We start from the raw sequence: 48,469 nt of genomic DNA, 5'->3' as shown, positions 1-48,469 counted from the left end.
TGGATGGCGTAACGCGGTCCGAACGCGGGCGTCTACTGGTCGCGGCTGATGGCATCCATTCGGCGATCCGGGCGCAGATGTATCCCGACCAGCCGCCGATCCATTGGGGCGGCGCTGTCATGTGGCGCGGCACCGTGCGGGCCAAGCCGTTGCGGACCGTGTCGTCCTTTGTCGGGCTGGGCACGCATCGGCATCGCATGGTGATCTATCCGATTTCGCAACCGGATGAGACCGGGACCGCGCTCATCAACTGGATCGCAGAAGTGACGATGGACGACGCGGGCGCATGGCAGCAGGACGGCTGGTTCAAACCGGTCGAGATTGACGAGTTCGTTCATCATTTCGAGGAGTTCCGCTACGATTGGCTGGATGTTCCGGCAATGCTGCGGGCCGCCGATTGCGCCTATGTGAACCCGATGATCGACCGTGATCCGGTGCCAAGCTGGGTTGACGGGCCTGTGGCGCTGATGGGGGACGCGGCGCATGCGATGTATCCAACCGGGTCGAACGGCGCCAGCCAGGCGATTGTCGATGCGCGGGTGATCGGGGCCAGGATACTAGAGCACGGCGTGACCGAGGCGGCGCTTTCCGCCTATGACGCGCAGCTGTGCGGCCCGGTGTCCGAACTGGTGCTGCGCAATCGCGGGGCGGGGCCGTTTGGATTGCTCAACCTGCTCGATGACCGCTGCGGCGGCGTGTTCGACGTTATCGACGACGTGATCCCGGCCGAGGAACGCAGGGATTTCATGGCGAATTACAAGGCGGCCGCCGGGTTTGCCATCGACACGCTGAACGCGGCGCCTCCGACGATCGGCACCGGCGCCCGGGTGGACGGTTAACGCAAGGCGGCTGGCGGAACGCCACTCCAGAGGCCTAAGCCGGCGACCCTTTGCACCTGCAACGATGACGGCTATCATCAGGGTCACCCCGCAGGAGCCGTGCCCGCATGTCACAGTCTTTCCGTCTGTCCTCGTTTCTGCCCTACAGGCTGTCGGTTCTGTCGGATCGCGTCAGCCGTCGGTTGTCTGTCGCATACGGACGGTCGCACGGCCTGTCGGTCGCGGAGTGGCGCGTGCTGGTGCATCTGCGCGCGGCGGGCCAGGTGTCGGTCCGGGACATCGAGACCTGCGTGAACCTCGAGAAATCGCGGGTCAGTCGCGCCGTTGCGCGGCTTCAATCCGCCGGGCTGGTCAAAAAGGCCGTGGGACAGGGAGATGGCCGGTTGGTGGCGATCTCGCTGACCCAAGAGGGCGGGACCGCGCTGGACGACATTCTTCCGGTGGTCCTGGGCATCGAGGCGGAGTTGCTGTCCGATCTGACCGCGCAGGAACGGGAGGTGTTTTCGCGGGTTATCGAAAAGCTTCATGTCGCGCTGGACCAAGAGGGCGATGTCAAACCCGTGCCGACCCCGGCGCAGGACACCACGGATGCTTGATCGAGGGGTCTGCTGCGCTAGGCCTCAAGGCTATGGACAGACCAAAGAACACTGATGCGGCCGCGTTTTCCTGTGTGACCTGGAATATTCACCGGGGCCAGGGTGAAGACGGTCGGGTGGATGCAGGGCGTACGCTGGAGGTCCTGTGCTCGGACGTCTGTGCCCACGGCCCGGACGCGGTATTCCTGCAAGAGGCGGACGAGGAAACGCCGCCGCATCACGGGATCCTCGATATCGACCGCGTCGAGCGTCAAACCGGATTGCGCAGCGTGCATCTGGACGCATCGCTGCGCTGGGGCGCGGGCAGTCACGGGTTTCTGGGTGTGATCGTCTTTCTGCATCCGGCGTTCGAGGTGCAGGACGTCACGCTTCTGGACCTGCCGGGCCATTGCCACCGTGGTGCGGTGATCGTGGATGCGGAACGTGGCGGCGTGCCGATGCGCCTGATCGCAACGCATCTGTCACTTAGCCAGATCCTGCGGATTGCCCAGATGCGCACGCTGGGGCAGCATCTTTTTCGGCGTGACGCCCGTCCGACCCTTCTGTGCGGAGATTTGAACGAATGGCGGCCCTGGAGCGGGCTGGCCCTCTCACGGTCGGTGCTTGGTGCGCGGTTCGCGGGGCCGACCCTGGCCACGTTTCCGAACAAGCGGCCATTGCTGCCCCTGGATCGCGTGCTTGCCAGCGGGGGTGCGCGGGTCGAGACCGCGCGGGTGCTGGACGGGCCGGGCATTCGCATGGCTTCGGACCACCGGCCGCTGGCTGCGGATGTCGTGATCGCGCCCTAGACGCCGCCGTCGCGCGCAGGGGTCCAGCGATGAAGCCAGACCGGGCTTTGGGCCTGTCCGGCGGCATCCCGCAGCACAAGGCGCAGATCAACAGGCGATGCGTCCCGAGGCGAGAGCAGAAAGGTCACGCGCGTGCCGCTTTGGTCGGGCAGGGGAAACAGGCTGACGCCCGCAATCCGCGCGTCCTGCAGGGCGGATATGTCAGGTTGCAGTCCGTTTGAAGGCCCTTCGAAGTCAATGACATAGCGCCGCGCGCCGGGGGTGTCGTGCTCTCTGCCGCTGCGGCTTTGCCGGATCGCGTGGCCGGTGCCGGAGGGCAGATCGCGCGTCCAGGTCAGCCGGTAATCGAAGCGATGCTCGCTGCCTGCGGCAAGCGGGGTCTCGGGGCGCCAGAAGGCCACGATATTGTCCATGAACTCGTCGCCGGTGGGGATCTCGACCAGCATCACCGCGCCGCGTCCCCAATCGGTCGCCGGGGTCACGAAGGCGCTGGGGCGGTCGTGATAGCGGGCCTCGGTATCCTCGAAATCGGCAAAGTCGCGCGGGCCCTGGTAGAGGCCGAACCGGGCGGGGCTGTCATCGACAAAGGCCGAGGTCTGAAGCGTGGCCGGGTTGGTGATCGGTCGCCAAAGCTGTTCTCCGGCCCCGTTCTCGATCACCAGCAGATCGCTGTCATGTACGCGGGGCCGGAAATCATCCGACACGGCCGAACGGATCGGCCCCTTGAGATACATCGAGGTCAGCGGTGCGACCCCGATATCCGCGATCTCGCGGCGCGGCAGGACCGTGACCGAGAGGTCGATCCGCGTGTCTGCACCGGGGTGCAGAACCATGTCGACATGACCGGCCAGCGACGGGCTGTCGATCACGCCTTCGATGCGGACCGATCCCTCGTGGGCGGGGTGCAGGCGCAGCTGCGTGAAGCGGGGGAATTCCTCGGGGTCCGGCCCCCCGGTGCCCAGCGCCACCGCCCGCGCCGAAAGGCCGTAGACCATTGCCTGACCGATGGCGCGGAAATAGCTGGCCCCCTGGATGACCAGCACCTCGTCCATCCGGTCGGCGGCGTTCAGCGGATAGCGCAGGCGCAGGCCGGAAAACCCGGCGCCGGGCGTGTCGTCGGGGATGTCGTCGAAATAGCGCGGGGCGAAATCGAACAGGTCGGTCGAGAACGCGATCCGTTCCGGGCCCGCGCCGGTATCGCGTTCAACGACGACAGGCGTCGGGAAATACAGCCCCGGCGGCAACAGGTCGATGGCAAAGCGCGGGCCATGCGGGATCAGCGCGGCCTTGCCCACCTTTGGGCGAATGGCGCGAAAGGCGTCATAGGTCAGGTCTGCAAAAGGCGGTGGCAGGCGGTCGGCTGGCGCGACATGGGGGCGGGCGGCCAATGCGCGGGCGACCTCCAGAAGCGGCGTGTCGGGTGCTGCCCGCACAGGCAGGGCCGCGAGCAAGGCCAGGGCGGACGTGGCCTGCAAAAACGCGCGCCGGTGCATCAGGCCCGCGCGTCCAGAGTGCGGTAGAGGATCGGCGCAGCCAGCAGGGGCGCGACCACGGGGGTCAGCCAGATCAGCGTCGCACCGCTGCTGGAAAGCGCCAGGGCGGCCAAGGCAAGGCCGAGCGTCATTTCCGCAACCCCGGCGGGCAGGACGGTGGCGTGGCGGCGTCCCGATTTCCAGCCGCAGTCGTTGCCCGCCAGCACCGACATCACGGCCCCGGTCTGCCGGGCCATGACGATGGGCGCGATCAGGCTCGAGACCACCAGTTCGCCAAGGGTGGCGCGGGCCACGACCGTCCGGCGCATCGGCGTCGCGGCGGGCCACGCGATCAGCGCGCAGAGCTTCGGCAGCAGCAGGACCAGCAGCACGAGCGCCAGCGGCAGGGCACTGTCCAGACGGATGGCACCCCCGGCCGTCAGCGCGATCAGCCCGAGCCAGATCGGCGCGACGAGGTAGCTCAGAAGGCCGGACACAAGGTGCAGCCGGCTCAGCGGGGCGAGGCCCGGTTCGAAAAGCAGGCGCATATGTTGCAGATTGCCCTGGCACCAGCGCCTGTCGCGCCGGTGGAACTCGGCCAGCGTCTGCGGGGCGTCCTCGGCGCTTCCCGTCGAGTCCGGGTCCAGCATCACTGACCACCCGGCGCGGCGAATCCACGCCGCCTCGATGAAATCATGGCTGAGGATGTCACCACCGAACGGCGCGGGCCCGGCGAGTTTCGGCAAGGACGCTGCGGCGCGGAAGGCCGCCACGCGCATGATCGCGTTATGGCCCCAGTAATTGCCGCAAGACCCGGTCCAGGCGGCGAAGCCGCGCCCGAAATTGCGCGACAAGAGCCGCGAGGACACCCGCTGAAACCGTCCGAAACGGCTGCGCCCCGGCACCAGTCCGATGCCGGCTTGCAGCAGGCCCAGTCCCGGTCTCTGCTCGATCTTCCAGACCATGTCCCGGATCCGGTCGGCGCTCATGCGGCTGTCGGCATCGAGCACAATCATGTAGGCAATCGCCTCTCCGTGGTCGTGCAGCCAGTCGGCGATGTTTCCGGGCTTGCGGCCGATATTGGCGTTCCGTCTTCGGTAGCTCAGGGTGCCCGCCGCCTGAAGCGGTGCGAAGATCGCCGCTTCCCGGTCGGCGGCAGAGCGGTCTGACGTGTCCGACAGAACGTGAATCTCGGTCACCGCATCAAGGCCGATTTCTGTCAGGTGACGGTGCAGCTTTGTCAGGGAGCGGGCCAGGGGGTCGGGTGTTTCACCGCAGAGCGTGACAAGGATCGCGGTGCGGTTGGCCGGCACCCATGTGTCCGGTGGGGACGGATCGGCGCGGTCCTCGACCAACGTGCCAAGAATGGCCGTTGCCGCCCCGCCCGAGATCCAGAGCGCGGTCAGCCCGACCATCCCGAGAGCGAGGTACGTGACCGGCGTCCACTCTGCCAGCGATCCGGCGAAGCTCAGGACAATGGCGCCGCTCATGCCGAGGGTCAGAAGCGCAAACGTCAGCAAGGGCGCAGGACCGGCAAGCCTTGTGCTTTGTCCCGGAGCGCGCGCAAGCGTTTCTGCTAAAGACATGAAGAGGCGTGTCCTTTCAATGGTTCAGGTCAGGCGATTCACGCGTGACGCGTCCTGCGAGAGGTATCGCCGGAACCGGGTTCGGCAAGCTGCACTATCTGGCAGAGGCCCCGAATGGCGGCCACATGCGCGAAAACACGCCGTCCTTCCGAACGATGCCGTGAAAAGCCGCGGCGCCGATATGCATGGCGATCAGCGCGCTGATCGCAAGCGCGCCCAGGTAATGCACGGTCTTTGCCGTTTCGGCGAGCGCATCCGAGCGCGGCACCAGCGACGGCGCACCCAGCGCGTCGAGGGTCTCGATCGGGAACCCGCCGGCCTTGACGCGGATATACCCGGCAATCGGCATCAGCAGCAAAAGCGCATAGAGCCCCAAATGCGTCAGCCATGCGATCTTTTCCTGCCAAGCCGGCACGTGTTCAGGCAAAGGTGGCGGTGGCGTGCGCAGGCGGATCGCGATGCGCAGGAGAATCAACGCGAACAGCAGGACACCGACATTCTTGTGGAAGATGAACAGGCTGTTCTGCAATCCCCGGTCAAGGCCCTCCTGCACCATCAGCAGTCCGGCCGGAATCGTCATCAACACGATGACGGCCATGGTCCAGTGGATCAGACGCGGGGCAAGGCGATAGCGGCGTTCGGGCATGTAATGTCTTCCTTCAATGCATATCATCTAGATGGAGGTGCCGTCACATCAAGTCGGACATGCCTGCTTGACTGGGCTGATGTGACGCTACCTTCTTCGGCATGGCCATGACACACAACGAAAATCCACGCGTGATCGCCCGCACCGTCCGGACCAGCCCGGTTTTCCAGCCACGCACCGAACTTGCAGGTGCCGCCGGTCTTGGCCTGTGTGCCATCGTGCTCACCGGTCTGGTCTGGCCGTCTGTCGGCTGGGAGGCCGTTGTCGCATCGCTGGCGATGTTCGGCTTGGCCTCGGCGATCGCCGCGCAACGGGTGCATCGGAGCTATCCGCATGACCGGCTTGGATTCGGCAACCTGACCACGATGATCCGGCTGGTCCTGACTTCGGTTCTCGTGCTGCCGCTCCTGGCGGGGCAGGATCTGTCCTGGGCGGCCTTTTCGATTGCAGTTCTGGCTTTGTGCCTTGACGGCGTGGACGGGCGGCTCGCGCGGCGGCAGAACCTGGTCTCGCAGTTCGGCGCGCGGTTCGACATGGAGGTCGACTCGCTTTTCGGGCTGGTTCTGGCGGTGAATGCAGGGCTGGCCGGCGGCTTCGGGCCGTTTGCCATTCTGCTGGGTCTGCCGCGCTATGCCTTTGGCGCCGCGGCGCTGATGTATCCGTGGTTGCGGCATGACCTGCCCGAGAGGCGGGGGCGCAAGGCGGTCTGCGTGCTGCAACTGGGAACGCTGATCGCCTTGCAGGCGCCGGTTCTGCCGACATGGCTGGCAAGCATTCTGATCGTGTCGACCATTGCCGGGCTCGCCTGGTCCTTCGGGCGGGACATCCTGTGGCTGCGGGCAGCCCGCCGGTGAGCGGGCCTGTCATGCGACTGGTCGCCGCCGCGTTGGTCCTGCACCTGGTCCTGATCCAGCCCAACCATCCGGCCGCGATGACCTGGGGCGCCCTTCTGCTGTTCCCGCTCGAGCTTCCGGTTCTTCTGCTGGCGCTGATCGCGGTTCCACCGGGCCGCACGGCGACCGTGTTTCGCGCCGTGTTGACCGGCGCGATGACGGTGCTCGTGCTGTTGAAAGCCGCAGACTACGGCATGTTCACCGCGTTGGGGCGCGGGTTCAATCCGGTTGCCGATCTTCCGCTGATCGAAGCGGGGGTGCGATTGCTGGTCGGGTCGGTCGGTCCGGTCCTGGCCATCGCGGCCTGTGTCGCGGCGGTCCTGGTCGCGGCTGTCGTCGCCTGGGCGATCTGGTGGGCGACTGGCGTGTGGAACAGGATCGCGCCGGGACGCCGGGTCATCGCGGGAACGGCATTGGCCGCGGGAACTTTCGCAGGAATTGCCATCGCCGATGTCGGGTCGGCGATGGGACGCTGGGCGCTTCCCGTCGATTTCCCCGGAGCGGCCTTTACCGCGCGGGTCGCGGTCGAGCGCATCGCCACGGCGCGAGAAACGATCAGTAACCTGCGCGCCTTCGAGGCAGCGGCGCGGAACGATCCCTACGCAGACCGCGACGGACTCTTGACCGTGGTGGACCGGGACGTGCTGATCGTGTTCGTCGAAAGCTATGGACGGGCCAGTTTCGACACGCCGCTTTATGCCGGGACACATGGCGCGACGCTTGATGCCGCCCAGACCCGACTTGCGGCTGCGGGGCTGTCCATGCGTTCAGGCTGGCTGCACGCGCCGACGCGGGGCGGGCAAAGCTGGCTGTCGCATGCGAGTTTTGCAAACGGCCTATGGATCGCCGATCAGTCCAGCTATGGCGCGGCCCTGGTCAGCGGTCGGCAGACGCTCTTTCACATGGCGCAGCGCTCGGGGTTCCGGACCGCCGCCGTGATGCCCCAGATCACGCTGGACTGGCCGGAAGCCGACTTCATGGGCTTCGATACCGTGCTTGCGGCGCAGGATCTGGGCTATCGGGGCGCGCCCTTCAACTGGGTGACGATGCCCGACCAGTTCACCTTTGCCGCGCTTGACCGGAAGTTGCGCAGCGGAGCGTCGGCAGAGCCGCTATTCGTCCAGATCGCGCTGGGCTCGTCGCATGCGCCCTGGACGCCGGTGCCTGACCTGGTGGCCTGGGAGGCGATCGGAGACGGTGCGGTCTTTTCGGAAATGGCGCAGGCGGGTGATCCGCCCGATGTCGTCTGGCGCGACCGTGACCGGGTGCGCGACCAGTATCGACAAGCCGTCGATTATGCCCTGCGGGTCGTGTTCGACTACGCCGCGCGCCATGCGTCAAAGCCACCTCTGATGATCGTTGTCGGCGATCACCAGGCGGCAGGCTTCGTGGCGCTGGATGACCGCGCCGATGTCCCGATCCACGTGCTGGGTCCGGCGGCCCTGGTAGAGCGTTTCGACCTCCCGGGCTGGTCGGCCGGTCTTGTGCCGGACCCCGCGTCGGAGGTGCGCCCGATGAGCGACATGCGCGACCTGATCCTCGAGACCTTGTCGGGGGCGGACCTGAAAAGGTCGGGCAGTTGATCCTGTCTCGCGCAACGATCCCCGGCTGGAGCATACGCGCCGCGCAAGTCGCGGTCGCGCTTGGGCTGATGGCACTGCTCTGGCGCGCGGCGGATGGACCGGACGCAGCGCAAAGCCTGGCTGCGGCCGATCCGTCATGGCTGGCGCTCGCGTTCCTTGCGCTGACGGCTCAGACGGTGCTGTCGGCGCTGCGCTGGCAACTTGCGGCAGGTCAGCTTGGCATCCGTTTCGGCCCGTGGCACGCGATCCGGGAATATTACCTTGCGCAGATCGTGAACCAGTCGCTGCCCGGCGGCATGGTCGGAGATGCCGGTCGGGCGGTGCGGGCGCGCGAACAGGCGGGGCTGTTGGTCTCGAGCCAGGCCGTGGTCTTCGAGCGTCTGGCCGGACAGGTCGCGATGTTTCTCACCCTTGCCGTCGCCTTCCTTGGCACATGGCTGGTGCCCGGCGGTCTTGTCTGGCCAAGGTGGCTGGCGCTCCCGGTGCTTGGCGCCTTGCTGCTGGGAGGCGCGCTGCCTCTTGTCCTGCTGGCCCTGACGCGGGTTCCGGGGGGCATCGGCACGCGCAGCGCGGGGCTTTGTCGGGCCATCGACCGGGCCCTGATGGCACCGTCCGTCCTGCCGTGGCACATCCTGCTCAGCATCGGCACCACGTTGTGCAACCTTGCCGCGTTTTCCTTCTGCCTTCAGGCGGTTGGCGTCTGGCTGAGCCTTCCGGCGATCGCCGCGCTGGTGCCGCTGATCCTGTTCACCATGCTGATCCCGGTATCGATCAGCGGCTGGGGGCTGCGCGAAGGTGCCGCCGCCGCCCTGCTGCCCATCGCCGGTGTGCCAGCCAGTTCCGGTCTTGCGGCAAGTGTCGCCTTCGGCCTTGTCTTCATCGCCGCGGTTCTACCGGGCCTTGTCGTCTGGCTTTGGCCCGCGCGGGGAACGACACGGCGATGAAAACGTTGGCATCGGCGGGTGATCGGACAGAGCTTTGCACCGCAGCACTTGCCACGTCACGGTTGAGGCTTACCCTTTCCAAGCGAAACCAACAGGATGTACGAGAGGATGCCATGACCCCAGATCGATTGACCCGCCGCCGTCTATTGGGAACCGGAGCCGCCGCCCTGGGGGCTGGCGTTCTCGGGCTGGGCCCCAGGAGGCTTCATGCCCAGTCCAACGTCGCCTTGCAGTTGTCCTGGCTGCATTCGTCGCAATTCGCCGGCAGCTATATCGCGATGGATCGCGGCTGGTGGTCCGAGGCCGGGCTTGACGTGTCGCTGCTGCCCGGTGGCCCCAACGCGCCGGTCGAGCCGCCGGTGGTGTCCGGCACAGCGCTGGTCGGCATCTCGGCCGCAGATTACACCGCTGCCGCGGTCGAAGAGGGCGCGCCGTTCAAGATCCTCGGGGTCGCGATGCAGAAAAACCCCTTCGTGGTGGCGTCCCTGCCGGACAACCCGGTGAACGAACCCGCTGATCTTGTGGGCAAGCGGATCGGCATGGCGCTGGCCAACACGCCGGTGCTTCAGGCGCTCTGCACCCTGAACGATGTCGACATGAATGAAATCGACATCATCCCGACGCAATATTCCGCGCAGCCGCTGCTGGCCGGCGAGGTGGATTGCCTGCTGTGCTGGGAGACCGACCTGCCGGTCGCGATGGCGATCCAGGGCATCGACAGCGTCACGATGCTGATGGCGGATCACGGATACGCGGTGCATTCGCAGACCTATATCGCCACCAATGACAGCATCGCCAACCGTCGCGCCGATCTCGTGGCGCTCATGTCGGGCGAGGTCCGGGGCTGGGAGGCCTACAGGCAGGACACCGATGCGGCGGCCGAACTTACCATCGAAATGTATCCCGATGCCGGTCTCGATCTGGAAACGCAAAAGCTCCAGGCCGCGCGGCAGGTGCCGCTGATGTTCTCGGACCTGACCGAGTCCAACGGGTTCGGCTGGTGGACCGATGACACCGTCGCCGCCAATATCGAAACACTGGCGCTTCTGGGCAGGACGGTGACGCCCGACCTGTGGGACCGCTCAATTCTTGAAGAGGTTCATGGCGCCTGACGTGACACCCCCGCCCGAGATCATCTGCTCGGGCCTGGCGAAGACCTTTGACGGGCGGACCGAAGCGGTGCGCCCGACAGACGTGACGTTCCATGCCGGCCAGACAACCGCCCTTGTCGGCCCGTCCGGCTGTGGCAAGTCCACGCTCCTGCGGATGGTCGCGGGACTGGAGGCGCCATCCGCCGGGCAGCTCCTGATCGGCGGAATGCCGCCGGCCGAAACCTTGCAGAACGCGGCATTGTCCATCGCGTTCCAGGACCCGTCGCTGCTGCCCTGGCGCACGGTGCGGGGCAATATCGCGCTGGCGCTCAGCCTTGCCCGCAGGCCGGTCGATGACGCCGAGATCGACCAGCTGATCTCTCTTGTCGGCCTCGACGGGTTCGCCGAGGCGCGGCCTGCGGAACTGTCGGGCGGGATGCGCCAGCGCGCCGCGATGGCGCGCGCTCTGGTGACGCGTCCGGGGCTTTTGCTGCTCGATGAACCGTTTGGCGCGGTGGACGAGCTGACCCGGCACCAGCTGGCGCAGGATCTGCCCCGGATCTGGGAGGCGCGCGGCACCACCACGCTGCTTGTCACCCATTCCGTGACCGAGGCGGTGCTGTTGTCGGACCGGGTGATCGTGCTGTCTCCGAGGCCCGCCGAAATCATCGCGGATATCGCCATACCGCTTGACCGCCCGCGCGAGTCCGGGATCGAACGGTCGCCTGATTTCGGTGACCTGACCGATGCGGTCTATGCCGCGCTGTCCCGTGGCATGACCCTGGATCGCCCCCCGCTGGCGGCACAATGACCGGCCTGTCCTTGGTGCACGCCGGCCGCCCCGCGCGGGGCATGACGGCACGGGGATATGGCGCGTGGCTTGGCGTCTTGGGGCTTCTGCTGGTCTGGGAAGCCTTGGCGCACGTGGTGTCTGGCGCCTTCGTTCTGGCCGCCCCAACCGAAATCCTGGCCTACCTGGTGGAAGATCGCGGGCTGGTCACGCGTGCCTTGGGCGTCACGCTTGGCAACGCGGCGCTGGGCTATGTGTTCGGCAACCTTGCGGCGATCGCCCTGGCGGCTCTGGCGCTTCTCTGGCCCCGCAGCGAACGGATCGTCACCGGGCTGGCGCTGCTGGTCTATTGCCTGCCGCTCGTGGCGACGGGGCCGATCCTGCGCGTGCTCTTCGGACCGGGCGCGGGGCCGCAGATCACGCTGGCGGCGCTGGCGGTCTATTACACCACGCTGATCCCCCTGCTGGTGGGGTTGCGCGCCGCGCCTGCGGGATGGTTCGACCTGGTGCGCAGCTATGGCCGCGGTCGCTGGTCCGAACTGGTGCATGTGCGCCTGATGGCGTCGCTGCCATACCTCTTCGCCGGTCTCCAGATCGCCGCCCCGGCGGCCTTTCTCGGCGCGATGGTCGGAGAATTCACCGGGGCGGAGCGGGGCTTGGGCGTGTTGACCGTCCGGGCGATCCGCGCGCTCGACGTGGACATGACATGGGGGGTCGCCACTGTCGCCACGGCGGTGGCCATCCTGGCCTATGTCGGGCTGGGCATGATCGCCCGCCGGTTTCTCAGGGACGCGCCTCCGGTCATCCTGGCGGCACCCGCCAGTGACACGGTGCGCGACTCCGGGTCAGGCTGGAAAGCAGCGATTGGCGTGACGGTGATCGCGCTTGCCGGGTGGGCGCTGGCCTTCTGGGTGTTCGACCTGAACCCGTTCTTCGCCAAGGGACCAATGGACGTGCTCGACGCCCTGCTGCTGGCCGAGGATGCGGGGGCGACGCGGGGAACCCTGGCAGTCGCCCTGTCGGAAACCGCGGTCTACCTGCTGCCCGGATATTTTGCCGGGCTCGCCGCGGGGGCAGGGCTGGCGATGCTGCTGGTGCTGGTTCCGGTGATCGCCGGCACCGCCATGCCGCTTGCCATCGCGCTGCGGTCGGTGCCCATTGTCACGACCGCCCCGCTGGTGGTGCTGCTGCTTGGGCGCGGGGCGACGGGCACGATCGTGCTGGTTGCGGTGATGGTGTTCTTTCCGACCTTCGTGGCCTGCCTGCACGGCTTGCGGCAAGCGCCGGGCCAGGTGCTGGATGTCTTCGACAGTTTCGCCGCCGGGCCGGTGTCGCGCCTCGTGCGGGTGCGCATTCCGGCGATGCTGCCCGCGTTCTTCGCCGCCGCGCGGATGGCGGTTCCGGCTTCTGTGCTTGCGGTAACGGTGGTCGAATGGCTGGCCACCGGGGCCGGGATCGGAAGCCTGATGGCGATGTCCGCGTCGCTTTCGGATTTCGACATGTTGTGGAGTTCGGTGGTGCTGGTCGCCGCCATATCGGCCCTGGGATATGCGCTTGTCGGGTCGGTGGAGCGGCGCATCCTTCGGGTCTACGCACCCGAGCAGTTGACATGAACCGGCGCGCTGCCGCCTTCGCCATTCCGGGCGATATCGAGACGCTGACCGGCGGCTACATCTACGAGCGTCGCCTGCTGGAAGGCCTGAGAGAGCAGGGCCGGGATGTGACCCATATTCAGCTTGGCGACAGTTTTCCCGACCCGACACCCGCCGACATGGCCGACGCGGTTGTGCAGGTCGCTTCGGTCGATCCGTCGCGGCCGCTGATCCTCGACGGGCTGGTCTTCGGGTCGATTGCCACCGAAGGGCTGGCGACCGTGACCGCGCCGATCGTCGCGATGATCCATCATCCGCTGGCGCTTGAAAGCGGACTCGACCCGGTGCTTGCAGACCATCTTTACCGGACCGAGCGCGCCAATCTTGGCCTGGCTGCGCATGTGCTGGTGCCCAGCCCGCACACCGCGCGCATCCTGGCCGACCGCTACGATGTGGCCCCGGATCGCATCACCATCGCGCGGCCCGGCACCGAACAGCCGCCACGCCCCCGCAACCCGGCGGCACCGCCCTTGATCCTGTCGGTCGGTATCCAGCATCCGCGCAAGGGGCATGACATTCTGCTGAAGGCGCTGGCCCGGTTGACGCATGACGCATGGCAGGCGGTGGTCGTCGGATCGCGATACAGCCCTGCGCATGCCGATCATCTGGAGCGTTTACATGCCGAGCTAGGCCTCGGGCCGCAGGTGCGCATGGCGGGGCGGGTCTCGAAGGCCGCCTTGGCGGAACTCTATGCGCAGGCATCGCTTTTTGTGCTTGCCACGCGGTACGAGGGTTATGGCATCGTCTTTGACGAGGCGCTGGCGCATGGCCTTCCCATTGTGGCCTGCGATACCGGGGCCGTTCCGGATACGGTGCCGCAAACGGCCGGGTTGCTTGTTCCGGTCGAGGACGAAAATGCCCTCGCGCTGGCCATCGACCGACTGCTCGGGGATCGCGCCTTGCGGGACCGCATGTCCGAAGCTGCGGCGCAGTATGGCCGCCGCCTGCCATCCTGGTCGGACACCTGTCGCATCGCCGGGGACATTCTGGACCACGTGTCGCGCTAGGGCATCCTGCTGCACCCGCGCCCTCGGCGATTTCAGCCTTTCAGAGCCCGCCGCGCGCGTCCGGCGTAAAGGGTGAACTGCCCGTCCAGATCCTCCAGCTGCTGCCGGGCATCGCCGGGAAGGCGCGGACCAAGCCATTCGGCGACTGCCAGCCATCCCGCGCGCAGGACGGCGTCGGCAGCGGCCAGGCGTCGGGGCGCCGGGGCCGCGCGAAGATCCGCGACCAGAGAACCGAAGGCGGCGGCAATCGGGCCGGTGGCCTCTTTGCGGAACACGTCGTATCCGCTGGGGTCGCGGATCAGGCGGCGCTCGGCAAAGTCGATGCCCTGCATGCCGGTCGTGCCCTCGTAGATCGCGGCCACGCGAATGTCGCGCAGGGTCTGCTCGAGCGGCCAGTCCCTGGTGTAGCCCGCACCGCCCAGCACCTGGATGGCCGCATTGGTCACGTCAAAGCCCGTTTCCGCCCCGTGCGCCTTGGCCAGCGGCAGCAGGAATTGTGCCAGCGCCGCCGCGTCGGGATCGTCTGGCGACCGGTCCATGCAGGCGGCAAGCTGAAGCACCACGGCGCGCAGGATCTCGGTGCGGCTGCGCATCTCGGCAAGCTGGCGCCGGATATCGGGATGCAGGGCGATGGGCACCGGCGGCTGTGTCGGGTCGCCGCCCTGACGCCGCTCGGCGGCGTATGTTTCCGCGATCTCGGTGGCGCGCGCGGCGGCAGACAGGCCCTGGCAGGCGACTTGCAGGCGCATCATCGAAATCATCGTGAAAAGCTGCGGCAAGCCGCGCTCGGGCGTGCCCAGCAGCACGGCTTGCGATCCGTCGAAAGACAGCGCGCAGGTGGGCGAGCCGTGCAGCCCGAGCTTGTCCTCGATCCGGATCACCGACACCCCGTTGGGGCTGCCATCGTCCAGGGTGCTGGGCACCAGGAACAGGCTCAGCCCGCGTCCGCCGGGCGCATCCCCGGTGCGGGCCAGCAGGCAATGACCGATGCGCGGCGCAAGGTCGTGATCGCCGAAGCTGATCCATTGCTTGGTGCCGTGGATGCGCCAGTGATCGCCGTCGGGTTCCGCCCGGGTGCGCATCCGGCCGACATCCGACCCGGCATCGGATTCCGAGATGCAGATCGTCGCGGCGCGCCGGCCCGCGATCAGGGCGGGTATCCAGTCCGCCGCCACGTGTTCGGGCGCATGTTCCGCCAACAGCACCGAGGCCGAGGCGGTGGCCCCGCAGGCCATGTTGAAGGCAAGACCCGCCCGGTCGAACAGTGCCATGGTCATCGCCTTGAGCGGGAGCGGCAGGTCGGACCCGCCGTATTCTTCCCCCAGGTCGAGGCCAAGCCAGCCTCCGTCCGCCACGGCCTGCCAGGCGGATGGATAGCCGTCCGGCGTCAGGACGCGGCCCCGTTCGACGCGGCAACCCTGGCGGTCGGCAAGGCCATCGAGCGGGGCCAGCACATCATCGGCCAAGCGGCCGGCGGCGTCGAGGATGCTGTCCAGAAGCCCGGGATCGATCTCGGGGCGCGTCGCGTCCGGCATCGCGTCATGCGCGGCGCGGAAGCGGGCGATTTCGGCGGCGGAGGTCGGGATCATTTCGGTGCCAGCCGGGTCGCCCCGTCCAGACGGATGACCTCGCCATTGAGGTAGTCCATTTCGACGCAGAACTGCACGGTCCGCGCGAATTCGTCGGGCTCTCCAAGGCGGCTGGGGTAGGGGATGCCCGCCGCCAGCGCGGTCTGCGCCTCTTGCGGCAGGGTTCCCAGCAGGGGGGTGACGAAGATGCCCGGCGCGATGGTGTTCACGCGAATGCCGAAGCGGGCGAATTCGCGCGCCATCGGCAGGCCCAGCGACACGATCCCGCCTTTCGAGGCCGCATAGGCCGCCTGGCCGATCTGACCTTCGAAGGCGGCGACAGAGGCGGTGTTGACGATCGTGCCGGCAAGCCCGGCCTCGGCCATGCGGGCGGCGGCAAGGCGACAGACGTTGAACGTGCCCACGAGGTTGACGTTGATCACGGTCCGGAACGCATCAAGCGACATCGGCCCCTCGCGTCCGACGACGCGGGCGGCGGTGCCGATCCCGGCGCAATTCACGATGATCTGCGGTGTTGCGGAGGCAGTATTAAGGGCGTTTGCAATCGCCGTTTCGTCCGTCACGTCAGCGGTCGCCGCGATGCCCCCGACCTCCTGCGCCACCGCAGTTGCCGCATCGGCGTCGCGGTCGACGACGATGACCAAAGCGCCTTCCGCAGCTAGACGTCGTGCCGTGGCGGCCCCAAGCCCTGATCCGCCCCCGGTGACCAGCGCCGTTTTGCCGGAAATCTGCATGATGCGCCTTCTTGTCTGCCCTCAATCTTTCCGACGAAATACTTTACGCGGAAACAATTTGCAAATATAGATTGGCGGAGTGAACGCAGGAGGCTGGCTTGGCAGAGGCGGATGACGACCGGCTGGTGACGTACCGGACACAGGACAATGTCGCGCTTATCGGGCTGAACCGTCCGGCCAAGCGCAACGCGATCAGCGACCGTTTCGTCGAGGCGATCAACGATGCCGTGCAGCGCGCGCAGGCCGAGTGCAGGGCCGCGGTGATCCACGGTCACGGGCCGCATTTCTGTGCCGGTCTCGACCTGTCGGAACATTCGGAAAAGCCGCTTTTCGAGGCGGTCAAGGGCTCGCGCCGCTGGCATGCCGTCTTCGATCATATCGAGCGGGGCACGATCCCCTTTGTCAGCGCGCTGAGCGGCGCCACCGTGGGTGGCGGGTTCGAACTGGCCGCCGCGACCCACATCCGGGTGGCGGACATGACTGCCTTCTTCGCTTTGCCCGAAGGCCAGCGGGGGATCTTCGTCGGTGGCGGCGGCTCTGTCCGGATCTCGCGGCTGATCGGCCCGGCGCGGATGGGAGACATGATGCTCACCGGCCGCGTCCTGAGCGCCGCGCAGATGGAGCAATGGGGCGGTGTGAGTTACGTGGTCGAGGAGGGTCAGGTGCTCGAGCGGGCGACCGCGGTCGCCGCGCGGATGGCCGAAAATGCCGAGTTCACCAACTACGCCATCATCAACGCGCTGCCCCGGATCGCGGACATGTCGTCCGAAGACGGGCTTTTCGCCGAAAGCATGGTGGCGACACTGGCGACGATGACCGATGACGCCAAGGACCGGCTGCGGGCCTTCCTGGAGAAACGCGCGGCCAAGGTCACGCCGCCGGGGCAGGAGGGGTGATGTCGGATCTGGCCGAGACCATCACCGAGGATATCTCGCTTGGCGAGCTGGACAGCTCGCTCGGGTTCCTGTTGCGCATGGCCCAGCTGCGCGCGTTCGAACGGTTCTACGCGGCCTTTGGCGAGCTTGACCTGCGGCCGGGCGAATTTTCCGTGATGTGGGTGATCCGCCGCAATCCCGGCGTGCGGCAGGGTTTGCTCGCCGAAACCCTCGGCATCAAGCCCGCGCAGATGACCAAGATGATCCGCAGGCTGGAGCTTCAGGGGCGGGTCAGCCGAATCATTCCCGATGACGACCGCCGGTCGGTGCGGCTTTACCTGACGGCCGCCGGAGACGGCTTCATCGACGCGCACAAAGAGGCGTTCTTCGGCCATGACGACTACCACAATCACGGTCTGAGCGAGGCGGATTGCCGCCAGCTGGCGCAGCTCTTGCGCCGCTACGCCGGACTGGAGACCGAGGCAGACACATGAATATCGACGACCTGATCGCCATCGACTTCCACACCCATGCCGAAGAGCCGTGCTGCGGACCGCGGGACGACGGGTATGATGATTTCCAGGCCGGGATGGCAGCCTATTTCAACAACCCGGCCGGGGCGGATGGCATGCTGCCCAGCGTACAGCAGACCGCGCAGTATTTCCGCGAACGCAAGATCGGCGCGGTGATCTTTCCGGTGGATTCCGAACGCGAAACCGGCTTTCGGCGCTATTCCAACGAAGAGGTCGCGCAGATCGCTGCCGAGAATGACGACATCCTGATCCCGTTCGCCAGCATCGACCCATCCAAGGGCAAGGCCGGGGCTCGCGAGGCGCGGCGGCTGGTCCGCGAGTTCGGCATCAGGGGCTTCAAGTTCCATCCCACGATGCAGGGGTTCTTTCCCAATGAACGCTGGGCCTATCCGCTTTACGAGGCGATTGCCGAAGAGGGCGCGATCATGCTGTTCCATACCGGCCAGACCGGCGTGGGAAGCGGCATGCGGGGTGGCATGGGGATGCGGCTCAAGTATTCCAACCCGGTGCATGTCGATGACGTGGCGGTCGATTTTCCGGACACGCCCATCGTGCTGGCGCACCCGTCCTTTCCGTGGACGGAAGAGGGCCTGATGGTCGCCCAGCACAAGCCGAACGTCTATATCGACATGTCCGGCTGGTCGCCGAAATATTTCCCGCCCATCTTCGTGCATTACGCGAATTCGATCCTGAAAAAGAAGATGCTTTTCGGGTCGGACTGGCCGGCGATCACGCCGGACCGCTGGCTCAGGGATTTCGAGGCGCTGGACATCAAGGAGGAGGTCAAGCCGCTGATCCTGAAGGAGAACGCGCGGCGCATTCTGAACATCTGAACAAGCTTCATCGAGGGAGGACAACAAAGATGAAACTGAATTTCTCACTGACGGCACTCGCGGCGGTCGGTGTCATGGCGGCAGGAACGGCTTCGGCCCAGGACCTGCGCCTGGCACCGGCGGCCCCCCCGGCGCATCCCGCGCATTACATGTACACCAATTTCGCCGAATATCTCGACAAGGAATCCGGCGGCACCATCGGCACCACCCTGCTTGGGCCGGAAGTCGTCGCGCTGCCGCAGATGGCGGATGCGCTGAAATCCGGGCTGGCCGATATCGGCAACTCGCTGCCGCTTTACTTCGCGGCCGATTTCCCGCTCACCGGCGTGGCCGGGGATCTTGCGTTGCAGGGGCGCAACCCGCACGCGATGGCGCTCGCCATGACCGAATGGGTGGTGAACTGCGCCCCGTGCCAGCAGGAATACAAGGAATTCGGCGGCGTGTTCCTGGGGGCCGGATCGTCCGACGTCTACGGCCTGATCACCACCACCCCCGTCAACTCGGTCGAGGACCTGCGCGGTCTGCGCCTGAGGTCGGGCGGCGCGCCCTATTCGCGCTGGGCCGAACATTTCGGCGCCACCGGCGTTCCGATGGGGGTCGGTGACACGTTCGAGGCGATGAGCCAGGGCACCATCGACGGCACGATGGCGTCGATCGTCGACATGCTGTCCTTCCGCCTGGTGGATGTGGCCACGCATTTCAACACCGTGCCGATCGGCACCTACCATGCCACGTCCAACTTCACCGTGGCCCTGCCGACATGGGAATCGATGACCGTCGAGCAGCGCCTGATGGTGACCAAGGCAGCGAACCGGGGCAATTTCGACCTGACCGACCGGTGGGGTTTCCAGCTTCCCGAGGCCGCCCGCGCGGCGGTCGCGGAGTCGGACATCACCGTGGTCGAAGCGTCGGACGAGCTGATGGCGGCATCCGAAGCCTTTGCGCAGCAGGACCGGGAGACCCAGGTCGCCGCAGCCGGTGACATCGCATCCGATTTCGCCGCCCTGATCGACGAATGGTCAGAGGCGATTGCCGAGATCGGCAATGATCCCGATGCCTTGGCCGAACTGGCCTGGGAGCGCATCTGGGCCGATGTCGACCTCGCGACCTACGGACTCTGACACCTTGCGCCCTGTTCCGCTGCGAAGGCGGGACAGGGCATCCTGCCCGACCCGGAAGCCGAATTCATGGATACGATCGTCAAGGCCGCCTCTGTGGTCGCCCGCGTGCTTGCCCTTCTGGGGGCCATCGCCGTCGTGGTGATGATGCTGCATATCTGTCTCGACGTGGTGCTGCGGAACCTGTTCCGGTATTCGTTCAGTTCGACCAACGCGATGGTGGCGCGCTATTACATGGTGCCGCTCGCGTTCCTGCCGCTGGCCTATATCGAGCTGCGCGACGAGATGGTGTCGGTGGAGCTGATCGACGGTTTCCTGCCGCGCTGGTTGCGGCAGGCCTCTGACGCGCTCGTGGCCCTGATCGCCTGCGGGATCTACGGCACGCTGACCTGGGCGACCTGGGGGTCGATGGTGTCGAACTGGTCGCGCGGGACGATGATCGAACTGGGCGAGATCGCGTTCCTCACATATCCCAGCTACGTCTTTCCCACCGTCGGGTTTGCCCTTGCCACTGCGGCCTGCCTGATCAAGGCCGCCGACCGGGCGCGCCAGATCGGAGACCCCGCATGAGTGTCGAAACCGGGTTTCTGGGCGTCGGCATCCTGATCGCGCTCCTGTTGTTGCGCGTGCCGGTCGCGATGGCGCTCATCGCCGTCAGCTTTGGCGGTGTGGTGAGCCTGGTCGGGATCAACCCGGCTGTCGGCATTCTCTATTCGACCCCGTACGATTTCGTCGCGTCCTGGACGCTCTCGGCGGTGCCGATGTTCCTCCTAATGGGGTTCGTGGCCTTCCATGCCGGGCTGACCGGGGGGCTGTTCGACGCCGCCAAGCTGGTACTGCGGCGGCTGCCCGGCGGGCTTGCCATCTCGTCGATCTTCGCCTGTTCGGGCTTTGCGGCGGTGTCGGGATCATCGCTCGCCTGTGCGGCGGCGATGGGCCGGATCGCCATCCCCGAGATGGTGCAGGCGGGCTACCGGCCCTCCATCGCGGCAGGCTCGATCGCGGCGGGCGGCACCATCGGTGCGCTGATCCCGCCATCAATCCTGATGATCCTCTACGGCGTCTTCGCGGAAACCTCGATCACGCAGGTCTTCGTCGGCGGCATCGGCATCGGGCTGGTCACGGCGGTTTCCTATTGCCTCATCATCGTGTTGATCAGCGTGCTGCGGCCGGACGTGATCCCGCCCGCCGCGGCGGTGCCCGAAACCGGGAGCACCCGCGCCGCGATCCTCAACGTTCTGCCGATCTTCGCGCTGATCGTGCTGGTGTTCGGCGGGCTTTTCGCCGAATTCTTCTCGGCCACCGAGGCGGGCGCGGTCGGCGCCTTGGGGACCATCGTGATCTCTGCCGTGACCCGCCGCCTGAACCGCGAGGTCATCAGCCGGTCGCTTCTCGAAACCGTGACGACGACCGGGTCGCTCTTCATCATCGCGGTGGGTGCGGCGATGTTCACGCGGTTCCTCGGGCTGTCGGGCCTCTCGGGTTTCATCAATTCCTGGGTCGCCGGCGCGGACCTGTCCTATGTGCAGCTGATGCTGATCGTGGTGCTGGTCTACCTGGCGCTTGGCACCTTCATGGAGCCGGTGGGCGCAATGCTGGTGACCCTGCCGGTGTTCCTGCCGGTGCTCGAGTCGCAGGGCCTGAGCGCGGTCTGGTTCGGCGTGCTGGTGGTCAAACTGCTCGAGATCGGGATGATCACCCCGCCGGTCGGGCTCAATGTCTTCGTCATCAAGAACGTGGCGTACAAATACGTCACCACGGCGCAGATCTTTGCCGGGGTCATCCCGTTCCTGCTGGCCGACCTGGTGGTGGTGGTCTTGACCATCGCATTCCCGGCGGCGGTGCTGTTCCTGCCCGGACTCCTGTAACACCGCCGGCCTAGCGCTGAACCATGGCGTTTTGCCATTCGGTCAGGAACGTGCGGCGGTTCAGCGGGTCGAGATAGACCATCAGGGCCGGTCCCAGCCGGATCGGGCCGAACCCCGCGACATCGGCCGCGCCGGTCTGGTTCAGCGGCGGCAGGGGCCAGTCGCCCCGGTCGTCGCGCAGGCCGAGGGTGACAAGCATGTCGATCAGGGCGCCGGCGGCTGCGGGCTCGGTCGCGTTGGCGGGAATGAGCGCGGTCCTGAGGATGACATTGGCGAAATCCTGCATCGCCACGATCTGGATCTGTCCGCCGGAATCCCGCGCCAGCCGCTCGGCGGCATAGCTGCCCAGCACGTTGTAGGCAAAGGCCAAACGGCCCTCGGCGACCTCGTCGATCATCTGTCCCGAGCAGCAATAGAGCTTCGGGTTCAGGCGGCCCATGACCTCGGAGAGGCGCCAATAGGCATCCGTCGACCGCGCTTCCTGGGTGGCAAAGAGGTAGCCCAGCCCGCTTTCGCGCACGTCATAGGTGCCCACGGTGTTTTCGAACCGGTCCTGGTTCTGCCGCAGCAGCGCGATCAGGTCCTGGCGCGTTTCGGGCAGGGCCAGTCCCTCGAAGCGCCGGGTCGACAACACCATGACGGCGGGTTCGGCCGTGAATGCGAAGATCAGGTCGCGCCATCGAGCCCAGTCCGGCAGCGCCCGCGCGGCGTCGGACTGGTGGGTCCTGGCAAATCCGTCATTGGCCAGTTGAAACTGCAGGTCCATGGCCGACGACACTGCAAGGTCAAACGCCGCATTGCCCCGTATCGCGCGATAAAGCTCTGCCGAAGACACCACGGTATAGTCGATGGACAGCGCGGGCCGGCTCGATTGGAAGGCCAGAAGATAGGGTTCGAACACCTCGAGATCGGCGGTCGAGACGATGCGCAGGACGCGCTCTCCCGTTCCTTCGAAAAAGCGGTGATCCTCGATTTCCAGCGCCGCCGCGCAAGTGGCGAGGATGCTCAGGACGAGGGCAAGACAAGCGTGACGCATGTTCCGGTTCCACCTTCTCGGGTTTCAAGTTCAAGCCGCCCGCCATGCGCCAGCAGCACGTCCTCGGCGATGGTCAGGCCAAGGCCGGAGCCGACGATCCCCTGCGTGTTGCTACCGCGCCGGAACCGTTCGGTCAGGGCCTCGACCGGGCCATCGCCAAGGCCGGGGCCCTGGTCGCTGATCGAGACCCGGAAGCTGCCCGCGTCCTCGCGGATCCGCATCGCGACATCGGTTTCGGCGGGCGAATACTTGATCGCATTGTCAAGGATGTTGCGCAGCGCATTGTCCAGCAGCACCGGATCGCCTTCGACCTGCGCCGGCACGGTGTCCACGATGATGCGGATATCCTTCATGGCGGCGGTAGGTTCCTGCGCGTTTGCCGCTTGTTGCACCAGCTCCGACAGGTTCACGGCGTCCCGTGCAAGATCGTCCGTGCGGTAGGTGACGGCGGCGTGGTCCAGCAATTGCCCGGCTGACCGTGAACTTTCATCGACTGCGCGAATGATCCTGCGCAGGCGGCGTTTCTCGTCTTCGTCCTCGACCGAGCGAAGCGCGATTTCGGCCTGGGTCCGGACGGTCGCCAGTGGCGTGCGGATGCGATGCGCGGCTTCGGCGATGAAATCTTCGGACCGCCGGATCGATTGACCCAGCCGGCCCATCAGGCGGTTGAGCGATGTCAGCAGAGGCGCCAGTTCGGTCGGGGCATCGCGTTGCAAGGGGCGCAGATCGGACGGTCCGCGCCGCGACACCGACGCGGCGATCTCGTTCAGCGGCCTGAGCGACGTGCGCGCGGCAAAGGCCGACAGCGCAACCGCAACCACGAAGAAGGCGACCGACAGCATGGCGGCGAGGCGGGACAGGTCGCTGGCGATGGTTCCGACGCCAAGGCGGGTCTGGGCCACCGTCACGGTCACCGGAACCGGCTGCGCGCCTGCCAGCACCAGCCTCGAGACAGAGGCCATGCGGATCGGCTCGCCGCTGTACTCTCCGGTGTCGAAGACGATCTGTCCGACCGGCGTCACGTCCTCGGGGACCGGAAGATCCGCGTAGCCGGTCAGCAGGTCGGTGCCGGCGGTGATCTTGTAGAACACCCGGTCCTCGCTGATCGCGCCCAGCATGGAAAACGCCGAATAGGGCAGTTCGAGCCGGACCTCGCCCTGTTCGCTGCGCAGCGTCTCGGCGATGGTCGTGGCTGAAGCGGCCAGCACGTTGTCCTGTGTGCGTTCGGCGGCCTCGCGGGCCAGTCCCGACACCATGCTCCAACTGAGCACCGAAAGCAGCGCCGCGACGCCGGCCAGCAGAAGCGTCAGGCGGCGTTCGATCGACCCGGTGCCGGTCGCGGCGGGCAGGGTCACGGGGCTCCGGCCTCCATGCGGTAGCCCACACCGCGCACGGTTTCGATCCGGACGCCCATCCCGTCGATGCGGCGGCGCAATCTGCCGACATAGACTTCGATGGCGTTTTCGGTGACCTGCGTGTCATAGGAAAACAGCCGGTCCATCAGCTGGCTTTTCGACAGGATCTGTCCTGGAGAGCGGGCAAACACCTCGAGCAGGCGGATCTCGCGATTGCGCAGCTCGGTGCAGGCGCCGTCATGGGACAGCGTTCCCGCCAGCGGATCGAAGATCGCGTCCCCGAGGACGATCTCGTTGCGGGCCGATCCGCCGCGCCGCCGCAGGACCGCGCGGCAGCGGGCCTCGAGTTCGGAGAAATCGAACGGTTTGGTGATGTAGTCATCGGCCCCCCGGTCCAGCGCGCCGACACGGTCGGACACCTGCGACTGCGCGGTGAGCACGATCACCGGGGTTTCAAGGCGGGTCCGGCTGCGGGCGAGAAATTCGCGTCCGTCGCCATCCGGAAGCATCACGTCGAGCAGGATCAGGTCGTATTGCGCCGTGGCCAGATAGTCTTCGGCCTCGGCCAGGTTGGCCGCATGGTCCACGGCATGGCCATCAAGCGCCAGTCGATTCACGACCGCCTCGGACAGTTCTTGGTTGTCCTCAACCAGAAGATACCGCACCCCAATGGCCTCCAATGCGTCCCGTGTCAGGCTTTTGTCAGCTTACTGTGCTTTGTTTGAACCATGGGCGGCGGAGGGCCGCCTGTCAAATGGGAGGAATAACCAATGACATTGACCATGACTCGCCGGGTCGTGATGGCTGCGGCTGCCGCAACACTGGCCTTGTCCGCCAACGCGCGCGCAGAAGGCCACCAGGTTCTCGAGCAATTGCACATCCTCGTTCCCGGCGGCGCCGGCGGCGGCTGGGACGGCACCGCGCGGGGCACCGGCGAAGCGCTGACGGAATCCGGCCTCGTCGGCTCTGCCAGCTACGAGAACATGTCCGGCGGCGGCGGCGGCGTTGCCATCGGCTACATGATCGAGAATGCCGAGAGCCTCGACAACACGCTGATGGTGAACTCCACCCCGATCGTGATCCGGTCCCTGACAGGCGTCTTCCCGCAAAGCTTTCGGGACCTGACCCTCGTGGCGGGCACGATCGGCGACTACGCGGCGCTGGTCGTTCCGGCAGACAGCCCGATCGAGGACATGCAGGGTCTGCTGGCTGCCTACCAGGAACAGGGCCAGGACTTTGCAGTGGGCGGCGGGTCGGTTCCCGGCGGTATGGACCACATCGTGGCCGCGATGGTCATGCAGGCGGCGGGTGAGGATCCGACGGCGGTGAACTACATCCCCTATGACGCGGGTGGCGAGGCGATGGCCGGGCTGCTTTCGGGCGAGATCGACGCCCTGTCCACCGGGTTCTCGGAAGCCATCGCGCTGGCCGACCAGGGCGAGGTCCGCATTCTTGGCATCACCGCCGAGGACCGCGTGCCGGCCTATGACACGGCCCCGACCTTCATGGAGCAGGGGATCGACACGTCCTTCGTCAACTGGCGCGGTTTCTTTGCCGCTCCGGGCATCTCCGAGGAAAAGCGCGCGCAGTACATCTCGGCACTCGAGGCGATGTACGAGACCGAAGCCTGGGAAGAGGTCCGGTCGCGCAATGGCTGGGTGAACATCTGGAATCCGGGTGAAGACTTCCGCGCCTATCTCGAAGACCAGGAACAGCAGATCGGCGATCTGATGCGGACCCTGGGCTTCCTCTAGGGCACCGTTTTTCGACCCGTTCCCGACTGGCGCAGGTGATGCGCCAGTCAGTCAGATCACCCGTGGTCAAGGGCCGTCGCCTGCGGCGTCCTTGCGGGTGCACATATTCGAGGGGAGGACAGGACTATGGCGCTCGACCGCTGGATCGCGCTGATCTTTATCGCTTTTTGCTGCATATACGGATATCTGGCCTATTTCACGATGGACGACCTGCTGCCGCCGTTCATGCAGCGCAACCCCGTGTGGCCCTCGACCTTTCCCAAGGTGCTGACGGTTCTCGGGATCGTCGTCGGACTGGTCGTGCTGCTGGGGCTCGAAAAGCCGTCCGGCGACGAACAGCCATCCGCCACCGACATCAACTACCGGCGTCTGCATGAATACAAGCTGGGCCAGGCGCTGATGCTTCTGGCGCTGATGGTGCTTTACGCCCTTGCGCTTCGACCGGCGGGCTTCCTGATCTCCACGACGGTCTTTCTGATCGGAGGCAGCGCGATCCTGGGAGAGCGCAAATGGTACGTGATGCTTCCGGTGGCGATGATCGCCACGGGCTTTGTCTGGTATCTCGTGCAGCAGGTGCTCGGCATCTTCCTGCGGCCTTATCCGTTTTTCATGGGGACCTGAGACATGCTTGAAGGAATCATGATCGGCCTGTCGGCCGCATTTTCGATCCAGAACCTTTTGATGGTGGTCGCGGGGTGCCTTGTCGGGACCTTCATCGGCATGCTGCCCGGTCTCGGGCCGATGTCGATCATCGCCATCATGATCCCGGTGGCGATCACGCTGGGCGATCCCACCGCGGCGCTCATCCTGCTGGCGGGCGTCTATTACGGCGCGATCTTCGGCGGCTCGACCTCGTCCATCCTGCTCAATGCGCCGGGTGTCGCGGGGACCGTGGCAACCAGCTTTGACGGCTATCCGATGGCTCGAAAGGGGCAGGCGGGCAAGGCCCTGACCATCGCGGCGGTGGCCAGTTTCTCGGGGGGCACCATCGGCGCGATCCTGTTGATGATCTTTGCCCCGGCGCTGTCGTCGGTGGCGCTTCTGTTTCACTCGGCCGAATATTTCGCGCTCATGGTGGTGGGCCTGTCGGCCATCGCGGCCTTTGCCGGGACCGGGCAGGTCGCCAAGGCGCTGATGATGACCATTCTCGGCCTGATCCTTGCCACGGTGGGCGAAGGCGCGCTGTTCAACATGCCCCGGTTCACCCTTGGCATCATGGACCTTCAGTCGGGAATTTCCTTCATCACCCTTGCGATGGCGATGTTCGCGCTGCCCGAGGCGCTGTTCCTCGTGCTGAACCCGGCCCGCGGGGCCAGCGGGGCGGAAGGCGGTGCAAACAAGATCACCGGCCTGCGTTTTTCGCGCGCAGAGGCCAGGGCGATGGCACCGGTGATCGGGCGTCAGTCGATCCAGGGCTTCTTCATCGGCGTGCTGCCGGGCGCCGGCGCGACGATTGCGTCCTTCCTGGGCTACGCGGTTGAACGCAACATCGCCAAGGGGGCCGACCAGGCGGAATTCGGCAAGGGCTCGGTCAAGGGACTGGCGGCGCCCGAGACCGCGAACAACGCCGCCTGCACCGGGTCTTTCGTGCCGCTTCTGACGCTGGGCATTCCCGGCTCGGGCACCACGGCAATCCTGCTGGGTGCGCTGATCGCGCTCAATGTGACACCGGGCCCGCGCCTGATGACCGACACGCCCGAGATTTTCTGGGCCGTCATCATCTCGATGTTCATCGGCAACCTGGTCCTGCTGATCCTGAACCTGCCGCTGATCCCCTATATCGCCAAGATCCTGTCGATCCCGAGAAACTACCTGATCCCCTTCATCCTCTTCTTTACCATGATGGGGGCGTATATCGGGCAGAACAACGCGACCGAATTGCTGATCCTCGTGGGGCTTGGCGTCATGGCGACGATCTTCCGCTTTGCCGATTACCCGCTGGCACCGCTCCTGATCGGCTTCATCCTCGGGACGATGCTGGAAAACAATTTCGCCCGCTCCATGCAGCTTTACCGGGGTCTGGATTTCATCGTCGAACGCCCGATGACGCTTGGCCTGCTGGTCCTGGCGCTGCTGTTGGTGCTGTTGCCCAGCTACCGGGCGCGGCGGGCGCGCAAGCGGGCCGAGGGTGTGGCGGATGGCGACTGACAGATCGCCCGGACCTCTCGACGGGGTCCGGGTGCTTGACCTGACCAACGTGCTGGCCGGACCCTTCGCCTGCCATCAGCTTGCCCATCTGGGGGCCGAGGTGATCAAGGTCGAGGCGGTGGGTCGCGGCGACCTGGCCCGCAATCTCGGGTCCGATCCCGAGCTTTCCGCGCGCGGAATGGGCATCAGCTTTCTCGCGCAGAACGCCGGCAAGAGATCGCTGGCGCTGAACCTGAAGGCGCCGCGCGGCAAGGAGGTGCTCCGGCGTCTCGTGCAGACAGCGGATGTCCTGGTCGAGAATTTCCGCCCCGGCGTCATGGACAGGCTGGGGCTGGGTCATGACGCCTTGAAACAGGAAAACCCCAGATTGATCTATTGCGCCATCTCGGGCTTTGGCCAGGACGGACCCTGGGCGGATCGTCCGGCCTATGACCAGATCGTGCAGGGGGCCTCGGGCGTCATGTCGATCACCGGCGATGCAGACAGCGCGCCCCTGCGCGTGGGCTACCCGCTGGCGGACACGGTTGGCGGCCTCACGGCGGCCATGGCGATCTGCGCCGAACTGAACGCCCCCGACCGCGGAGGCTTCATCGACGTGTCGATGCTCGAATCGGTGCTGGCGACGATGGGCTGGGTGGTGTCGAACTTTCTGGTCGGCGGCGTCGTGCCCACGCCGAACGGCAATGAAAACCACACATCCGCTCCGTCGGGCACGTTCCAATGCGCCGACGGGCTGATCAATATCGCCGCCAACAAGGATGACCAGTGGGAAGCGCTGGCACGCCACCTGGGCCGCGACGACCTTTTGCGCAGCCCCGAGTACGCCAGCCGCGAAGATCGGAAACGAAACCGCTTGCGCCTGCGGGCCGAGCTTGAAACGGTGCTCACGACGAAACCCGCAGCCGATTGGGCGCGCGCGCTGAACGCGATCAACGTGCCTGCGGGGGCCGTCATGTCGGTGCCAGAGATATTGTCGCATCCGCAGGTCTCGGATAGGGATTTTCTCGGACGGTTCGAGGATGTGCCGGGTGTCGGGCGCGCGGTCGATCTGGTCCGGGTCGGCGTGATGATCGACGGGTCGCGGCCCTCGGTCGACACACCGCCGCCGACCCTGGGCCAGCACAGTGCCGACATTCTGGAAAGGCTGGGCTATGGCCCGGACGAGATCGAAACGATGCGCAGGGAAGGGGTGATATGACCGACGGCAAGGATGTCTCCGACTGGTGGCGGACGTCGATCATCGACATGGAGCCGGGCCGGATCGACTTGCGCGGACACCCTGTCCAGGAACTGATCGGCCATATCGGCTTTTCCGAGATGATCTGGCTGATGGTGACGGGAGAGGAAATCAAGGGCGACCGCGCCAGCCTGTTCGAAGCGGCCCTTGTGTCTGCCGTGGATCACGGTCCGCAAGCGCCGTCCATCGCGGCCGCGCGCATGGCCGTGACCTGCGGCATCGGGCTGCAATCGGCGATGGCGACCGGGCTCAACATGCTGGGCGATGTGCATGGCGGAGCCGGCGAGCAGGCGGTGACGCTCTATCGTTCGATTGAAAAGAACGGTCCAGACGAATTGATCACTTCAATGGATGCATGGCGCGCCGAACACGGGCGGTTCCTGCCGGGCTTCGGGCACCGGTTCCACAAGCCTGTGGACCCGCGCGCACCGCGCCTGCTGGCTCTGGTCGATGCAGCGGCGAAGACCGGTGCGGTCTCCGGCGCCTATGCCGAGATCGGTCGCGCGATCGAAGCGCAACTGGCCACCGAGCGCGGCAAGCCGGTTCCGATGAACATCGACGGGGCCACCGCCGTGATCTACGCAGAGCTGGGCTGCGCGCCGCCCCTGGCGCGGGGCTTCTTCGGCCTGTCGCGGTCGGTTGGCCTCTTGGCCCATGCCTGGGAACAGATGGAGCAGGGCGGTCGCAACAAGGGACCGACACCGCCACAATACCGATGGACCTATGACGGCGACTGACAATCAGGCCGTGGCGGTCCTGCTGACATTGCTGGTCGGGGCAGGGGGCGCGGCGCTTTTTCACGTGATCGGCTTTCCGGCGGCCCTGCTGACAGGGCCCGCCACCTGCGTGTCCCTGGCGACCCTGATGGGTCTGCGTGTCGTGATCCCCCCGGCATTGCGCGATACGGTCTTCGTCGTCCTGGGTGTGCAGATCGGCAGCACGGTCACGCCGGAAGTCGTCGATGCGGCACTCACCTGGCCGGTGTCGCTGGCGGTGCTGGCAATGACGCTGATCGTGGTTCTGGCGATCCTGCCGGCCGTGCTGATGCGGCTCTTCGCGATGGACCGGCTGACGGCGCTTCTGGCGGCGGCTCCGGGGCATCTCAGCTATGTGCTGGGCCTGTCTGCGGATCTGGCCGCCGATGTGCCGCGCGTGGCGTTGGTGCAATCCGTGCGTGTGCTGTTGCTGACCCTGCTGGTCCCGGTGCTGATTTCGCTGTGGGGAGTGGAAGGCACCGCGTTCCTGGCAGAACAGGAAACCGGGTCGCTTTTGGCCCTGGCGGTGATTTTCGCCGTGGCGCTGGCGACCGGGCTTCTGTTCAAGCGATGGAACATGCCGGCGGCGCTGCTGCTTGGGGCGATGACGGTCTCGGCCATCGCGCATGGCGGCGCGTTGACGACCGGCACCGCGCCGACCTGGCTGACCACCGCGGCCTTCGTGTGCATGGGATCGCTGATCGGCACCCGGTTCAGCGGCGTGACCTTCTTGCAACTGCGCAGCGCGGTTGTCGCCGGTGTGTTCACAACGGTCTTTGCCTGCGCCATCGCGGCGCTGGGCGCATGGTTCGCTGCGGCGCTTGTCGGTCTGTCACCCGCCGCGCTGCTGCTGGCCTTCGCGCCGGGGGGTGTCGAGGTGATGGCGGCCCTGGCGGTCAAGACGGGGCTGGAACCGGCACTTGTTGCGGCCCATCACGTGTTCCGGCTGGTCATCCTGAGTGTTCTTCTGCCGGTCTTCCTGATGCGCTATCGCCAACGGCATTGACCCGGCGACGCGGGTCAACGGGCATCAGGCCCGGCGCAGCGCCACGGCCACGCCCTGGCCAACGCCCACACACAAGGTCGCCAGGGCTTGCGAGGCTTCGCCTTTCGACAGCGACAGGGCCGCCGTTCCGACAAGCCGCGCCCCGGACATGCCCAGCGGGTGGCCAAGGGCGATGGCCCCGCCTCGCGGGTTGATGTGGTCGGAAAACGGATCAAGCTTCAGTTCCCGACAGACCGCGATGGCCTGTGCGGCGAAGGCTTCGTTCAGTTCGATCAGGTCGAAGTCGGACACCGCCAGCCCGAACCGGTCGCAAAGCCGGGTCACCGCGGAAACAGGCCCGATCCCCATGACACGCGGCGCCACACCGGCAGAGGCCGATCCGACATATTCGGCCAGAGGTGTGAGACCCAATTGGTCCACCGTCGCTTCGGACGCCAGCAAAAGCGCAGCCGCACCGTCATTCACGCCCGAGGCGTTGCCTGCGGTCACGGAGCCGTTGTCGCGGAAGGGTGTGGGAAGCGCCGACAGCTTGTCGAGAGTGGTCTGGCGCGGGTGCTCATCGGTATCGACCACAACGGCAGCACCCTTGCGCTGCGGGATCGATACCGGCGCGATCTCTTCGGCCAGCCGACCGCTTGCGATGGCCTGCGCCGCGCGGTCCTGGCTTGAAAGCGCGAACCTGTCCTGATCAGCCCGGCTGACGCCATGGGCTTCGGCGACGTTTTCCGCGGTTTCGGGCATCGAGTTGATCCCGAATTTCTCGGCGATGATCCGGTTGACGAAGCGCCAGCCGATCGTGGTGTCATGCAGGTCCGCCCGCCGGTCGAAGCCGCTTTGGGCCTTGGGCATGACAAAAGGCGCGCGGCTCATGCTTTCCGAACCGCCCGCGATTACCAAGTCGCCCTCGCCGCACTGGATTTGCCGCGCGCCCGCGATCACCGCATCCATTCCGGATGCGCAAAGCCGGTTGATCGTGTGCCCGGGAACGGTCTCGGGAAGGCCCGCCAGCAGGACCACCATCCGGGCGATATTGCGGTTGTCCTCACCGGCCTGGTTGGCCGCGCCCATCACGACCTGGTCCAGCCTGGTCCAGTCCAGCCCCGGATGCCGCGCCATCAGTGCCGATACGGGATGCGCCGCCAGATCATCGGCGCGCATCGTCGACAGCGCCCCGGCATAGCGGCCAATCGGGGTACGGACGTAATCGCAGATGAACACCCGTTTCATGACAGATGCGCCGTTGCTTCGATTTCCACCAGCGCCTCGTCCTCGATCAAGGCCGCGACGACCAGCATCGACATGGCCGGGAAGTGACGGCCGAACACCTCGCGATAGGCGGCGCCGACGTCTTTCTGGGCGTTGAGGTATTCCGTCTTGTCGGTCACGAACCAGGTCAGCCGCGTCACATCGGACGCGGTGCCGCCAGCGGCCTCGACGATATCGACGATGTTGCGCAGGGCCTGGCGCATCTGGCCGATGAAATCCCGTGCGACGAATGTCTGTTCGGCAGTCCAGCCGATCTGACCGCCGATATGAAGCACACCGTCCCGCGTCAGCACGCCGTTGGAATAGCCCTTTGCCGGAAGCCATCCCTCCGGCTGGATGATTTTATGGGTCACGTCGTCTGCTCCACTCGGTCTGTCAGTTTTGTTCTCACGGCGTCGGGCCACGGGGTCGGGCGGCCCTCGGGGCCGACATTGACCAGCGTGGCCGTCGTATCGAAACGCAGGCTGTCGCCGCAGGTTGCGGTCATCCTGTAGGTCATCGAACTGCGTCCGACCGACACGATGGTCAGGCGCAGGACAAGATCGTCGCCGTGCCGGGACGGCGCGGTGAAGCGCGTCTCGATCTGCGCCGTGGGCACCGCGCCGCGACCATGCAGCGCCTCCCACGGCCAGTCCAGTTCGGTCGCGAAGAAGGCTTCCATGCAATCGTTGAGCATCTCGAAATAGCGCGGGAAGAAGACGATCCCGGCGGGGTCGCAATGCTTGAACAGCACTTTCTGGGCAAGTTCAAAAGCCATCACACCCCCACATACCGTTCCGAGATGTCGGTGCCCAGATCTGCCATCGCGCCCGACCACACCGTGCGTCCGCGTTCCAGGATGACCGCGCGGTCCGACACGCTGGCCAGTTCGCGGATCGACTTGTCGATCAGCAGGATCGACAGGCGGGTCTTGTCCTTGAGGCTGCGGATCGCCGACCAGATTTCCTGCCGCACGATCGGGGCGAGCCCTTCCGTCGCCTCGTCCAGGATCAGGAGTCTGGGATTGGTCATCAGGGCGCGGCCGATGGCCAGCATCTGCTGCTCACCCCCCGAGAGCGACGCTGCCCGCTGGGTCAGACGTTCGCCCAGCCGTGGAAACATCGCGGTGACCCGGTCGCGCGTCCAGTCGCCCGGACGGGCGGCGGCGACCAGGTTCTCCTCGACCGTGAGATCGCGGAAACAGCGGCGGCCTTCGGGCACCAGCCCGATCCCGAGCCGGGCGACGCGGTGGCTGGGCAGGGCATGCAGATCGGCTTCTGCAAAGGTCAGCGTTCCGCCGGACGGGATCATCCGGCAGATCGCCTTGACGGTTGTGGTCTTGCCCATGCCGTTGCGCCCCATCAGCGCCACGACCTCGCCCTCGGCAATGTCGAGATCGACTCCGAACAGCGCCTGCGACGCGCCATAGGTCGCGGTCAGGTCCTTGAGGTGCAGCCCGCTCATGCGTCTTCTCCCAGGTAGGCTTCGCGCACGGCGGGATCGCGGCGGATTTCGTCGACCGTGCCGGTGGCGATCACCTGTCCCGAGGCCAGGACGCTGATCCGGTCGGCCAGCGCAAAGACCGCATCCATGTCGTGTTCGACCAGCAGGATCGGTGCCTCGCCCCGCAACCCGTCGAGAAAGCCGATCAGCCGTTGCGACCCGCCGGTGCCCAGCCCGGCCATCGGCTCGTCCATCAGGAAGGCGCGCGGCTCCAGTGTCAGGGCCACGGCGACCTCGAGCTGGCGGCGTTGACCATGGCTCAGCTCGGAAGTGCGGCGGTCCTTGTCGTCGGCAAGCCCCACGCGTTCCAGCGCCGACAGGGCGCGTTCGCACAGCGCCTTGTCGGACAGCGCCTTGCGCCAGAACCGCCAGGGCCTGTGCGAGGCACCCAGTGCCCCCAGCAGGGCGTTTTCGAGAACCGTATCCTCCATCGCAAGGGCGGAGATCTGGAAGGTCCGGCCCAGACCGGCCCGCGCACGGACGGCGGTGCTGTCCTGCGTGACGTCCCGGCCCTGCAGCACGACGCGCCCCGAATCCGGGGTCAGCCCGCCGCAGATCTGCGCGATCAACGTCGATTTGCCCGCGCCATTGGGCCCGATCAGGGCGTGGATCTCGCCCGGGAAGAGGTCGATCGAGACATCATCCGTCGCCGTCAGCGCGCCGAACGCCTTGACCAGGTTGTGCGTCGACAGGATCGGATCAGACATGCGGGCCCTCCCGTCCGGTCAGCAAGCCGACGATCCCGCCGCGAGCGAACAGCACGATCCCCAGCAGGATTGCGCCAAGATAGACATGCCAGAACTCGGTCAGCCCGCCCAGCCAATGTTCCAGCGCCACGAACAGGCAGGCGCCGATCACCGGGCCGATCAGGCGTCCGACCCCGCCGATCACGATCAGCACGATCAATTCGCCCGACAGCTGCCAGCTGAACATCGTCGGGCTGACGAAGCGGTTGAGATCGGCGAAGAGCGCCCCGGCAAGCCCGGTGATGGCGCCGGAAATGACGAAGGCCACCAGCTTGAGACGGAACGGCGTGAGGCCGACAGTTTCGATCCGCGCCGGGACCTGGCGTGCGGCGTTCAGCGCGAGGCCGAAGGGTGACGCACGAAGCCGGGCGTTCAGGAAAAGCGCCGCGCACAGGAGCGCGAAGCAGATGCCGAAGAACTGGATCGGGACCAGCGTGTTCAGGCCGGGAAAGCCGTTGCGCACGTAGATCGACAGCCCGTCTTCGCCGCCATAGGCGCTCCAGGAGATGGCGAAATAATAGAACATCTGCCCGAAAGCGAGGGTGATCATGATGAAATAGACCCCCGATGTCCGCAGCGACAAGAGCCCGATCAGCAGGGCAGCCAGCGCCGAGACACCCAATGCGACCAGCCAGATCACCGGCATGGACTTGGTCCCGGCGACCGAGACAAGGCCAAGGTCGAGCGCGCTGAAGCTTTGGGCGTGATAGGCCAATATGCCCATCGCATAGCCGCCAAGGCCGAAGAACACCGCGTGACCAAGGCTGACCATGCCGCCGATCCCGAGCGCGATGTTCAGTCCCACGGCGGCCAGCGCCAGAATGGCGGCGCGCGTGGCCAGGGTGATGGTGAACGGTTCGTCCACGACAAGCGCCCAAGCCACCACCGCCAGCAGCAGGCCGAGCACGACCAGGGTGATGCTGCGTTCACCGATCATGCGCGCGCTCCGAACAGGCCGGAGGGACGCCAGATCAGCACGAGGCTCATCAGGATATAGATCGCCATCGACGCCAGTGCCGATCCGGTCTGGCTTGCGGCATCGGCCGGCATGAAGAGCTTGAACAGCTCGGGCAGGAAAATTCCGCCCAGCGTGTCGGTGAGACCCACCAGAAGCGCGCCGATGAACGCGCCCTTGATCGACCCGATGCCACCGATCACGATCACGACGAAGGCAAGGATCAGCACGGGTTCGCCCATGCCGACCTGCACCGACTGGATCGCGCCGACAAGCGCGCCCGCAAGACCGGCGAGCGCCGCGCCAAGCGCAAAAACTATCGTGTAAAGTCTGGAGATGTCCACACCCAGCGCCGCGATCATCTCGCGGTCGTTTTCACCGGCGCGGATCTGGATGCCGATCCGGGTGCGCGCGGTCAGCCACCACAGGCCCAGGGCCACGGCCAGGCCGATCCCGATCAGGGTCAGGCGGTAGACCGGGTACTGGATGCCGCCGGGCAGGGTGATCGGCCCGGAGAGCGCGTCCGGCACGTCGAGGAACAGCGGAAAGGATCCGAACACCCAGCGCGTGCCTTCCGAGAAGATCAGGATCAGCGCGAAGGTGGCCAGTACCTGATCCAGATGGGCGGCGCGGTAGAGCCTTCGGATCACCAGGATCTCGATCAGCACCCCGGCCAGTGCGGCGGCAGCCAGTGCGGCGGCCAGCGCAAGCAGGAAGGACCCGGTCGCCCCGGCCACGGCGGCGGCGGCGAAGGCCCCCACCATGTAAAGCGATCCATGCGCCAGGTTGATCAGACCCATCACGCCGAAGATCAGCGTCAGGCCGGCCGCCATCAGGAACAGCATGACGCCGAACTGAAGCCCGTTCAGCACCTGTTCGGCAATGAGGATGAGGGACATGGCGTCAGCCCTTGTGCATCGGGTCCCCCGCCGCTGTCGGGCAGGGCGGGGGAACCAAAGGTCTTACATGTTGCAGGCGTCGGCATAGGCATCGGCGCGGTCTTCAAGAGCCGTTCCGATGATCCGGTTGGTCAGCACGTCGCCTTCCATCACCACTTCGCGGGCATAGATGTCCTGGATCGGGTGATGGTTCGGGCCGAATTCGAAATCGCCCCGCGTGCTGTCGAAATCCGCCGCGCGCAGCGCCTCGCGGAACGCTTCCTTGTCCGACACGTCCGCCGCGTCGATGGCCGAGATCAGCAGGTTCGCGGTGTCGAAGCCCTGGCTTGCATAGAGCGACGGCAGGCGGTCGTATTTTTCCTGGAAGCTTTCGACGAAGGCGGAGTTGGTCGGGTTGTCGAGATCCTTGGACCATTGCGAGGTGTTCACGATGCCGAGCGCCGCATCGCCGACCGCGCCAAGGATGCCCTGGTCAAAGCTGAAGGCCGGGCCGATCACCGGGGTCTCGACACCGCTGTCGGCATATTGCTTGAGGAAGGAAATCCCCATGCCGCCGGGCAGGAAGAAGAACACGCTGTCGGCCCCGCTTGCGCGGATCTGCGCGATCTCGGCGGCGTAGTCGGTCTGGCCAAGCTGGGTATACAGTTCTCCGGCCAGTTCGCCCTCGTAGAACCGCTTGTAACCCGTCAGCGCGTCCTGTCCCGCCGGGTAGTTCGGCGCGAGGATGAAGCTGTTTTCATAGCCGGTCTGGTTGGCCCAGGCGCCGGCCGCCTCGTGCAGGTTGTCGTTCTGCCACGCGACGTTGAAGTAATTCTCGTGACAGCCCTGACCGGCCAGCTGCGACGGGCCGGCATTGGGCGACAGGTAGAACACGCCCTGGTTCACCGCGCTCGGGATCACCGCCATCGCCAGGTTGGACCAGATGATGCCGGTCATCACGTCGACGCGTTCGGACTGGATCATCTTGTCGGCCAGCTGCACCGCGATGTCGGGTTTGCGCTGATCGTCCTCGATCACCAGTTCGATATCGTCGCGCCCCGCCTGTTCCAGCGCCAGGACAAAGCCGTCCCGGACGTCGATGCCAAGCCCTGCGCCACCGCCCGACAGGGTGGTGATCATGCCCACCTTGACCTCTGCCGCGGCCGATGTCGCCGCGAGTGCCAGCGCCGCAGCGCCAAGTGCCAATTTCTTCATGTGAACTCTCCTTGTTGGTTCAGGCCTTTGTTTGTCATACGGTTACCGATCCGGCCTGAGACGGAACCGTTGTATTTTACCGCTTTCCGTTTTGGGAAGCGTCTTTGTGAAAATGACCGAACGCGGATATTTGAACGGTGCAATTGTCGACTTAACGTGTTCCTGCAGAAGCGTCACCATCGCGTCGCAGGCTTCGTGCCCGTCACTGAGCACCACATGCGCCTGCACAATCATGCCGCGGGTGTCGTCCGGCACGCCGATGACGGCGCATTCGGAGACCGCATCATGCCCCAGCAGCGCGGCTTCGACCTCGGGTCCGGCGATGTTGTAGCCCGAGCTGACGATGATGTCGTCATCGCGCGCGGCGAAGTGGAAATAGCCGTCTTCGTCGCAGACAAAGGAATCCCCGGTCAGGTTCCAGCCATCGCGGACGTATTCCTCCTGGCGTTCACCATAGAGATAGCGGCAGCCGGTCGGGCCGCGTACCGCGAGCCGTCCGATGGTGCCCGGCGCGGCATCGCTGCCGTCCTCGGCCAGCACCTTCGCCTCGTATCCGCGAACCGGCTTGCCGGTACAGGCGGGGCGATGATCGCCAAAGCGGTTCGAGATGAAGATGTGCAGCAACTCGGTTGCGCCGATCCCGTCGAGCATCGGCTTGCCCGTCTTGGCCTTCCAATCCTCGTAGACCGGCGCGGGCAGGGTCTCGCCGGCCGAAATCGCGGCGCGCAGGCTCGACAGGTCGGCACCGTCATCCATCGCCTGGAGCATCGCGCGATACGCCGTGGGCGCGGTCAGGCAGACGGTCGCGCGGTAGGTCTCGATGATCTCGATCAGGTTCGGGGGCGACGCGGTTTCCAGCAGGGCCGCCGCCGCGCCAAAGCGCAGCGGGAACACCGCGAGACCACCCAGTCCGAAGGTAAAGGCCAGCGGTGGCGACCCGACGAAGACATCCTCGGGCTGCACGTCCAGCACCTCGCGCGCATAGCCATCCGCGATGATGAGAAGGTCGCGGTGAAAATGCATCGTCGCCTTCGGGTTGCCCGTCGAGCCCGACGTGAAGCCGATCAGCGCCACGTCATCCTGCGCGGTGTCGACCGCCTTGAACGCCACCGGTTTCTGCAGTGCCAGCCGGTCCAGTTCGGCATCGTGGTTCTCGGTGCCGTCGAACCCGACGACGGTCTGGAGCGACGGGCTTTTCTTGGCGCATTGCACCATTTCATCCATCAGCCGCGTGTCGCAGAGCGCGTGGGTGATCGCGGCCTTTTCGCAATATTTGGCAAGCTCGCCCGCGCGCAGAAGCGGCATCGTGTTGACCACGATCGCACCGGCCTTGGTGGCCGCCAGCCAGCAGGCGACCATCGCCGGGTTGTTGGCCGACCGGATCATCACCCGGTTGCCGGGCTTGATGCCAAGATCGTCGACCAGCGCATGCGCCAGCCGGTTGGTCCAGTCGGTCAGTTCCTTGTAGGTGCGCTGCCGCCCGTTGCCGATCAGCGCCGTCCGGTCGCCGAACCCCTTGGCGACCATCGCGTCGGTCAGTTCCACCGCCGCATTCAGCCGGTCGGGATAGTCGAACCCGTCCAGAAGCAGATCGGGCCAGTGCTCGACCGGGGGCAGGTTGTCGCGCGCAAACGTGTCGGTGTGGGCAGAGGGTCTCAGCATGGTTGCGATCTCCCGTGATTGGACAAGGTCTGCCGCGCGATCACCACGCGCTGCACATCCGTGGCGCCTTCGTAGATGCGCAGGGCGCGGATCTCGCGGTAGAGCCGTTCGACGGTTTCACCGGATTTCACACCATCGCCGCCGTGCAGCTGTACCGCGCTGTCGATGACCTTTTGCGCCTGCTCGGTGGCGAACAGCTTGGCCATCGCCGCCTCGCGCGTGACCCGGTCGGCGCCGGTGTCCTTGAGCCATGCCGCGCGGTAGACCAGAAGCGCGGCGGCATCGACATCGAGCGCCATGTCGGCGATGTGGCCCTGCACCATCTGGAGGTCGGAAAGCGGCGCTCCCTGCACCTGTCGTGTCGTGACGCGGGTCAGCGCCTCGTCCAGCGCGCGGCGGGCAAAGCCCAGGGCGGCGGCGGCCACGGTCGAGCGGAAGACGTCGAGCACCGACATGGCGATCTGGAAGCCGCGCCCCGATGTGCCGATCAGCGCGTCGGACGGAATCCGGCACTCCGAGAACCGCAGGGTGGCAAGCGGGTGCGGCGCGATGGTTTCGAGCCGTTCGACAATTTCCAGCCCCGGCGTGTCCGCAGGCACCACGAAGGCCGACAGGCCCCTGGCCCCGGGCGCTTCTCCGGTGCGGGCAAACACCGTGTAGACATCGGCAATGCCGCCATTGGAAATCCAGGTCTTTTCGCCGTTCAGCACGACGTGATCGCCATCGACCTCGGCGGTCATCGTGGAATTGGCGACATCCGACCCCGACGCGGGTTCGGTCAGCGCGAATGCGGCGATGGCCTGGCCGCTGCGCGTCAGGGGCAGCCACGCCGCTTTCTGCGCGTCCGTTCCGAACAGCGAAATCGCCCCGGTCCCAAGCCCCTGCATTGCAAAGGCGAAATCCGCCAGCCCGTCGCGGCGCGCAAGGATCTCGCGGGCAAGACACAGACGGCGCACGTCGAGCGGACCCGACAGGCTTGCGGTGGGTTCCAGGATACCCGCCGCGCCAAGGTCGCCCACCAGCTTGCGGCAGGTTGCGTCGGTGTCGCCGTGGTCGATCGTGAGATCAGCCGCCACCGCCTCGACCCGGTTGGCCCAGTCGCGATGCGCCGGGTCGAAGAAGGGCCAGTCGAGATAGCTTTGGTCGCTCATCAGTCGCCCTCGAACAGGGGTTTCTGTTTTGCCACGAAGGCATCATAGGCGCGGGTGAAGTCCTTGCCCTGCATGCAGATCGCCTGCGCCTGCGCCTCGGCCTCGATGGCCTGGTCAAGGCTCATCGACCATTCCTGCGCCAGCATGGTCTTGGTCATGGAATTGGCGAAGGTCGGCCCCGCGACGATGCGGCGGGCCATCTCCATCGCCTCGGTTTCCAGCGCGTCCGCAGCAACGACACGGTTGTAGAACCCCCAGCGTTCGCCTTCCTCGGCGCCCATCGACCGGCCGGTATAGAGCAGTTCTGCCGCGCGGCCCTGGCCGATGATGCGGGGCAGGATGGCACAGGCCCCCATGTCGCAGCCCGCCAGACCGACGCGGTTGAACAGGAACGCGGTCTTCGCCTCGGGCGTGGCAAGGCGCAGGTCCGACGCCATCGCCATGATCGCGCCCGCCCCGGCGCAGACGCCATCGACGGCGGCGATGATCGGCTTGCCGCAATGGATCATCGCCTTGACCAGATCGCCGGTCATGCGGGTGAAGGCCAGAAGTTCCTTCATGGTCATGCGGGTCAACGGGCCGATGATGTCATGCACATCGCCACCCGAGCTGAAATTGCCGCCATTGGGCAGGATCACCACCGCGTGCACGTCATCGGAATAGGCCAGAGCGCGGAACCAGTCCCGCAATTCGGCATAGCTGTCGAAGGTGAAGGGGTTCTTGCGCTCGGGCCGGTTGTGCGAAACCCGCGCGATGCCGTCTTCGATGGTGCACAGAAAATGTGTCGGGTCAGGGATGCTCATATGTGCCTTCCTTGGCTAGAACCCGCTCTGCGAGTGTCGCCATCGTCGTGATGTCCTCGGAGCCCAGATCGCTCAGAAGCGTGTCGATCCAGGCTTCATGCTCGGCCGCCATGCTGTCGAAGGTCTCGCGGCCCCGCGGCGTCAGCCGTGCGATCTGGGCGCGCCTGTCACCGGGCACCGAGATGCGCAGCGCCAGCCCTTCCTGGGTCAGACGGTCGACAATGCCCGTCACGTTGCCGTTCGACACCTTGAGGTAACTCGACAGTTCGCTCATCTTGAGCCCGTCCGGATGCCGGGCCAGCGCGGCCATCACGTCGAACCGCGGCAGGGTCGTTCCGTGATGTTCGCGCAGTTTGCGGCGCAGGTCCGTCTCGATGCCCTGCGTCAGTTTCAAGAGCCGCAACCAGAGCCGCAGCCGTGCTTTCGACAGGTCTTCTTCAAGCGCGCGGGCGTTTTTGGTCATGTCTCGCCTCCGGAAACCGAAAGCGCGTGCCCGTTGACCGATGCCGCCCCGTCCGATGCCAGGTAAAGCGCCGCCGCCGCCACCTCGTCCGGGGCGATCAGGCGCTTCATCGGGTTGCCGGACACGACCATGCCGGTGGCGGTGTCCCGATCCACGTCGAACCGTGTCATCAGCCCGTCGATGGCCGTGTTCGCCATGTCGGTATCGGTGAAGCCGGGGCAGATGGCGTTGCAGGTGATGCCCGATTTCGCAACGTCGAGCGCGACGGAACGGACAAGGCCAAGCACGCCGTGTTTCGCCGCCGTGTAGGCCGGAACAGCGGCCCCGCCCTTGAGCGATGCCGTCGATGCAATCGCGATCAGCCGGCCGCCCGAGGGCATCGCCGCAAGGGCCGCCCGGAAGGTCAGGAACGTGCCGGTCAGGTTGACTGCCAGGGTCCGGTTCCAGTCTTCAAGCGTCACATCGCGGATCTTGGCTGGTGTGCCCGCTCCGGCATTGGCGATGACCACGTGGAAGGCGCAATCGAACAGCGCCGCGACCTGTGCCTCGTCCGTCACGTCTGCGGTGCGGCAGGTCATGTCGAAGCCGTCCGCGGTTTCGTGCAACGGCTCTTCGCGCCGTCCGGTGATGGTGACCGCGTCGCCCTCGCGGGCGAAGGCCCGGGCGATGGCGCGTCCGATGCCGGTTCCGCCGCCGGTGACCAGGACCCGTCTCATGCCCGCACCGCCTCGGCTTCACGGTCCGCCAGTCGCCAATGCTGGTCGCGCCCGGCAAGATAGGGCAGGGGCCAGTCCGGCGCGCCGCGGTCGCCGATGCGGGCGGCTTCGTGCAGCGTCCAGTAGGGATCGGCCAGGTGGGGACGACCCACCGCGACAAGATCGGCGCGCCCGGCCATCAGGATGGAATTGGCGTGGTCGGCCTCGAAGATATTGCCGACCGCCATGGTGCAGATGCCCGCCTCGTTGCGGATACGGTCGCTGAAGGGGGTCTGGAACATCCGGCCATAGACCGGACGGGCCTCGGGGGTGGTCTGCCCGGCGGAGACGTCGATCATGTCGGCCCCGGCCTTCCAGAAGGCGCGGGCGATCTCGACCGCCTCGTCCGGCGTCACCCCGTCATCGCCCACCCAGTCATTGGCCGAGATGCGCACCGACAGGGGCTTGTCCTCGGGCCAGACCGCCCGCATCGCGGCAAACACCTCGAGCGGATAGCGCAGGCGGTTTTCCAGCGACCCGCCGTACTCGTCGGTGCGATGGTTTGACACCGGAGAGATGAAGGACGACAGAAGATAGCCGTGCGCTGCGTGCAGTTCGATCATGTCGAACCCGGAGCGCTGAGCCATTTCGGCGGAGGCGACGAACTGATCGCGCACCGCGTCCATCTCGGTGCGGGTGATCTCGCGCGGAACCGGGTTGCGGTCTGACCACGGCAGGGCCGAGGCGCTGACCACATCCCAGTTGCCGTCGGGAAGGGGGGCGTCCATCTCGTCCCAGCCCAGCTGGGTCGATCCCTTGCGCCCCGAATGGCCGATCTGGCAGCAGATCTTCGCATCGGTCTCGGCGTGTACGAAACCGGTCAGCCGCGCCCACGCGGCCTCGTGCGACGGATCGTAAAGCCCGGGGCATCCCGGTGTGATCCGGCCTTCGGCGCTGACGCAGGTCATTTCGGTATAGACCAGCCCCGCGCCGCCCTTGGCGCGTTCGCCATAATGGATCAGATGCCAGTCTGTGGGGCAGCCATCGACGGCCTTGTACTGCGCCATCGGAGACACCACGATGCGGTTCTTCAGCGCCATGTCGCGCAGCTTGAACGGCGCGAACATCGGCGCGCGCACCGGCGCGTTCGGGCTGACCCCGGCCTGCGTCTGGAACCACCGTTCCGCGCTTTCAAGCCAGTCCGGGTCGCGCAGGCGCAGGTTCTCGTGACTGATGCGCTGGCTGCGGGTCAGCAGAGAATAGGTGAACTGAACCGGATCGAGGTCGAGATAACGCTCGACCTGTTCGAACCATTCGAGGCTGTTGCGGGCGGCCGATTGCAGCCGCAGCACCTCGATCCGCCGTTCATCCTGGTAGCGGTTGAACGCGGCCTCCTGCGTCGGTTCGGAATGCAGGTAGGTGGCCAGCGAAATCGCGCTGTCGAAGGCCAGCCGCGTACCCGACCCGATCGAGAAATGCCCTGTGGCGGCGGCATCGCCCATGAGCACCACGTTTTCGTGGTGCCACGTGTCGCAGATGACCCGCGGGAAGTTCATCCAGACCGCAGATCCGCGCAGATGCGCGGCATTGGACATCAGGTCGTGCCCGTCGAGGTGATCCTCGAAGATCCGGCGGCAGGTCTCGACGATCTCCTCCTTGGACATCGCTTCGAACCCCCAGCGGTCCCATGTGGCCTGCTGGCACTCCACGATGAAGGTCGCGGTGTTGTCGTCGAACTGGTAGACATGCGCCCAGACCCAGCCATGTTCGGTCTTTTCGAAGATGAAGGTGAAGGCGTCGTCGAATTTCTGATGAGTGCCCAGCCAGACGAACTTGCATTCGCGCATGTCGATATCCGGGCGGAACACGTGCTTGTATTCCTCGCGGACCCGCGAATTGATGCCATCGCAGGCGACCACGATGTCATAATCCTGGCGGAAGGTCTCGGCGTCCTGGAACTCGGATTCAAAGCGGATGTCCACGCCCAGTTCGCGGGCGCGGTCCTGAAGCAGCACCAGCATCTGCCGCCGTCCGATCCCGGCGAAGCCATGTCCGGTCGACACGGTGCGCACCCCGTCATGCACCACCGCGATATCGTCCCAATAGGCAAAGTGATCGCGGATCGCCTGGGCGCTGACCGGATCGTTTTCCTCGAGCTGTTCCAGCGCGTCGTCCGAAAGCACAACGCCCCAGCCGAACGTGTCATTGGCGCGATTGCGTTCGAACACGACCACCTCGTGCGATGGATCGCGCAGCTTCATCGAGATCGCGAAGTAAAGACCGGCCGGTCCTCCTCCAAGACATGCGACACGCATTTCGTCGTCCCCTTGAGCAGATTCGTCCATGATCTTCGCAGAGATGGAATTTATTTCAAGCTTGAAGTTTCAAGCATGAAATTGTAGCGTCGGGCATCGCGGAGCCATTGGGACCGGCTTGCCGGCCCGAGGTCGGAAGCGGCTTGTCAAAGGCCTGGGCGCGCGGGACACTTGCCGCAGGACGGACCGACCACAGCAACGGAGCGATACGACAGGTGATGCCATTGCCCTTTGAAAACCCGGATGTTCAGGTGCCTGCATGAGTGTTGTCTCGACCCTGCTTCACGGATCGGTCGCTGTCGTGACGATCGACAATCCGCCGGTCAACGCCACCAGCCAGGCGGTGCGCGCAGGACTGCTTGCCGCCGTCGCGGACATCGAAGCCGATCCCGGGATTGCCTCGGTCGTGCTGAGATGCACTGGCCGGACCTTCGTGGCCGGCGCGGATGTGCGCGAATTCGACAAGCCCCCGCAGCCGCCGCATTTGCCGGATGTCATCGCGGCCATCGAAGCGGCGTCAAGGCCCTGGGTCGCGGCCATTCACGGCAGCGCGCTGGGCGGCGGGCTTGAGCTCGCGATGGGGTGTCACGCCCGGATCGCGGCCCGGGACGCGCGGCTTGGATTGCCCGAGGTGACGCTTGGCCTGATCCCCGGAGCCGGTGGCACGGTCCGCCTTCCGCGCCTGGTGGCCGCCGACGCGGCGCTTGCGATGATCGCGGGTGGCAAGCCCGTGACCGCGGCCCGGGCACTGGAGATCGGGCTGCTTGATGACGTGGCCGACGGGGATCTGACCGACGCGGCCATTGCGTTGGCGACCGGGCTCGAGGCGCCGCGCCGCACCTTGGACCGGCCGGTCCGGGACCCGTCCGATGCCGATGCCTTTTCGGCGCAGGTAAAGCGCTTCAAGACCCGGGCAGGCGGGCAACTGTCGATCCGGCACGCCGTCGAAGCGGTGGAAAACACCCTTGTCACCGATGCCGCCGCCGCGCTGGCGGCCGAGCGGCAGACATTCCTCGACCTCAAGGACAGTGAACAGGCCGCCGCGCTGCGTCACGTGTTTTTTGCCGAACGCGCCACGCTGTCCGATCCGCGTTGCAAGCAGACACCGCGCCCGGTCGACCGGATCGGTGTGGTCGGCGGCGGTACGATGGGCGCCGGGATCGCTGCGGCCTGTCTCTTGAAGGGGCTGAGCGTGACAATGGTCGAGCGCGACACCGAGGCGGCGGAAACCGGACGTGCCCGCGTCGCCGAAACGCTGGCCGGAAGCCTGGCGCGCGGGTTGCTGACGTCCGACGCGCGGGACGCGGCCCTGTCGCGCTTTCAGGCGGCCACCGACTACAGCGAACTTGCCGGGGAGGATCTGGTGATCGAGGCCGTGTTCGAAGACATGCAGGTCAAGAAGCAGGTCTTTGCCAGGCTGGACGAGGTCTGCGCGCCGGATGCGGTGATCGCAACCAACACGTCGTATCTGGATGTCGATGAACTGGCGGCGACGCTGCGCGATCCGTCGCGGGCCATCGGGCTGCATTTCTTTTCGCCCGCCCATGTGATGAAGCTGCTCGAGATCGTTCTGCCGGAGCGGGTGGCGGATGACGTGGTGGCCACCGGAGCGGCCCTGGCTCGCAAACTGGGCAAGATCGGGGTGCTGGCCGGTGTGTGCGACGGGTTCATCGGCAACCGGATCATGTCGGCCTATCGGCGCGAGGCGGACTACCTGCTCGAAGACGGTGCGACGCCATCCGAGGTGGACGCCGCGATGACCGGTTTCGGCTTTGCCATGGGGGTCTTTGCAATGCAGGATCTGGCCGGGCTCGACATCGCCTGGGCCATGCGCAAGCGCCGCGCGGCGACCCGCGACCCGTCGGAACGCTATGTCGCCATCGCCGACCGTCTGTGCCAGGCGGGCCGGTTCGGGCGCAAGACCGGCGCGGGCTGGTATGACTATGTCGATGGAAAGGCCCGGAGCGCCCCGACCGTCACCGAGATCATCGCGTCCGAGCGGAGGCGCGCGGGCATCACGCCGCGCCCCTTCGACCCGGAGGAGATCATGCAGCGCCTACTTGCGGCCATGCAATCCGAAGGGCAGAACGTGCTGGACGAAGGCATTGCCCGAAACGCGTGCGACATAGACGTGACGATGATCAACGGCTACGGATTTCCGCGCTGGCGGGGCGGTCCGATGTGGATGCGGGATCGCGGCTGAACCTGGCCGCCTTTCCGGGACGACGCAGGAACAAGGTGAAGCCCGATGACCGATCGACCGAATGTCTTGTGGATCATGGCCGATCAGCTTCGGTTCGATTACCTGAGTTGCTACGGCCATCCCCATCTGCACACTCCACACATCGATGCCCTCGCCGGGCGCGGCATGCGGTTCAGCAATGCTTATGTGCAATCCCCGGTCTGCGGCCCGTCCCGCATGTCGGCCTATACCGGACGCTATGTGCGCAGCCACGGGTCGACATGGAACGGCATGCCGCTGCGGATCGGCGAACCGACCCTTGGCGATCATCTGCGCGAGGCGGGCGCACGGGCGGTGCTTGTCGGCAAGACGCACATGGTCGCCGATGCAGAGGGCATGGCGTGGCTTGGCATCGATCCGCAAAGCGAGATCGGCGTGCGGGTGTCGGAATGCGGCTTCGAGCCGTTCGAGCGGGACGACGGGTTGCACCCCGACAGCCCGCGCCAGAACTGGTCGGCCTATGACGATTACCTGGTGGCGCAGGGGTTCCGGTCGGACAACCCTTGGGAGGATTTCGCCAATTCCGGTGTCGATCCCGATGGCGACCTCATGTCGGGGTGGCTTCTGAAGAATTCGCGCCTTGCCGCGAACGTACCCGAGGAACATTCCGAGACGGCCTACATGACCAACCGCGCGATGGACTTCATGCGGCAGGCAGAAGCCGACGGTCGCCCCTGGATGTGCCACCTGTCGTATATCAAGCCACATTGGCCCTATATCGTGCCGGCCCCGTATCACGCCATGTTCGGCAACCGCCATGTCCTGCCGCCCGTCCGGTCCTTGGCCGAGCGCGAGACGGATCATCCGTTGATGCAGGCCTATCTCGACGCGCGTGTCTGCAAGAGCTTTTCCCGCGACCCGGTGCGCGACCATGTGATCCCGGCCTATATGGGGCTCATCAAGCAGCTTGACGACAATCTGGGCCGGCTCTTTGCCTGGATGGACGACACCGGACTGACCGAGAACACGATCATCGCCTTCACCTCGGATCACGGCGACTACCTGGGCGATCACTGGATGGGCGACAAGGATTTCTACCACGACATGGCGGTCAAGGTGCCGCTGATCATCGCCGACCCCCGATCCGCGGCAGACGGGACACGCGGCATCGTCTCGGATGCCCTGGTCGAAATGATCGACCTTGCCCCGACCTTCATGTCGGCCCTTGGCTGCCCGCCGAAACCGCATGTCGTCGAAGGCCGCGATCTGACGCCGCTCTTGCACGGGCAGAAGGGGTTTTCGCGTAGCCATGTCATCAGCCAGCATGACTACCACTGGTCCGAGATGGCCAGGGCGCTGGGTCAGCCGCAGGAGCAGGCGCACACGACGATGATCTTCGATGGCCGCTGGAAATACATCCGGTGCGAAACCTTCCGGCCGATCCTTTTCGATCTGCATGCCGATCCGCAGGAACTGGTCGATCTCGGCGCCTCAGACCTGCCCGAACACCAGGAGGTCCGCACCCGCATGGACAAGGCCCTGCTGGATTGGGCAACGCGCCACCACACGCGGATCACCGCCACCCCGGACGTGCTTGCAGGACAGAGCAAGGCGGCGGAAATCGGTATCTTGATCGGGTTCTGGGACGAGGATGAATACGAATGGACGACCGGTCAGAGCTTCGATAGTCTGACACCGGTCGGGCGTCCCTGAAGGCACAAGCGGGGCTACTGGGATGTGAAAGCACCTATCGGCACGTGGGAAGCCGTCATCGAAGATGCAGGGTAGCGCGTCGTGGATTGACTGAAACGCCGGCGTGACGCCAAGGTCTTTCCAGTCGGGCAGCGATTTGTGCATCTTCGCCGTCCGGGAAAAGGGGGGACAGGATACATGCCGCGCCGAACCATTTGACGACGCCCAAGCTTTCC

Annotated in this window: 46 protein-coding genes; 24 read left to right on the top strand and 22 right to left on the bottom strand. The window is 66.0% G+C overall.

The annotated features are described in order from the left end of the window. From LCF60_RS15085 to LCF60_RS15075, 3 genes are all read left to right on the top strand, one after another. Positions 1-839 (top strand): FAD-dependent monooxygenase (locus LCF60_RS15085; RefSeq protein WP_292292871.1); only part of this gene is annotated, 839 nt, incomplete at its 5' end. 107 nt (positions 840-946) lie between these two features. Continuing rightward, positions 947-1,435 carry a MarR family winged helix-turn-helix transcriptional regulator gene (locus LCF60_RS15080; RefSeq protein WP_292292870.1) on the top strand — a complete coding sequence of 163 codons (489 nt, stop codon included), beginning with the start codon at positions 947-949 and terminating at the stop codon, positions 1,433-1,435. A 32-nt stretch (positions 1,436-1,467) separates the two neighbouring features. Beyond that, positions 1,468-2,223 carry an endonuclease/exonuclease/phosphatase family protein gene (locus tag LCF60_RS15075; RefSeq protein WP_292292869.1) on the top strand — a complete coding sequence of 252 codons (756 nt, stop codon included), beginning with the start codon at positions 1,468-1,470 and terminating at the stop codon, positions 2,221-2,223. On the opposite strand, the gene LCF60_RS15070 is transcribed toward LCF60_RS15075, so the two are convergent. The 3 genes from LCF60_RS15070 to LCF60_RS15060 form a co-directional block, all read right to left on the bottom strand. Then, on the bottom strand, positions 2,220-3,716 hold the full coding sequence (locus LCF60_RS15070) for a glucan biosynthesis protein (protein ID WP_292292867.1): 1,497 nt from the start codon (positions 3,714-3,716) through the stop codon (positions 2,220-2,222). The two genes, LCF60_RS15075 and LCF60_RS15070, sit on opposite strands and share 4 nt — an antisense overlap. Beyond that, a complete protein-coding gene (gene mdoH, locus LCF60_RS15065; RefSeq protein ID WP_292292866.1) occupies positions 3,716-5,281 on the bottom strand; it encodes a glucans biosynthesis glucosyltransferase MdoH in 1,566 nt (521 codons plus the stop codon). The genes LCF60_RS15070 and mdoH overlap by 1 nt, the downstream gene beginning before the upstream one ends. A gap of 94 nt (positions 5,282-5,375) precedes the next feature. After that, positions 5,376-5,927, bottom strand: coding sequence for a cytochrome b (locus LCF60_RS15060; protein ID WP_292292865.1), 552 nt, complete (start codon positions 5,925-5,927; stop codon positions 5,376-5,378). 107 nt (positions 5,928-6,034) lie between these two features. On the opposite strand from LCF60_RS15060, the gene LCF60_RS15055 reads away from it, so the two are divergent. The 7 genes from LCF60_RS15055 (at position 6,035) to LCF60_RS15025 (ending at position 13,887) form a co-directional block, all read left to right on the top strand. Then, entirely contained in the window at positions 6,035-6,781 is a 747-nt protein-coding gene (locus LCF60_RS15055; RefSeq protein WP_292292863.1) for a CDP-alcohol phosphatidyltransferase family protein, read from the top strand. An 11-nt stretch (positions 6,782-6,792) separates the two neighbouring features. Further along, the gene (locus tag LCF60_RS15050) at positions 6,793-8,403 is read left to right on the top strand and encodes a sulfatase-like hydrolase/transferase (RefSeq protein WP_292292862.1); all 1,611 of its coding nucleotides are present in this window, start codon (positions 6,793-6,795) and stop codon (positions 8,401-8,403) included. Then, entirely contained in the window at positions 8,400-9,347 is a 948-nt protein-coding gene (locus tag LCF60_RS15045; protein WP_292292861.1) for a lysylphosphatidylglycerol synthase transmembrane domain-containing protein, read from the top strand. Before LCF60_RS15050 ends, LCF60_RS15045 begins: the two co-directional genes overlap by 4 nt. A gap of 113 nt (positions 9,348-9,460) precedes the next feature. After that, entirely contained in the window at positions 9,461-10,459 is a 999-nt protein-coding gene (locus LCF60_RS15040; RefSeq protein WP_292292859.1) for an ABC transporter substrate-binding protein, read from the top strand. Next, a complete protein-coding gene (locus LCF60_RS15035; protein ID WP_292292858.1) occupies positions 10,449-11,249 on the top strand; it encodes an ABC transporter ATP-binding protein in 801 nt (266 codons plus the stop codon). The genes LCF60_RS15040 and LCF60_RS15035 overlap by 11 nt, the downstream gene beginning before the upstream one ends. Further along, positions 11,246-12,841 (top strand): ABC transporter permease subunit, encoded by a 1,596-nt coding sequence (locus LCF60_RS15030; protein WP_363318420.1) that lies wholly within the window; start codon positions 11,246-11,248, stop codon positions 12,839-12,841. The genes LCF60_RS15035 and LCF60_RS15030 overlap by 4 nt, the downstream gene beginning before the upstream one ends. Further along, complete coding sequence (locus LCF60_RS15025) at positions 12,838-13,887, top strand: glycosyltransferase family 4 protein (RefSeq protein WP_292292857.1); 1,050 nt, start codon at positions 12,838-12,840, stop codon at positions 13,885-13,887. Before LCF60_RS15030 ends, LCF60_RS15025 begins: the two co-directional genes overlap by 4 nt. A 32-nt stretch (positions 13,888-13,919) precedes the next feature. Here LCF60_RS15025 and LCF60_RS15020 read toward each other — a convergent pair whose 3' ends face one another. Further along, entirely contained in the window at positions 13,920-15,476 is a 1,557-nt protein-coding gene (locus tag LCF60_RS15020) for an acyl-CoA dehydrogenase family protein (protein ID WP_292292856.1), read from the bottom strand. Next, the gene (locus LCF60_RS15015) at positions 15,473-16,210 is read right to left on the bottom strand and encodes an SDR family NAD(P)-dependent oxidoreductase (RefSeq protein ID WP_292292854.1); all 738 of its coding nucleotides are present in this window, start codon (positions 16,208-16,210) and stop codon (positions 15,473-15,475) included. Before LCF60_RS15015 ends, LCF60_RS15020 begins: the two co-directional genes overlap by 4 nt. A 98-nt stretch (positions 16,211-16,308) precedes the next feature. Here LCF60_RS15015 and LCF60_RS15010 point away from each other — a divergent pair, with 98 nt between their 5' ends. The 6 genes from LCF60_RS15010 (at position 16,309) to LCF60_RS14985 (ending at position 21,437) form a co-directional block, all read left to right on the top strand. Next, on the top strand, positions 16,309-17,106 hold the full coding sequence (locus LCF60_RS15010; protein WP_292292853.1) for a crotonase/enoyl-CoA hydratase family protein: 798 nt from the start codon (positions 16,309-16,311) through the stop codon (positions 17,104-17,106). Continuing rightward, positions 17,106-17,579: a MarR family transcriptional regulator gene (locus LCF60_RS15005; RefSeq protein WP_292292851.1), complete on the top strand. Its 474-nt coding sequence runs from the start codon at positions 17,106-17,108 to the stop codon at positions 17,577-17,579. The genes LCF60_RS15010 and LCF60_RS15005 overlap by 1 nt, the downstream gene beginning before the upstream one ends. Then, positions 17,576-18,451: an amidohydrolase family protein gene (locus LCF60_RS15000; protein ID WP_292292850.1), complete on the top strand. Its 876-nt coding sequence runs from the start codon at positions 17,576-17,578 to the stop codon at positions 18,449-18,451. Before LCF60_RS15005 ends, LCF60_RS15000 begins: the two co-directional genes overlap by 4 nt. A 29-nt stretch (positions 18,452-18,480) precedes the next feature. Continuing rightward, entirely contained in the window at positions 18,481-19,572 is a 1,092-nt protein-coding gene (gene dctP / locus LCF60_RS14995) for a TRAP transporter substrate-binding protein DctP (protein WP_292292849.1), read from the top strand. A 66-nt stretch (positions 19,573-19,638) separates the two neighbouring features. After that, positions 19,639-20,139, top strand: coding sequence for a TRAP transporter small permease (locus LCF60_RS14990; protein ID WP_292292848.1), 501 nt, complete (start codon positions 19,639-19,641; stop codon positions 20,137-20,139). Further along, a complete protein-coding gene (locus LCF60_RS14985) occupies positions 20,136-21,437 on the top strand; it encodes a TRAP transporter large permease subunit (RefSeq protein ID WP_292292847.1) in 1,302 nt (433 codons plus the stop codon). The genes LCF60_RS14990 and LCF60_RS14985 overlap by 4 nt, the downstream gene beginning before the upstream one ends. Positions 21,438-21,447: 10 nt before the next feature. On the opposite strand, the gene LCF60_RS14980 is transcribed toward LCF60_RS14985, so the two are convergent. The 3 genes from LCF60_RS14980 to LCF60_RS14970 are packed head-to-tail and all read right to left on the bottom strand — an operon-like array spanning position 21,448 to position 24,493. Next, complete coding sequence (locus LCF60_RS14980) at positions 21,448-22,473, bottom strand: extracellular solute-binding protein (protein ID WP_292292846.1); 1,026 nt, start codon at positions 22,471-22,473, stop codon at positions 21,448-21,450. Then, positions 22,443-23,828, bottom strand: coding sequence for a sensor histidine kinase (locus LCF60_RS14975; protein WP_292292845.1), 1,386 nt, complete (start codon positions 23,826-23,828; stop codon positions 22,443-22,445). The genes LCF60_RS14980 and LCF60_RS14975 overlap by 31 nt, the downstream gene beginning before the upstream one ends. Beyond that, entirely contained in the window at positions 23,825-24,493 is a 669-nt protein-coding gene (locus LCF60_RS14970) for a response regulator transcription factor (RefSeq protein ID WP_292292844.1), read from the bottom strand. Before LCF60_RS14970 ends, LCF60_RS14975 begins: the two co-directional genes overlap by 4 nt. 105 nt (positions 24,494-24,598) lie before the next feature. Here LCF60_RS14970 and LCF60_RS14965 point away from each other — a divergent pair, with 105 nt between their 5' ends. The 6 genes from LCF60_RS14965 to LCF60_RS14940 all read left to right on the top strand — a co-directional run bounded on the left by LCF60_RS14965 (position 24,599) and on the right by LCF60_RS14940 (position 30,728). Beyond that, a complete protein-coding gene (locus LCF60_RS14965; RefSeq protein WP_292292842.1) occupies positions 24,599-25,582 on the top strand; it encodes a tripartite tricarboxylate transporter substrate-binding protein in 984 nt (327 codons plus the stop codon). Positions 25,583-25,708: 126 nt separating this feature from the next. Next, entirely contained in the window at positions 25,709-26,203 is a 495-nt protein-coding gene (locus LCF60_RS14960; protein ID WP_292292841.1) for a tripartite tricarboxylate transporter TctB family protein, read from the top strand. 3 nt (positions 26,204-26,206) lie between these two features. After that, positions 26,207-27,730 carry a tripartite tricarboxylate transporter permease gene (locus LCF60_RS14955; protein WP_292292839.1) on the top strand — a complete coding sequence of 508 codons (1,524 nt, stop codon included), beginning with the start codon at positions 26,207-26,209 and terminating at the stop codon, positions 27,728-27,730. Further along, the gene (locus tag LCF60_RS14950) at positions 27,720-28,928 is read left to right on the top strand and encodes a CoA transferase (RefSeq protein ID WP_292292838.1); all 1,209 of its coding nucleotides are present in this window, start codon (positions 27,720-27,722) and stop codon (positions 28,926-28,928) included. Before LCF60_RS14955 ends, LCF60_RS14950 begins: the two co-directional genes overlap by 11 nt. Beyond that, positions 28,925-29,704 (top strand): citryl-CoA lyase, encoded by a 780-nt coding sequence (locus LCF60_RS14945; RefSeq protein WP_292292837.1) that lies wholly within the window; start codon positions 28,925-28,927, stop codon positions 29,702-29,704. Before LCF60_RS14950 ends, LCF60_RS14945 begins: the two co-directional genes overlap by 4 nt. Next, positions 29,691-30,728, top strand: coding sequence for an AbrB family transcriptional regulator (locus LCF60_RS14940; RefSeq protein ID WP_292292836.1), 1,038 nt, complete (start codon positions 29,691-29,693; stop codon positions 30,726-30,728). The genes LCF60_RS14945 and LCF60_RS14940 overlap by 14 nt, the downstream gene beginning before the upstream one ends. 24 nt (positions 30,729-30,752) lie before the next feature. Here LCF60_RS14940 and pcaF read toward each other — a convergent pair whose 3' ends face one another. The 14 genes from pcaF to LCF60_RS14870 form a co-directional block, all read right to left on the bottom strand. Then, the gene (gene pcaF / locus LCF60_RS14935; RefSeq protein WP_292292834.1) at positions 30,753-31,955 is read right to left on the bottom strand and encodes a 3-oxoadipyl-CoA thiolase; all 1,203 of its coding nucleotides are present in this window, start codon (positions 31,953-31,955) and stop codon (positions 30,753-30,755) included. Next, positions 31,952-32,347: a RidA family protein gene (locus LCF60_RS14930; RefSeq protein WP_292292833.1), complete on the bottom strand. Its 396-nt coding sequence runs from the start codon at positions 32,345-32,347 to the stop codon at positions 31,952-31,954. The genes pcaF and LCF60_RS14930 overlap by 4 nt, the downstream gene beginning before the upstream one ends. Continuing rightward, complete coding sequence (locus LCF60_RS14925) at positions 32,344-32,751, bottom strand: thioesterase family protein (RefSeq protein WP_292292832.1); 408 nt, start codon at positions 32,749-32,751, stop codon at positions 32,344-32,346. The genes LCF60_RS14930 and LCF60_RS14925 overlap by 4 nt, the downstream gene beginning before the upstream one ends. After that, positions 32,751-33,437 carry an ABC transporter ATP-binding protein gene (locus LCF60_RS14920; protein ID WP_292292831.1) on the bottom strand — a complete coding sequence of 229 codons (687 nt, stop codon included), beginning with the start codon at positions 33,435-33,437 and terminating at the stop codon, positions 32,751-32,753. The genes LCF60_RS14925 and LCF60_RS14920 overlap by 1 nt, the downstream gene beginning before the upstream one ends. Beyond that, a complete protein-coding gene (locus LCF60_RS14915) occupies positions 33,434-34,183 on the bottom strand; it encodes an ABC transporter ATP-binding protein (protein WP_292292830.1) in 750 nt (249 codons plus the stop codon). The genes LCF60_RS14920 and LCF60_RS14915 overlap by 4 nt, the downstream gene beginning before the upstream one ends. Then, positions 34,176-35,159 carry a branched-chain amino acid ABC transporter permease gene (locus LCF60_RS14910; protein WP_292292828.1) on the bottom strand — a complete coding sequence of 328 codons (984 nt, stop codon included), beginning with the start codon at positions 35,157-35,159 and terminating at the stop codon, positions 34,176-34,178. The genes LCF60_RS14915 and LCF60_RS14910 overlap by 8 nt, the downstream gene beginning before the upstream one ends. Then, positions 35,156-36,076: a branched-chain amino acid ABC transporter permease gene (locus LCF60_RS14905; RefSeq protein ID WP_292292827.1), complete on the bottom strand. Its 921-nt coding sequence runs from the start codon at positions 36,074-36,076 to the stop codon at positions 35,156-35,158. Before LCF60_RS14905 ends, LCF60_RS14910 begins: the two co-directional genes overlap by 4 nt. A 63-nt stretch (positions 36,077-36,139) precedes the next feature. Next, complete coding sequence (locus tag LCF60_RS14900) at positions 36,140-37,270, bottom strand: ABC transporter substrate-binding protein (RefSeq protein ID WP_292292826.1); 1,131 nt, start codon at positions 37,268-37,270, stop codon at positions 36,140-36,142. A gap of 42 nt (positions 37,271-37,312) precedes the next feature. After that, on the bottom strand, positions 37,313-38,932 hold the full coding sequence (locus tag LCF60_RS14895) for an AMP-binding protein (protein WP_292292825.1): 1,620 nt from the start codon (positions 38,930-38,932) through the stop codon (positions 37,313-37,315). Then, the gene (locus LCF60_RS14890) at positions 38,926-40,083 is read right to left on the bottom strand and encodes an acyl-CoA dehydrogenase family protein (RefSeq protein WP_292292824.1); all 1,158 of its coding nucleotides are present in this window, start codon (positions 40,081-40,083) and stop codon (positions 38,926-38,928) included. The genes LCF60_RS14895 and LCF60_RS14890 overlap by 7 nt, the downstream gene beginning before the upstream one ends. Then, a complete protein-coding gene (locus LCF60_RS14885; protein ID WP_292292822.1) occupies positions 40,083-40,886 on the bottom strand; it encodes an enoyl-CoA hydratase family protein in 804 nt (267 codons plus the stop codon). Before LCF60_RS14885 ends, LCF60_RS14890 begins: the two co-directional genes overlap by 1 nt. After that, positions 40,873-41,349 carry a MarR family transcriptional regulator gene (locus LCF60_RS14880; RefSeq protein ID WP_292292821.1) on the bottom strand — a complete coding sequence of 159 codons (477 nt, stop codon included), beginning with the start codon at positions 41,347-41,349 and terminating at the stop codon, positions 40,873-40,875. Before LCF60_RS14880 ends, LCF60_RS14885 begins: the two co-directional genes overlap by 14 nt. After that, positions 41,346-42,065 (bottom strand): SDR family oxidoreductase, encoded by a 720-nt coding sequence (locus tag LCF60_RS14875; protein ID WP_292292820.1) that lies wholly within the window; start codon positions 42,063-42,065, stop codon positions 41,346-41,348. The genes LCF60_RS14880 and LCF60_RS14875 overlap by 4 nt, the downstream gene beginning before the upstream one ends. Next, positions 42,062-44,359, bottom strand: coding sequence for a bifunctional salicylyl-CoA 5-hydroxylase/oxidoreductase (locus LCF60_RS14870; RefSeq protein ID WP_292292872.1), 2,298 nt, complete (start codon positions 44,357-44,359; stop codon positions 42,062-42,064). The genes LCF60_RS14875 and LCF60_RS14870 overlap by 4 nt, the downstream gene beginning before the upstream one ends. Before the next feature lie 259 nt (positions 44,360-44,618). Between LCF60_RS14870 and LCF60_RS14865 the strand changes: the two genes are divergently transcribed. Next, entirely contained in the window at positions 44,619-46,562 is a 1,944-nt protein-coding gene (locus LCF60_RS14865) for a 3-hydroxyacyl-CoA dehydrogenase NAD-binding domain-containing protein (RefSeq protein WP_292292819.1), read from the top strand. A gap of 45 nt (positions 46,563-46,607) precedes the next feature. Then, entirely contained in the window at positions 46,608-48,254 is a 1,647-nt protein-coding gene (locus LCF60_RS14860; protein ID WP_292292817.1) for a sulfatase-like hydrolase/transferase, read from the top strand. Positions 48,255-48,469: the final 215 nt, after the last annotated feature.

This window comes from Marivita sp. (genome assembly GCF_020055635.1).
Lineage (GTDB): Bacteria > Pseudomonadota > Alphaproteobacteria > Rhodobacterales > Rhodobacteraceae > Marivita.
Note: the sequence above shows the minus strand (reverse complement) of the source record. Positions and strands in the feature narration are given on the sequence as shown.

Bases quoted from the DNA above. Each gene is read 5' to 3' on its own strand.
- LCF60_RS14925 (WP_292292832.1), bottom strand. From the start codon at position 32,751: ATGGCTTTTGAACTTGCCCAGAAAGTGCTGTTCAAGCATTGCGACCCC.
- LCF60_RS14960 (WP_292292841.1), top strand. From the start codon at position 25,709: ATGGCGCTCGACCGCTGGATCGCGCTGATCTTTATCGCTTTTTGCTGC.
- LCF60_RS14940 (WP_292292836.1), top strand. From the start codon at position 29,691: ATGACGGCGACTGACAATCAGGCCGTGGCGGTCCTGCTGACATTGCTG.
- LCF60_RS14980 (WP_292292846.1), bottom strand. From the start codon at position 22,473: ATGCGTCACGCTTGTCTTGCCCTCGTCCTGAGCATCCTCGCCACTTGC.
- LCF60_RS15070 (WP_292292867.1), bottom strand. From the start codon at position 3,716: ATGCACCGGCGCGCGTTTTTGCAGGCCACGTCCGCCCTGGCCTTGCTC.
- LCF60_RS14900 (WP_292292826.1), bottom strand. From the start codon at position 37,270: ATGAAGAAATTGGCACTTGGCGCTGCGGCGCTGGCACTCGCGGCGACA.
- LCF60_RS14910 (WP_292292828.1), bottom strand. From the start codon at position 35,159: ATGATCGGTGAACGCAGCATCACCCTGGTCGTGCTCGGCCTGCTGCTG.
- LCF60_RS14880 (WP_292292821.1), bottom strand. From the start codon at position 41,349: ATGACCAAAAACGCCCGCGCGCTTGAAGAAGACCTGTCGAAAGCACGG.
- LCF60_RS15030 (WP_363318420.1), top strand. From the start codon at position 11,246: ATGACCGGCCTGTCCTTGGTGCACGCCGGCCGCCCCGCGCGGGGCATG.
- LCF60_RS14905 (WP_292292827.1), bottom strand. From the start codon at position 36,076: ATGTCCCTCATCCTCATTGCCGAACAGGTGCTGAACGGGCTTCAGTTC.
- LCF60_RS15055 (WP_292292863.1), top strand. From the start codon at position 6,035: ATGACACACAACGAAAATCCACGCGTGATCGCCCGCACCGTCCGGACC.
- LCF60_RS15050 (WP_292292862.1), top strand. From the start codon at position 6,793: ATGCGACTGGTCGCCGCCGCGTTGGTCCTGCACCTGGTCCTGATCCAG.
- LCF60_RS14945 (WP_292292837.1), top strand. From the start codon at position 28,925: ATGACCGACGGCAAGGATGTCTCCGACTGGTGGCGGACGTCGATCATC.
- LCF60_RS15040 (WP_292292859.1), top strand. From the start codon at position 9,461: ATGACCCCAGATCGATTGACCCGCCGCCGTCTATTGGGAACCGGAGCC.
- LCF60_RS14860 (WP_292292817.1), top strand. From the start codon at position 46,608: ATGACCGATCGACCGAATGTCTTGTGGATCATGGCCGATCAGCTTCGG.
- pcaF (WP_292292834.1), bottom strand. From the start codon at position 31,955: ATGAAACGGGTGTTCATCTGCGATTACGTCCGTACCCCGATTGGCCGC.
- LCF60_RS14865 (WP_292292819.1), top strand. From the start codon at position 44,619: ATGAGTGTTGTCTCGACCCTGCTTCACGGATCGGTCGCTGTCGTGACG.
- LCF60_RS14990 (WP_292292848.1), top strand. From the start codon at position 19,639: ATGGATACGATCGTCAAGGCCGCCTCTGTGGTCGCCCGCGTGCTTGCC.
- LCF60_RS15025 (WP_292292857.1), top strand. From the start codon at position 12,838: ATGAACCGGCGCGCTGCCGCCTTCGCCATTCCGGGCGATATCGAGACG.
- LCF60_RS14885 (WP_292292822.1), bottom strand. From the start codon at position 40,886: ATGAGCATCCCTGACCCGACACATTTTCTGTGCACCATCGAAGACGGC.
- LCF60_RS14915 (WP_292292830.1), bottom strand. From the start codon at position 34,183: ATGTCTGATCCGATCCTGTCGACGCACAACCTGGTCAAGGCGTTCGGC.
- LCF60_RS15020 (WP_292292856.1), bottom strand. From the start codon at position 15,476: ATGATCCCGACCTCCGCCGCCGAAATCGCCCGCTTCCGCGCCGCGCAT.
- LCF60_RS14890 (WP_292292824.1), bottom strand. From the start codon at position 40,083: ATGAGCGACCAAAGCTATCTCGACTGGCCCTTCTTCGACCCGGCGCAT.
- LCF60_RS14870 (WP_292292872.1), bottom strand. From the start codon at position 44,359: ATGCGTGTCGCATGTCTTGGAGGAGGACCGGCCGGTCTTTACTTCGCG.
- LCF60_RS15000 (WP_292292850.1), top strand. From the start codon at position 17,576: ATGAATATCGACGACCTGATCGCCATCGACTTCCACACCCATGCCGAA.
- mdoH (WP_292292866.1), bottom strand. From the start codon at position 5,281: ATGTCTTTAGCAGAAACGCTTGCGCGCGCTCCGGGACAAAGCACAAGG.
- LCF60_RS15015 (WP_292292854.1), bottom strand. From the start codon at position 16,210: ATGCAGATTTCCGGCAAAACGGCGCTGGTCACCGGGGGCGGATCAGGG.
- LCF60_RS15035 (WP_292292858.1), top strand. From the start codon at position 10,449: ATGGCGCCTGACGTGACACCCCCGCCCGAGATCATCTGCTCGGGCCTG.
- dctP (WP_292292849.1), top strand. From the start codon at position 18,481: ATGAAACTGAATTTCTCACTGACGGCACTCGCGGCGGTCGGTGTCATG.
- LCF60_RS14985 (WP_292292847.1), top strand. From the start codon at position 20,136: ATGAGTGTCGAAACCGGGTTTCTGGGCGTCGGCATCCTGATCGCGCTC.
- LCF60_RS14955 (WP_292292839.1), top strand. From the start codon at position 26,207: ATGCTTGAAGGAATCATGATCGGCCTGTCGGCCGCATTTTCGATCCAG.
- LCF60_RS14950 (WP_292292838.1), top strand. From the start codon at position 27,720: ATGGCGACTGACAGATCGCCCGGACCTCTCGACGGGGTCCGGGTGCTT.
- LCF60_RS14965 (WP_292292842.1), top strand. From the start codon at position 24,599: ATGACATTGACCATGACTCGCCGGGTCGTGATGGCTGCGGCTGCCGCA.
- LCF60_RS15060 (WP_292292865.1), bottom strand. From the start codon at position 5,927: ATGCCCGAACGCCGCTATCGCCTTGCCCCGCGTCTGATCCACTGGACC.
- LCF60_RS15075 (WP_292292869.1), top strand. From the start codon at position 1,468: ATGGACAGACCAAAGAACACTGATGCGGCCGCGTTTTCCTGTGTGACC.
- LCF60_RS14920 (WP_292292831.1), bottom strand. From the start codon at position 33,437: ATGAGCGGGCTGCACCTCAAGGACCTGACCGCGACCTATGGCGCGTCG.
- LCF60_RS15080 (WP_292292870.1), top strand. From the start codon at position 947: ATGTCACAGTCTTTCCGTCTGTCCTCGTTTCTGCCCTACAGGCTGTCG.
- LCF60_RS15005 (WP_292292851.1), top strand. From the start codon at position 17,106: ATGTCGGATCTGGCCGAGACCATCACCGAGGATATCTCGCTTGGCGAG.
- LCF60_RS14895 (WP_292292825.1), bottom strand. From the start codon at position 38,932: ATGCTGAGACCCTCTGCCCACACCGACACGTTTGCGCGCGACAACCTG.
- LCF60_RS14875 (WP_292292820.1), bottom strand. From the start codon at position 42,065: ATGAGACGGGTCCTGGTCACCGGCGGCGGAACCGGCATCGGACGCGCC.